A 55,020-nucleotide genomic window follows, 5' to 3' on the forward strand; every position below is an offset into this window, starting at 1 on the left:
TTGGCGTGCTTCGCCGACAGCTGTATTAGCAATGTGCTCATGAGGGAAGATGCAGCATTCTATGGGGGCAGTGTGACATCAGGGTGTCAGGGTCTGGCAACTGCGGGCATACCCCAGTCGGCGTGCTCCTGCCACAGGGTAGTCACGTTCATGTCCTTGCGCTGAATCAGTGAACGCTGGCTCAAGACGTTGTCCCCGAGGCGCAGGCGACCGCGGGCTTCGAAATAGCTGGTGGTCACGGAGTGCATGGCACTGTTGAAGACGCCGGTCAGCCCTATGGCCGTAGCCGCTGCATTCAGGGACTTGAAAGGCGAGGCGTCGCGCAACTGCACCAGCTGGTTGGCGCGGGCCCAGTCCAGGTCCTCGGTGCTGGCCCAGATGACCTCGGCGCTGGCCGTATTGAGATTGACCATGGTGCGCTCGGGCAACAGCGAGACATAGGGCTCGATGCGCGCGATGATGCGCGGATCGACGCCCAGCCAGCCCAGTTGCCCGACGGTGCGCGGCATCAGCGCCGCAGTCTGGCTCTTGCCGCGCATGGCTTGCTGCAAGGCCGTGGCTATCTGCATGACGGAGCTGCCGGGCAGACCCAGGCGCTCGAACAGGCGCAGAAAAGGCTTGAGGTTCTCCTCTTTCACGCTCGAGTCGGCCCCGCTGAGCAGATTGCGCAGATTCAGGCGCGACTGCAGATCCACGATCTCGCCCGAGAGAAAAGCGTCCTGCATGTCGGCAAGACCGTCATCGACCTGGCTGACATTGTTCTTGGCTGCCAGAAATGTGGACAGGCGAGCCTCCTTCAGCGGCACCGCCCAGGGCTCGCCCAGATGATCGACCGGGTTGCTGCGGTTGGCGCGCGAGTCCTCCTGCAGCACCACGCGCGACCAGTCCAGCGCGCCCAGCAGCAACCAGTTGGCCTGCACACGATTGCGTTCGGCGGTCTCGATTTCCACATCGCGCCATTGCTGCCAGAGCGCGGCCGAGGCCAGGGTGGCAACCAGCACCACCGTCAGCATGGCTGCCAGCAGTGCTGCACCGCGCTGGCGCACGCGTCGGAAACTGGCGCACCCCAAGCCGGAAACACCGAGCATGGGCCGCCCCGCAGCGATGGCGTTGTCCCTCTGGAGGGAAGGCGCGAAGCGACTCAGGGGGGATTCCATGATCTGGAGTTCGAGCGCAGCGGGTTGACCCAGTCCACCGTCATCACTCCATTGAGCGCGCGGCCTGGGGGCAGTGTCAGTTCTATGCGTATGCCGTCGGGCACGACGGGCAGCACGGGGTTGCCGTCGCTGCCGACGCTGCTGCCGTCATCGCTGCCCTGATCGCTGGACTGCGGATTGGTCCAGGCGTTGCTGCGGTAGTAGTAGACGCGCCACAGATCAAGCGGGATCAGCACGGTCTCGCGGCGCATCTGGTCGCTGGAAGGATTGCGGCCCCATTGGGCCGCCTGGTTCCAGGCATCGTTCCATTCGCTGACCGTGCGCGCGGGCAGCGATTGCCAGCGCACCCATTGGAAGCGGCCATCGACATTGCGACGGCTCCAGGCCACGATGAGCGCCCCGTTGTCGACGGCTGCACTGGTCTTGCGCGTCAGGCGCAGCACCTGGCCATCCCAGTCCAGCACCTGGCGACCCTGCAGCGGCATCAGCGCGTTGAGGTCGGCATTCCACTGGGCCAGCACGGTCTGCATGACGGCGTGTTGCTCACCTTGCTCGCGTGTCACTTCCTGCGCCCTCAGCATGCCGTCGATGCCGCGCCAGCTCATGATGGACAGCAGGGCCATGGCGGCCAGGGCGACCAGCAGCTCGATCAGCGTGAAACCTTGGTTTCTGTTGCGCATACTGCTCATGATTCAGTAGCGACCGACGATGGTGGAGACGCGCAGCACCGCAGCCGCCTCGGAAAACACCTGGGCATCCACGCGTCTGAAGCTGGGGTTGGGCGTGGGGCGCACGCTGAGCTGTACCTGCATCTGTCTGCCGGCCTGCTGGCACTGGATGGTGGTGTCGCCGACGGCAGGCATCTGATTGAACAGGCGCAGTCGCACCAGTTCGTTCTGCGCGCAGAGCTGGGCCAGGATGACGTCGGACTGGCGCTGGGCATTACGCGTCAGGGCGCTGCTGGCCTGAAGTCCAGCCAGCAGGGTGACGCCGACAATACCGACCGCGACCAGTACCTCGATCAGCGTGAAGCCGCGCTGCAGCAGGGCGGGCTTCATGGCGTCACCTGCAGATTTTGAATGCTGAACGGGCGCAGCCCGTCGGTGGCCAGCCGCAGTGGCGCCGAGTTGCTGCCGGGCAGCGACAAGGTAATGCTCTGTCTTGGAATCAGCGGCTCCGGTCCCAGCACCACGGGTGTATTGGGCTGCACCAGCACAGGAGTCTGCAGCCATTGAGTGGGCATCTTGACGTTGGGTGGCAGACCTTCAAACCGGAAGCCCTGCGGCATCGGGCGCCAGATAACCAGGGCGCCATTGGTACGGGCCTGGGCGCGGGCCGATTCGAGCAAGGTGGCCAGACGCTGGGCCTCGCGTTCGAGCTGCTGCTCGCCGCTGTCGCGTATGGCCAGGCTCACACCCGCCGTCGCCAGCGCCATGATGGAAATCACCACCAGCAACTCCAAGAGTGTGAATCCCCCCTGAAGCGCTGCGCGCCTTCCCCCCCGGGGGACGACAGCCTGTGCTGCGGGGCGGCCCTTGCTGGCTGTCCCTGTGGCTGAGCGCGCCGGCTTTACAGGCATTTGATGCATGCGGGGTTGCCGCCGGGCCGCCCCAAGGCAAACCCCGGCACCAGCCGGTCAGGGCCCCCTCGGGGGGCAGCGACCACACGCTGTGAGGGAGCGTGGGGGCTCATTGCTATTGCCAGGAGCCAATATCCGCATCCTTGCCTTCGCCGCCGGCCTTGCCGTCAGCGCCCAGGGACATGATGTCGATGGGGCCCTTCACGCCGGGGTTCAGGTATTGATAAGGATTGCCCCAGGGGTCATTGGGCAGCTTTTCCAGGTAGGGCTTCCAGTTCTGCGGGGCGGGGCCGGTGGTTGGTTTGGCTACCAGCGCCTGCAGGCCCTGTTCGGCCGTTGGATAGCGCTGGTTGTCGAGGCGGTAGAGCTTGAGCGCCTGGTTGATATTGGCGATATCGGTCTTGGCTGCGGTTACGCGGGCATCGTCGGCGCGGTCCAGCACATTGGGCACGATAAGAGCTGCCAGCACGCCAATGATGACCAGCACCACCATCAATTCGATCAGGGTAAAGCCGCGCGATGCGGCGTGGCGAATAGCAGACATCAGATGACGGCAGTTGGTGCTCATTGGAAACTGTAGGAAAAATGCAGTATTGCACCATCATAATCGTCGAATGCGACTGCAATCTTTCAATACCGGTCAGGGCCTTTCCATGCCGGTCAAACTCACGACCCTGCTGCTGTGGGCGATTGCCGCTGCGGTGGTGGTGTTCTGGACACTCCGGTTCGTCGGCAGTGGCAGTGAGCAGTTACATGTCGTCCCGCCTGCGCAGCCGGTACAGGCCAATGTCCAGGCCATGGCAAAGGCTTTGGGGGCGGTCGCCGCGCCTGTTGCCGCCGTGGCCGCGCCAGTGGCCAGCCGCTATGCCCTGCTGGGGGTGCTGGCAGGGCACGAAACAGGTGGCGGTGCCGCGGTGATCGCCGTGGAAGGCAAGGGCAGCAAGGCCGTGCGTGTGGGCGAGGCCGTGGAGGATGGCGTGATTCTGCAATCTCTGGCGGCGCGCGAAGCGCGACTGGGCCCTGCCAACGGGCCGGCCAGCACGGTGCTGCAATTGCCCAGGCCGCCCATGGCCAGCTTCAACTGAGTTCGAGCTGCAGCCACTGTCCATAGGCGGGCGCCGGCAAGGTCCATTCATGGCTTTGCGGCAGCCGGCGGTCATGTTGCAGCAGCCACTGCGCACAGCGTGCCACACCGGCATGGCAGATCCACACCATATGTTCGCTGTCGCTGCTGAGCGCATCCTGCAGTGCCTCGTGGACGCGCTGCAGCATCTGTGCCAGTGATTCGCCCTCGCCGGGTGCGTGCCGCGCCAGATCGTGCGCCCAGGCACCGATGGCAGCTTCGCCGATGTCATTCCAGCGCAGGCCTTCCCAATGGCCGAAGTCCATCTCCAGCAGTCTGCCGTCGGGGGTGGAGACAAAATCCGGCTCCAGTACCTGCAGATCCAATGCCAACTGCCTGCATCTTTGTAGCGGCGAGTGCCGGATCTGCAGCTTGCCATGCAGGTGCTGCAGAGATTGCTGCAGGGTCTGAGCAGCTTGCCGGGTGGCCTCTGCATCGGCGGCGATATCGAGGCGGCCGTAACAGCGCTCGGTATCGATCAAGGGACGTGCGTGGCGCACCAGCCATAGTGTCTTCATGGCCGTTCTATAGCAGCTGGCGCAGATAGATGCAGCTGGCCAGCAGCAGCGCCAGCTCATTGAGCTGCTGGCAGGCGCCCAGACAGTCGCCCGTCATGCCGCCAAGGCGCTGCAGCAACCAGCGCTTCATCAGCCAGGTGGTGACCAGCATGGCAGCCAGCAGGCTGGGCACAAAGCTCCAGACGCCGAGCCAGCCCAACAGACCCAGTGCCGGCAGACACCAGAGGCCGCCGGTCAGCATGCCTTGCCAGCCCAGTTGCCTGCCCGCGATATGCAGGGTCTTGCTGCTCGCGGCCAGGCCGACGTGGGGCAGGCTGCGCATCAGCACCAGCGGCGCAAAGCGCGACAGCACATGAATGCAGCACACGAGGATGAGTACCGGCGCCGGTCCCCAGAACGGCTGCATGACGGACAGCAGCAGGGCGATCAGCACGACCTTGGTGAGCAGTGCCATGAGCAGAGCCATCACGCCATAGGCGCCTATGCGCGAGTCCTTCATGATCTCCAGCGCGCGCTCGGGCGGGACCAGGCCGCCCAGCCCGTCGGCGACGTCGGCCAGGCCGTCCTCATGAAAACCGCCGGTCAGCCACAAGGTGCCGGCGGTGCTGATGAGAGCAGCCGCCAGCGGCGACCAGGGGCTTGCCGGCAGCAGCCAGAGCAAGGCTGCCAGCAGCAGCGCGGCCCACAGGCCCACCAGCCAGCCCACGCCCGGCAGATGCGCGGCGCTGGCACGCTGCATTTCGGGGCTCCAGCCCACCCAGGCCGCCAGACGTCCGGCCACGGGGATGCGGCTGAAGAACTGGACGGCCAGCAGATAGTGGCGCAGGGCTTGCATGGTGTTGCGAATAAAAAAGGAGCTGGTTTCGCTTGGTATTCCTATGTTTCAGAGTCTTTTCTATCTGAAATCATTGTGGGGAATGCGGTAGCAGCTCCTTTTTTTGTTTTACTTCAGGAACAACTGGTACGCAGGATTGCTGGTTTCCTCTACCCAGGGATAGCCGAGGTTTTTGAGGAAACTGTCGAACTTCTTGTGGTCCTTGGCAGGCACCTGCATGCCGACCAGAATGCGGCCGTAGTCGGCGCCCTGGTTGCGGTAGTGGAACAGGGAGATATTCCAGGTCGGCGCCATCAGGCTCAGGAACTTGAACAGCGCGCCGGGGCGCTCGGGGAAGACAAAGCGCAGCAGGCGCTCGTCCTGTGCCAGCGGCGAGTGGCCGCCCACCATATGGCGCAGATGTTCCTTGGCCATCTCGTCAAAGGTCAGGTCGAGTGCCTCAAAGCCGTTCTTCTGGAAGTTCTTGCAGATCTTCTCGGACTCGCCCTTTGTCGGCGTGGTCAGACCCACGAACACATGGGCCTTGCTGTCGTGGCTGATGCGGTAGTTGAACTCGGTCACGTTGCGCGGGCCGCCGGGCAGCTTGCCCACCACCTCGCAAAAGTGCTTGAAGCTGCCGCGCTCTTCGGGGATGGTGACGGCGAACAGGGCTTCGCGCTCCTCGCCGACTTCGGCGCGTTCGGCCACAAAGCGCAGGCGGTCGAAGTTCATATTGGCGCCGCTCAGTATGGCGGCGTAGGTTTCGCCCTTGGTCTTGTGCTTGGCCACATACTGCTTGATGGCCGCCACGCCCAGGGCGCCCGAGGGCTCGACGATGGAGCGGGTGTCGGTGAAGATGTCCTTGATGGCGGCGCAGACGGCATCGGTGTCCACGGTCACATAGTCATCCACCAGGCCCTGGGTGACACGGAAGGTTTCCGCTCCCACCAGCTTCACGGCGGTGCCGTCGGCGAACAGGCCCACATCGGCCAGTTCCACGCGCTCGCCCGCCTGCACGGACTGCATCATGGCGTTCGAGTCCTTGGTGTGCACGCCGATCACCTTCACCTCGGGGCGCACGGCCTTGATGTAGTTGGCAACGCCGGCAATCAGGCCGCCGCCGCCGATGGGCACGAAGATGGCATCCAGACGCTGGCTGCCCAGCTTTTGCAGCTGGCGCAGCAGCTCCATGGCGATGGTGCCCTGGCCGGCAATCACATCGGGGTCGTCAAAGGGGTGGACAAAGGTCAGGCCCTCGGACTTCTGCAGCTTGACGGCGTGTTTGTAGGCGTCCGAGTAACTTTCCCCGGCCAGCACCGCCTCGCCGCCCAGGGCGATCACGGCATCGATCTTCACCTGGGGCGTGGTGGTGGGCATCACGATCACGGCGCGGCAACCCAGCTTCTTGGCGCTCATGGCCGTGCCCTGGGCATGGTTGCCCGCGCTGGCGCAGATCACGCCCTTTTGCAGCTGCTCGGCCGTCAGATTGGCCATCTTGTTATAGGCGCCGCGCAACTTGAAGCTGAACACGGGCTGCTGGTCCTCGCGCTTCAGAAGCACTTTGTTGTGCAGGCGGCGGCTGAGATTCTTGGCAATGTCCAGATCCGACTCCACGGCCACGTCATAGACGCGTGCATTGAGGATGCGAGTCAGATAATCGGCAGGGGTCAGGGCTTGAGTCATGGTGCAAATCGAAAGCAGAGCACCAGAGCCAGGGTAATCAGCCTGCCGGGTGCATGGAAGCCGACCATGATAGGCGCTTGCTTGCTGCGCTGCAGTACTCGCTCAAGAGGTGCATGCTGCTGCTCTGAGAAGCAGGATGAGCAGGCACGAAAAAAAGCCCCTAGCTCAGGAGCTAGGGGCTGAATCCACCATTAGAGGAGGTGGAGGAGACAAATGGTGCGATACAGATTGGTGTTAACCAGTAATCTGCAGTCTGCCTGCGGGTTTGACCTCACAGGTAACGCTTGGGTTGTATTGTATGAGGCTTGTGTTTTCTGTGCATCAAAAGATTCGGGTTTTTATGTATTTGATGCAAAATTGCAACAGTTTTGAGAGGAAAAACAATGGAATGCACGGTTAGTTGGACAGGCGCGGCCACCGGAACGCGCTCGGGCATGGGCTTTGTGGCAGAGACCGGCAGCGGCCATGTGGTCAATATGGACGGCGCACCGGACGAGAAGAACCCGGCCAATGGCGGTCGCAATCAGGCTCCTCGTCCCATGGAGATGCTGCTGGCCGGCGCCGGCGGCTGCACGGCCTACGACGTGGTGCTCATCCTCAAGCGTGGCCGTCACGATGTGAAGGGCTGCAGCGTGCAGTTGACTTCCGAGCGCGCCGAGACCGACCCCAAGGTGTTCACCAAGATCCACATGCAGTTCACGGTCAGCGGCAAGAACCTGCCTGCCGGAGCCGTCGAACGCGCCATCGCCATGAGCCACGACAAATACTGCTCGGCCACCATCATGCTGGGCAAGACGGCCGAAATCACGACGGGTTTCGACATCGTCGAAGCCTGAACTGGACGTTCGATCGAAAAAACGGGCCTCAACGGCCCGTTTTTGTTGAACAGGCGCTAATCAGATGCGATGCGCTGTAATCGTCATGACTTTGGCCGCCACACGCATCAGCCCCTGGGCAATCGGAGGCAGTTGCATTGCACCTTCGTCGATCGCTGCTGCGGCATGACGCTCTTCGTCATCCTTCATGCGCTCGACCACGGCACGCGAAGCCTCGTCCTCCTCGGGCAGGCGACCCAGATGGCTTGCCAGGTGGGCAGAAACCTGATTTTCTGTCTCGACCACAAAGCCCAGACTGGCGGCATCGCTGAATTTGGCGGCAATCGTGCCAATGGCAAAAGCGCCAGCAAACCACAGCGGGTTCAGCAACGAGGGTCTGTCACCCAGGGCATGCAGGCGTTCGCGGGTCCAGGCCAGATGGTCCATTTCCTCGCGAGCGGCATGCAGCAGATGCTCGCGCAACTCCATGTCCTTGGTCACCATGGCCTGAGCGTTGTATAGCGCCTGAGCGCAGACCTCGCCCACATGATTGACGCGCATCAAGGCTGCGGAGAGCTTGCGCTGTTCATCGCTCAGATCGGCTTCGGCGATCCCTGCGGCAGGCGAGCGCTCTGCGGCCACCGGGTCGGCAAACAGAGTGCGAAGAGCTGCGTCGGCAGCGGTCAGTAACTTGTCCATGGCTAAAAAGAACTCAGTGCGGCGCCTGTCTGGCGTCAATGCACATAAGGTACACCAGAGTGACTCATCCGCAACTTGCGCTGGGGCAATCCTAGGCAGGAACCCCTAAGGGTGTGCCCGCTAGTGCGGCTTGGTGTTTGTTGCGGTAGTGCAACGAAAACGCGCCGAATCGAGCAGTTTTGGGTGAATTCCTTTGCGCTGGGCTCGGTGGTCTGGTGCAATAGACCCAACTTCCCCACCAGGAGGTTGGCGCGGGAAACCGGTGGAGCTCGAGGCTCAAGTCTCTCTCCCATAGAACCGGCGCCCTTCTAAACCTTGGAGTAACTCGTAATGAAAAAATCTCTGATCGCCCTGGCAGTGCTGGCCGCTTCCGGCGCCGCAATGGCTCAATCTTCCGTGACCCTGTTTGGTATCGTTGACACTGGCGTTTCCTATGTGGACAACGCTGACGGCAAGGATGCAAAGTACGGTGTTGGTACAAGCGGTAACGCTACCAGCCGTCTGGGCCTGCGCGGCACTGAAGACCTGGGTGGCGGTCTGAAGGCTGGCTTCTGGCTGGAAGGCGAAATCTTCGGCGACACTGGCAATGCTTCGGGCTTCGACTTCAAGCGCGAATCCACCGTGCGTCTGTCGGGCAACTTCGGTGAAGTTCGCCTGGGTCGTGAAACCACCCCCACTTTCCGTGCTGGTCTGAAGTATGACCTGTTCGGCGCTACCGGTATCGGCCAAAACATGGGCTACAGCCGTTGGTCTACCGTTGGTGGTTTCGCCGCTTCTGGCGACACAAACACCATCCGTGCTAACAACATGGTGTCCTACTCTCTGCCTAACTTCAGCGGCTTCACAGCTAATGTGAGCTACGCTTTCGACGAGAAGGCTGTTGCTGGTACTAAGTCTGGCCGCTACGCTGGTGGTAACGTTGGCTACGACAACGGTCCCCTGAGCGTGACTGCTGCATACGGCAACCTGAAGGGTTCTGCTGGCGACCGTGATGAAATGTCCATCGGCGCTTCTTACAACTTCGGCGTGGCCAAGGTGACAGGTCTGGCACAGCAGATCAAGTACAAGCCCGATGCTGGTTCCAGCGCCAAGTTCCGTAACTACCTGCTGGGCGTGTCCGCTCCCGTGGGTGGCGTGGGCGAAGTGAAGGCTCAGTACGCTTACTACGACCAACAAGGTCCTGCCAAGGCTCACCAACTGTCGCTGGGCTATGTGCACAACCTGTCCAAGCGCACTGCTCTGTACGGTACTGTTGCTTACCTGAAGAACCAAGACGGTTCCTCCATGGCTCTGGCTGCCAAGGGTGTGAGCGACACCGTTGGCATGAAGGCTAATGGCACTGGCATGAACCAAGCTGGTGTGCAAGTTGGTATCCGCCACGCTTTCTAATCAATTGCTGGCATAAGCCAGTAATTGCTTAAAAGCTAAAAGGCCTGTCGAAAGACAGGCCTTTTTTATTTCTGGGGTTAAACCTGAAAGGGTGTTTGCTGAGAGGTTTGCCCCCAGAGGGAAAGGCCTGTGTTGCGCTTGTGCCAATGCTCGCGCGGTTGAGGAAAGCATTTCTAGAATGAATTTTCCACCAACTGTTTGCGAATTGAATTAAGAGAGAGGCAACACAATGACATCTTCATTTGTGAAAAAAACATTGGCTTTGGCTGTGCTGGGTTCGCTGGGGACGATTGCTTATGCACAAAGCAGCGTGCAACTGTATGGCATTGTGGATGCAGCGATTCGTCACACGACTAATGAGGGGCCGAATAAAAGTGGTCTGACCAAAATGATCGGTGGCGGCATGTCGGAGAGCCGCTGGGGTATCAATATCAAGGAAGATCTGGGTGGAGGCTTGTCGGCTATTGCCAATCTGGAAAATCGTTTCTGGACGGATTCGGGCACGCCCAGCACCGCTCAACCTTACTTTGCGCAGTCCTGGGTGGGCTTGCGCAGCACCAGTTTTGGTCAGGTGACCATGGGGCGCCAATACAACGTGCTGTTTGATCTGGTGACCTCTACCTATGCATCGTTCCCATATTCGCCTTATATGGATGCCTACAAGCCTGAAATCGGCATGTCTCTGGGCGCGCGTGCAAACAATATGCTGAAGTACGTTGCCGAGTTCGGGCCGGTTCGTGCGGGGCTGCAGTATTCTTTTGACGAAGGAAATACCTTTGCCAAGAAGGGCGGCAGTATTGATATGACGCCAGGTGGTCTGGCATTGAAAACCGCAGGCGGCTATCTGCGCTATTCTGCCAATGGCATTTCTGTGGGTGGTGCTTTCCAGCGCTCCACCTTGCCGGCCGGCACCGATGTGGATGCCTGGACACTGGGCGGCTCCTATCGCACCGGGCCTCTGTATCTGATGGCTGGTTACGGCCAGAACAAGGTCAAGGATAGTCTCGGTGCTGCGGGGGCTGGTGCCATTTTTGACGCCGGCCTGCTCAATGCATATTGGACAGGCTCTTCCAATGGTGGCTTTATCGCGGGTAATGCGCCCGGAAATTTTGCCAACAAGCGTGAGATGTTCAAGGTCGGTTTTGGCTACCAGGTCACGCCGCAGCTCAACGCAGGTCTGCATTACTACCATGCCAAGCAATCGGGATCGGCGACTGGCGCCTTCAATGGCAAGGCCGACTTTATCGTTGCCGTGGCTGACTATGCCTTCTCCAAGCGTACCGATGCCTATTTCGCGGTGGATCACACCAAGACCAAAGGCGGTGCGGGCGTGATGCTTGATGCCAATGGCGCGAAAAAGCGTACCGGTATCACCATCGGTCTGCGTCATCGTTTCTAAGGCGAATCTCTGGATACAAAAGCCAGCCCGATATCGGCTGGCTTTTTTGTGCTCAGAGCAGCTCGTGAAGCTCGGTGTAAAAGAAAAAGGCCGCAAATGCGGCCTTTTTTGTTGTGGGCAAACCAGGTGGAGCAAACCACCCGGTCAGCAGCAGAGCAATTACATGCCCATGCCGCCCATGCCGCCCATGCCGCCCATATCGGGCATGGCAGGAGCTGCGTCAGCCTTGGGGGCTTCGGCGATCATGCACTCGGTGGTCAGCAGCAGGGAAGCCACGGAAGCGGCGTTCTGCAGAGCAGTGCGAGTCACCTTGGTGGGATCCAGGATACCCATTTCCAGCATGTCGCCGTAGGTGTCGTTGGCAGCGTTGAAGCCGTAGTTGCCGGAACCGTTCAGCACGGCGTTCACGACCACCGAGGGCTCGCCACCGGCGTTGGCCACGATTTCGCGCAGAGGTGCTTCAATGGCCTTCAGAACCAGCTTGATGCCGGCGTCTTGTTCGGCATTGCCGGTAGCCAGGGCGCCAACGGCTTGCTTGGCGCGCAGCAGGGCCACGCCACCGCCGGCCACGATGCCTTCTTCCACAGCAGCGCGGGTTGCGTGCAGGGCGTCTTCCACGCGGGCCTTCTTTTCCTTCATTTCGACTTCGGTGGCAGCGCCAACCTTGATCACGGCAACACCGCCGGCCAGCTTGGCCACGCGCTCTTGCAGCTTTTCACGGTCGTAGTCGGAAGTGGCTTCTTCGATCTGGATGCGGATTTGCTTCACGCGGGCTTCGATTTCGTCAGCAGCGCCAGCACCGTCGATGATGGTGGTGTTTTCCTTGCCGATTTCGACGCGAGCAGCCTGGCCCAGATCTTCCAGAGTCACCTTGTCCAGCGACAGGCCCACTTCTTCAGCGATGACCTTGCCGCCAGTCAGGATGGCGATGTCTTCCAGCATGGCCTTGCGACGGTCGCCGAAGCCGGGAGCCTTCACAGCCACAACCTTCAGGATGCCGCGGATGGTGTTCACCACCAGAGTCGCCAGGGCTTCGCCTTCGACGTCTTCGGCAATGATCAGCAGAGGACGGCCGGCCTTGGCCACAGCTTCCAGCGTGGGCAGCAGGTCGCGGATGTTGCTGATCTTCTTGTCGAACAGCAGCACGAAGGGGTTGTCCAGAATCGCGGCTTGCTTTTCGGGGTTGTTGATGAAGTAGGGCGACAGGTAGCCGCGGTCGAATTGCATGCCTTCGACGACATCCAGTTCGTTGGCCAGGCTCTTGCCTTCTTCAACGGTGATCACGCCTTCCTTGCCGACCTTGTCCATGGCTTGAGCGATGATTTCGCCCACGTCGGAGTCGGAGTTGGCGGAGATCGTGCCCACTTGAGCGATTTCCTTGGAAGTGGTGGTGGCCTTGGATTGCTTCTTCAGCTCTTCCACCAGGGCGGCGACAGCCTTGTCGATGCCGCGCTTCAGGTCCATGGGGTTCAGGCCGGCGGCCACGTACTTGGAGCCTTCGCGCACAATGGCTTGGGCCAGCACGGTAGCGGTGGTCGTGCCGTCACCAGCGATGTCGTTGGTCTTGGAGGCCACTTCCTTCACGAGCTGGGCGCCCATGTTCTGCAGCTTGTCCTTGAGTTCGATTTCCTTGGCCACGGACACGCCGTCCTTGGTCACGGTGGGGGCGCCGAAGGAGCGCTCCAGCACCACGTTGCGGCCCTTGGGGCCCAGGGTAACCTTGACTGCGTTAGCCAGAATGTTCACGCCTTCAACCATGCGTGCACGTGCTTCACCGCCGAAAACTACGTCTTTTGCTGCCATTTTTGGCTCCTAAAGAATGGGGTTCAATTGGGCTGCCAGCGCTTGTCAATCAGTCGCCGACAGCCATGAATAGGGGGAGGTGTTCGGGAAGGATTACTTCTCGACGACTGCGAACAGGTCGTCTTCCTTCATGACCAGCAGCTCGTCGCCGTGGATCTTCACGGTTTGGCCAGAGTACTTGCCGAACAGAACGCGGTCGCCGACCTTCACGTTCAGAGCGATCAGCTCGCCCTTGTCATTGCGCTTGCCGGGACCCACAGCCAGCACTTCGCCCTGGTCAGGCTTCTCGGTGGCAGCATCAGGGAGCACGATGCCCGAGGCTGTCTTGGTTTCGTTTTCGAGGCGCTTGACGATCACGCGATCGTGCAGGGGACGCAGGTTCATACCAACTCCTAAATACATCAACAAAGTTGAAACAAGACTTGCCAGCCATCCTGGCCGACATTCGGAATATCTAGGGTCAAGCTGTTAGCACTCAACCCCATTGAGTGCTAATAATAAGGCAATTTCTCGCGCTTTCAAGACCTCTCCCCAGCCGTTCGCAGGACAAATCTGCGAGGAAACAGGGTTTGTTCTTAGTCATGTGTAACGTGTTTTTACAAATAGGCCTGGCTTTTGCTCTGGCAGAACATGCCTCTAGAAACCATGACTGCCTCGGCGCAGCGCGCCCAGGATCTGCTGCAGACAGACGTCTTCATTCCTCATATGCGCCAGGTCGGGCGCTGCGAGAGTTCGCTCAGGGAGCTGAATCTGATGTGGCGGCTCATAGAGTCCTCAGCCAAGATGAATTGCCCTCAGGAAGCGCAGGCCTTGTTGCCCATGATGGCCGCCACGCGTGGCGGCTTCGAGCGGCTGGAGCAGGAGCTGGTGCAGTCCATGGTGATGCAGGCGGTGACGGGGGTGACAGCGGGGCTGGCCAGTCAGGCACAGCATCTGATCGATACCCTGGTGCGCAATCTCTACGAGCGCACGGCCGACGTGGGGTTTCTGGCGACCGACGCCATGCTGTGCCAGTTCATGGCCGCAGCGGATGGCGACGAGGCGGCCATCACCCAGCGTCTGCGTGCCTACCGAAGCAAGTACACGGTCTACGCGGACATTCTGCTGCTGGATGCCGAAGGCCGGGTGCGAGCGAGTGCGCGCGAGAGGAGTCAGGCCGCAGATCAGCCATGCCGGGATACATTGATTGCCCGCGCTCTGCAAAGCCCGGGCTTTGTGCAGAGTTTCGGTGCCACCGACCTGCTGCCAGGGCACGGCAGCGCGTTGATCTATGCGCATCGCATGCTGCACGCCGGCAACCGCCAGCCTATTGGCGTGCTGTGCCTGTGTTTTGACTTTGATGGCGAGATGCAAGGCATCTGGAGCGGCCGAGACCGGACAGACGGTAGCGGCGCGCCCGAAGCTCAGACCAGCATCGCCCTGTTGCTCGATGATCGGGGACTGGTGCTGGCCAGCAGCGATCCGCACTGGATTGGTGTGGGTGCGAACGTGCGGCCTCACCGTGATGGTGCGGATTCGCTGTATGTACATGGAGGACGCACCTATCTGGTGCAATCGGCGGCCTCGGCAGGCTATCAAGGCTATATGGGCCCCCAGGGCTGGCGGGCGCAGATCATGACGCCGCTGGAGCTGGCCTTCGGTCTTCAATCGCAAGCAGGTCTGGATGGGCTGGATGCCGCGGTGGCCCAGGGCCTGCTGGCACATGCACATCGCTTCTGCCCACCCCTGCATGCCATACGCAGCGCAGCGGACACCATACGTCGTGTGGTCTGGAACGGCCGCGTCATGACAGCAGGCAAGCAGATGGACAACACGCGGCTGCAGGCCGTGCTGGAGCAGATTGGCGAGACGGGGGCGCGGACCAACGAGGTCTTCTCCCAGTCCATCGATGCGCTCTACGGCACGGTGCTCAACACCGCACTGAGAGACAACAGCCTGTTGACCAGTCTGCTGGTGGATCTGCTCGATCGCAATCTCTATGAGCGTGCCAACGACTGCCGCTGGTGGGCCTTGACGCCGCAGCTGTCCGAATTGCTCGAGGACCTGGCCTTGGGCGAGACGGCCCCGGATCAGGTGAGCGAGGCCTGTGCGCTGCTCACCGCCATTCACGACCTGTATACGGTCTACCAGCAAATCATGGTCTATGACGTTCGCGGCAGGGTCGTGGCCGTCAGTCAGCGAGGCCGCCCCGATGCCGAGATCCGTGGGCTGCTGGGCACCTATATAGAGACGTACAGCCTGCACCAGGTTCTGGCGCTGGGCGGGACCCAGGCCTATCACGTCTCGCCATGGCGCCCTTGTGTTCAGCACGAGGAGGACGGCCCGACCTATGTCTATCACGCGGCCATACGCAATGCCGATGGCGTGGTGCTGGGCGGAATCGGCCTGGTGTTCCATGCACAGCGTGAATTCAAGGCCATGCTTGAGGGCGTGACCGGTGTTCAGGCGGCAGGCGGCAGGCGGGTGGCCTATCTGAACCGCTCGGGCCTGGTCATGTCTTCCTCGGATGTGCAGCTGCAGCCGGGCATGCAGCTGGATCTGCCGCCGCAGATGCTGGCCCTGGCATCTGGACAGAGCATGGCCCGCGCCATGGTGTATCAGGGCCAGTATTGCGTGGTGGCGATCACGGCGGGCAGCGGTTACCGGGAGTTCAAGCGCAGCGACGGCTATAGCGAAGAGGTGCTGGCCTTGTCCGTGCAGGCGTTTGGTGCCGTGCAGGACGATGCGCTGGCGGCCGTCTCTCGCCGCAACACCAGGGTGCAAAGCTTGGCGGCGGCCAGCCAGGGCAGTGCCGTGGGCATGGAGATGGCGACCTTTTTTGTGGGGTGCAGCGTGCTCGCCGTGGATGCTGCCTGCGTGCTCGAGGCTCAGAGTGCCTCGGCCATCGCCCCCGTTTCAGCCGGTCGCTTGCCGCATTGCGTGGGCACGCTGGCGCGGCGCAGCCAAGGGGTTGTGGCTGGCTATGTCTGGGTATTCGATCTGGGGGAGCTGCTTTTTGGCAAGCCCGTGACCAGGACGGCGCAAAGCCAGGTGATCGTGCTGGAGCACAGGGGGCTCAAGCTGGGTGTGCTGGTCAGCGATCTCGAAGGGGTGGCGCGATTCGAGAGCGGGCAGCTGCGACTGGCCCCTGCAATGGCGGGTGCGGCGGATCAGCTGGTTGACCGCTTGATCCGGGCCAATGACGGCGATCTGCTCATCCAGTGCCTGAACGTGGCGGCCCTGGTGCGCATGCTCAAGGCACCGCAGCCGGCGGAGCAGGGTGCCGGCGGCTGAACGGCCGGGCTGCTTATTGAACCGGGAACGGGTTTTTTTCGTCGCGCGGCGCGCTGAAGTCCACGCTGGGCGTGGTCTTGATCTCGTACTGGCCGCGATCCTTGCCTTCGATCCACTTTGGGGGCTTGCCGCGGCCGGTCCAGGTCGCACCACTTTCGGGGTCGTAGTACCTGGCCTCGACCTTTTTCTTTTCTTCAGGCTTCCAGGGGAAAACCTGCTGAGAGGTAAAGCCGAAGGTGGCGATCAGTTGCTTGACGGTGGCCAGGGCTTCCTTGGCTTCGGTGCTGCGCGCTTCTTCGATGCGCTTGTCCAGCGCATTTTTCTGAGCGATGAGTTCTTGATAGCTTGGCATTCTGGATTCCAGAGATAGTGTGAAAGGTCAGCACTGATTGCCGCCTTTGTTATTGTTTTGCAAAACCATTCATTTTGGCGCAAGCGCGAACGCGCCGCATTGTTGATGTTGCGTACACTCAATCTGCAAAGGGGCGCGCATCACTTCGAAGGGCTGCACACATCACTCTGGATGATCCGGCCTGGGGCTCAAGCCTGTTTGTCACCCGTGGCCATGGCCTGCAGGGCCGAGCCCGTCATGCGATAGCGGATCCACTCGGTCTGTGGCAGGGCGCCCAGGCTGTCATAGAACTTGATGGAGGGCGTATTCCAGTCCAGGCAACTCCATTCAAAGCGGCCGCAGTCCTTTTCCATGGCGATCCGGGCCAGATGCTGGAGCAGGGCCTTGCCGGCGCCGTGGCCGCGGGCGTCAGGCGTGATGTACAGATCTTCCAGATACAGGCCATGCTGGCCCTGCCAGGTGGAATAGTTGAAGAAATACACGGCAAAGCCCACGGCCTGGCCGTCAATCTCGCAGATCAGGCCGAAGACAGCCGGGTTGGCGCAGAACAGCGTGCGACGCACATGGTCGGGCGTGGCCTTGACTTCGTGCTCGGCCTTTTCATAGATGGCGAGTTCGCGTACGAAGTGCAGGATCAGGTCGATGTCTTGCTCGGTGGCGGGGCGGATATGGAGCTGGCTCATTAAATATTAGGAAAAAGTGGCTCAAGCGCTTGATGGTAAAGCGCTCGCAGCTATGGTTTTGTTGTATCAGGCGACCTGGCGCTCGGGCTCGCTCTGAGCCAGAGTCACGGGCAGGAACTGGCACAGGATCTGGAAATGGTCCTCGAAGAACTCGGCCTCCATGCGGGGCAGATCGGCAATCGGCACCCAGCGGGCCAGGGCGGCGTCGTCCGCACCCTGTACCGGAGGCAGGCTGGGCTGCACGCCCAGATCCAGATAGTGCACATGGGTAATGGTACGCCCGCGCAGGCTGCGGTCCGGGTGATCGAAGACCTGCACGGCCTGCAGGGCTGCCAGCAGATCCGCTTCGCTGATGGAGGAGCAGGTTTCTTCACGCAGCTCGCGCATGCAGGATTGCCAGAGGCTGTCGCGCTGCTCGAGAAAGCCGCCGGGCAGCGCCCAGAGGCCCTGGCCCGGCGCATGGCCGCGCTGGATCAGCAACACCTGGTCCTGGCCCTTGGCACGGCAGCGCAGCAGCGCATCCACGGTGACGAACACCGGTGCATAAGGCGCCTTGGCCCAGGCCCGCTTGTAGTCCTGCAGCATATGCCATTCCTTTTGCAGGCGCAGATACAGCGGTGTCTGGGCCCAGCGGCGCAGAAAGTCCAGCGTGCTCTCGGGCATCTGGGAGGAAAGCCTGGCCAGGGCGGCATCCATGGTTTCGGGCGAGGCGCCGCCTTCACCGAAGAAGATTTCGCGCAGCGGCGTGGCGTCGAACTGGCCCAGGCGCGGCAGGCTGATCAGCTCCCAGCCCGGAAAGCGGGCCAGATAGCTGCTGCTGGAGTCCTTGAAATGCCCGACCAGGGCCACGCTCGCGCCCTCGGGTACATGGGCCTGCACGGCTTCGCGTACGGCATGCACCCACAGCGGCTCGTTGTAATAGTCGCGCACGGGCACGCAGCGCACGCGCTCGGCATCCTCTTTCGATAACGCATTGCGCAACATCTGCGCGCGCTCCTGCCAGCTGAACGGATTTTTGGGATTGGGTGCCTGCCAGGCGCTGCCCAGTACCACCACGACCTGGCGAGCCCGCTCCAGTGCGGCATGCAGCAAGGCCATATGGCCGTTGTGCAGAGGCTGAAAGCGGCCGATCAGCACGGCGGTATGCAGGGGCACGGAGGTGGGCAGGGTCTCGGGTGCGGCGGCGATGACACGCTTGCTGGAGGTGTTGGGACTGGCTTGAGGCATGAGAGCGAAACCCGTACAGAAATCGGCGCCCACAAGGGCAAATATGGATAAAAACGCGCTAAACGTTTACTGGGTAAGCGAAATTAGCTCACTTTTTAATGTTTAACCAGGCCCGGTACGGCCAAAGTCGGCATTCGAGACAGGCTGCCAGGTGCTCGGCCGCACCCGAGGTGCAGCAAGGCTTTGCCAGCTAGTCTCAAGCAGGTGCCGGGCATTGCTACTCGTAGTGTGCCGCAATCGGCATCTGCCGGCCCGTGCCAAAGGCCCGTGGGCGTACTCTGAGCATGGGCGGAGCCTGGCGGCGCTTGTATTCGCTGCGAAACACCAGCTTTTGCACCCGGGCAATGGTCTCGGGCCCGCCGGCCTGGGTGTGCAGCCTGGCCACAAAGGCAGCGGCATGCGCATATTCCTTGCTGGACAGATGCTGGCCCTCGATATGCCATTTGAGAATCTCGTCGAGCACGGCATAGGGCGGCAGGCTGTCCTCGTCCTTCTGGCCGGGAGCCAGCTCGGCCGAGGGCGGCTTGTCGATGATGGTCTGCGGGATCAGCTCGCGGTCCGCATGGCGGTTGATATGGCGCGACAGCTCGAAGACCTCGGTCTTGTACAGATCTCCGAGCAGGCCCAGACCGCCGTTGGTGTCGCCATACAGGGTGCAGTAGCCCACCGAGACTTCGGACTTGTTGCCCGTGGTCAGCAGCAGATGGCCGAAGGCATTGGAAAACTCCATCAGCGTGGTGCCGCGTGCGCGGGCCTGCAGATTCTCCAGCGCCAGGCCCTTGAGCGGCTCGCCAAAGCTGGCCTCGAACTGGCGTGCATAGGTGGTGACCAGCTCCTTGATTGGATGCTCGTAGAGTCTGATGCCCAGATTGCGGCACAGCAGCACGGAGTCGTCGACCGAGCCCGCAGAGGAGTAGCTCGACGGCATGGTGATGCCGACCACGTTGTCCGCTCCCAGGGCATCGACGGCCAGAGCCAGCGTCAAGGCCGAATCGATGCCGCCCGAGCTGCCCACCACCACCTGCTTGAAGCCGCAGCGGCGAGCATAGTCGCGCAGGCCCAGCACGATCTGCTGGCGGTAGAACTCCATGGTGGCCAGGCCTTGCGTCGGCACGGCAGGCAAGGCAGTGCCGTCGCAGGCCTGAAACCGGCCCTGCGCATTCAGCTCCAGCGTGCAGACATCTTCCTCGAAGCGCCTGGCTTCAAAAACCAGTCCTGCCTCGGGCTCGACGGCAAACGATGCGCCGTCGAACACGATCTGGTCCTGGCCGCCGATCTGGTTGATGTAGAGGATGGCCAGCTTGTGGCGTGCCGCCGCCTGGGTGAAGATCTCGTGACGCTGCTCGCGCTTGCCCAGGTGGCTGGGGCTGGCGTTGATGCTGATGACCAGGTCGGGGGCCGCATCGCCCATGCGCACGAACGGGTTGGTGGCGTAGTCGGCGCCCTGGTCGTTCCAGCCGTCCTCGCAGACCAGAAAGCCCACCTGGCAGTTGCCCACGCGCAGCACCTTGGCCGTGTCGGCTCCGGGCTCGAAGTGGCGGCGCTCGTCAAAGATGTTGTAGGTGGGCAGCAGTTGCTTGTCGTACTGCAGGCGGATCTGTCCGTTCTTGAGCACCAGCAGGCTGTTGTGCAGCGGTTTGCCGGGGCCATCGTGTCGAGTCGGCGCGCCCACGACCCAGTGCAGATCGGGGAACTGGCACGTGGCCTGCAGCAACTCCTGCAGACCTGCATCCAGTCTTTGCAGAAAGCTGGGCTCGTCCAGCAGGTCGCCGGGGTAGTAGCCGCACAGCGACAGCTCGGAAAACACCACCAGGTCGGCCTGTTCGGCCGCGGCCCTGGTTGCGGCTTCTCTCATGCGGCGGATATTGCCGCTGATGTCGCCCACCATGTAGTTGAGCTGGGCGAGGGTGACTTTCAGCATGGTTTTCTCCAGGGAATCAGGCGGCCTTGGCAGCAGGCTCAGGGATGTTGAAGACCTGGCGCAGATAGGCCAGATAGGTCTCGTCGTTGCACAGCGTCTTGCCGGGCGAGTCCGAAATCTTGGCTACGGGCTGGCCATTGGCATGGGTCAGCTTCATCACGATATTGATCGTGGTCAGTCCCATGTCATTGGTCAATCGCGTGCCTATGCCGAAGCCGCACTGGATGCGATCTGCAAAGCGGTGGTAGAGCGCCAGGGCCGTGTCCAGGTCCAGTCCGTCCGAGAACACCAGGCGCTTGCTCTGCGGCGCAATGCGCAGCTTTTCATAGTGGGCAATGGCCTTCTCGCCCCACTCGAAGGGATCGCCGGAGTCATGGCGCAGGCCGTCGAAGAGCTTGGCAAAGTACATGTCGAAGTCGGCCAGAAAGGCGTCCATGCCCACGGTATCGGTCAGGGCGATACCCAGGTCGCCGCGGTATTCCTGCACCCAGTCCTCGAGGGCGGCCACCTGGAAGTCGCGCAGGCGCACGCCCAGGGCCTGATAGGTCTGCAGATACTCATGGGCCATGGTGCCAATGGGCACCAGGTTCAGGTCGCGAGCCAGCAGCACGTTGGACGTGCCCTTGAACCACTGTGCGGTCTCCTGGGCAAAAGCCTGTACCACCTCGCGTTGCCAGGCTCCCGAGAAGCGGCGGCGCACGCCGAAGTCGAACAGCTCGAAGGGGTTGTGCAGCCTGGCCTCGACAGCCAGATGCTTGAGCTGGGCCAGCTTGACCTGCAGGCGCTTGCGGCCTTCGACAAGGGCGGCATCGGCATCGAAGCGGCGGAAGTACAGCTCGTTGACGATGGCCAGCACATAGATCTCGAAGCCCATCACATGGACTTGCGGGCCCTTGGCAACGATATGGAGCCGGTCGCCTTCGGCCCAGGCGCGGATGAAGGCACGCTGGAACTGGAAGATGCGCAGAAAGTCGATGAAGTCGCTCTTCATGAAGCGCAGGCCGGCCAGATAGTCCAGCTCGCCCTTGTCGAAACGCAGGCTGCACAGGGCGTCCAGCTCGCGCTCCACCTCGGGCAGCAGCTCGGCCAGTGGGAAGGCCGTGGGCGTGCGGCATACAAATTCGTACTCGGCCTCGGTCTGGGGGTGGCGGTGCAGCATGGCCTGCCACATCGTGAATTTGTAGAGGTCGGTGTCCAGCAGGCTGGTGATGATGGGCTTCATGCCGTTCTTCTTTTCAAAAATATGAGCTGCTAGCGCTTTATCCATAGGCGCTAGAGGCTGATTTGTCTCATAAGCCAAAGCTGGCGCTGGTTTCGCAGCGTACACCGGTTGCACGCATGCGTTGCAGGAAGTCGAGGTGCGCGCCCTCGAATCCGGCGACCGGGCTCATGCAGTCCGTCAGCAGCACGATGCGCGAGTAGTCGTTGCTTTCCCAGTGCTCCACGATGTGCTCGGTGGTGGCGCGTACGCAGTGGCTGCTGGCTTCGCCCGCGATCACCAGGGTGCTGCTCTGGCGCAACTGGGCCAGCAAGGCAGTGTTGAGTCCGGTTTCGCCATCCTGCGGATCGGGAACCTCGGCACGAATGGCGCTGTAATGCTCGGTCCAGGGGTTCATGCCCTTGAAGACATGGCGGGTGGCACGGTGCTGCAGCTCCTGCCACTGGCGGCAGGCCGCGAGCACGCTGGCATGGATTCCATGGCCCCAACTGCCGATCTCGCAGTGCAGCGGCCAGACCATCAGGGTGTAGCTGCCCTGGGCCTCCAGCTGATCCAGGTATTGCAGAGTGCGTTCGCGTTCGGCAGCGTTGCGCGGTGCATAGTCGCCAGCACGGACCTGCGCTGCCGTGATCGAGGTGAATGGCAGGACGGCATGCCCATCGCGCTGCTGCCAGAAGGCGGGGTGGGCAATGTCATAAGCCTGATGCGAGTCCAGAGTGATGGTGATCTGGCCCAGCTTGTCTCCCTGGGCTGCCATCCAGCTGCTCAGGCGCTGCATATCGGCATGAGCGCCCGTCACCGGAAGGCTGGGTGCTATCAGCTGATGAGTGTCTGGTGAGCGGGGGCACCAGTCTGCAGGCAGATCGCAGAAGTCGTTTTGCGGGTCAATGATGAGCAGCTGGGTTTGTGGATGACTCATGGTGTTCAGCTTTCATGCGAGATGCAATGTCTGCAGTCTAAAACACTTAAAATATTTTTGCAACTAAGTATTTTTGGATTGATATGAAATAATCAGGCAAGAAAAACGAAGTTGGTAAAAAAATGAATCAAAGCGATGAGCGCAGGGAAGCGGTGCAGGTGAGTGTGGATGTGGTGCTGCTGACCCTGGTGGAGCAGCAGCTGCATGCCGTGCTGCTGCGTCGTCAGGCTGCGCCTTTTGCCGGGGTGTGGGCCTTGCCCGGCGGCTTCATTCATACCGATGAGGATGCGGACGCCAAGGCCAGTGCGGCGCGCGTGCTCAGAACCAAGGTGGGCATAGAAGGTGCGTATCTGGAGCAGTTGGCCACTTTCAGCGGCCCGGCGCGTGATCCGCGCGGCTGGTCGGTGGCAATCGCCTATTGCGCTCTGCTGCCCGTGCAGAACCTGCCCCCCGATCGCTCCGATATCAGCGTGGTGCCGCTCTCGGCTCTGCCGCAACTGCCGTTCGATCACCGTGCCATCCTGGACGCCGCCCTGGAGCGCGTGCGCAGCAAAAGCCTGTATTCCTCCTTGCCCGTGCATCTGTGCGGCGAAACCTTCACGCTGCCGCAGCTGCAGCAGGTCTATGAAAACATTCTGGGCGAGCCGCTGAACAAGGTCAGCTTCAGGCGCAAGATGGACGAGATGGACTGGCTGGAGGTTGTGCCTGGGGCCATGCTGGGTGGCGGGGCGCACCGGCCCGCCCAGCTTTACCGGGCCAAGCCCGGCTTCAGCCAGACGCTGGCGCTGACTGCCCGAGGGCTTTGAGGCCGGTCTGCATGAAAAATGCCTGCACAAGGCAGGCATTTGGGCGGGTGTGCAGCGGAGGGCGGTTAGCTGACTGCGCCAATGCCCAGTAGGGCCAGAATGACGAAGATCACGGCAACGGCAATGAAAATAAAGAACAGGATCTTGGCTATGCCGGCTGCGCCCGCGGCTACGCCGGTAAAGCCGAAAACACCGGCCACCAGGGAGATGATGGCAAAAATAATGGCCCACTTGAGCATCGGAACTCCTTTGTCTGAAGCGATGTTTCAAGCCTAAGTCGCCGGGCGCAGGCTTGCGGTGCTCATTCGGGGGAAATCCTTGTCGGTTTGATCCGACAACAAAAAAGCCACCGCAATGGTTCGCGATGGCTTCTTGATGAGGCTTGAAGGCTCAAGCCCTTGGATTCTCAGGCCCAGTGGGTGTCCGAGTCACTTCAGACCTGCGGCGGCGCGCAGCAGGGCTGCCTTGTCCGTGCGTTCCCAGGTGAACTCGGGCTCTTCGCGGCCGAAGTGACCGTAAGCTGCAGTCTTGCTGTAGATGGGGCGCAGCAGATCCAGCATCTGGATGATGCCCTTGGGGCGCAGGTCGAAATGCGCAGCCACCAGCTTGGCGATTTCCGCATCGGGAATCACGCCCGTGCCTTCGGTGTACACGGTGATGTTCATGGGGCGGGCCACGCCGATGGCGTAAGCGACCTGGACCTGGCACTGGCGCGCCAGACCGGCGGCTACCACGTTCTTGGCCACATAGCGGGCGGCGTAGGCGGCCGAGCGGTCCACCTTGGTTGGATCCTTGCCGGAGAAGGCACCGCCGCCATGGGGGCAGGCACCGCCGTAGGTGTCCACGATGATCTTGCGGCCGGTCAGGCCGCAGTCACCCTGAGGGCCACCCACGACGAAGCGGCCCGTGGGGTTGATCAGGTACTTGGTCTCTTGCAGCCAGGCCGAAGGCAGCACGGGCTTGATGATTTCCTCAATGATGGCTTCGGTGAAAGATGCCTTCATCTTGGTTGCCGTTTCCGACTGATCGGGGCTGTGCTGGGTGGACAGCACCACGGTGTCGATGCTGTGGGGCTTGCCATCCACATAGCGCAGGGTCACCTGGCTCTTGGCGTCGGGGCGCAGGAAAGGCAGACGGCCATCCTTGCGCAGCTGGGCCTGGCGTTCCATCAGGCGGTGCGCGTAATAGATGGGCGCCGGCATCAGCTCGGGTGTTTCGTCGCAGGCGTAGCCGAACATCAGGCCCTGGTCGCCAGCGCCGGTATTCAGCTCGTCATCGCTGGCCTTGTCCACGCCCTGGGCGATGTCCTGGCTTTGCTTGTCGTAGGCGACGAGTACCGAGCAACCCTTGTAGTCGATGCCGTATTCGGTGTTGTCGTAGCCGATGCGCTTGATGGTGTCGCGTGCGACCTGGATGTAGTCCACATTCGCACCGGTGGTGATTTCACCGGCCAATACCACCAGACCGGTGTTGGTCAGTGTCTCGGCAGCCACGCGGCTGTGCGGGTCTTGGGTGAAAATAGCGTCCAGAATCGCGTCAGAGATCTGGTCGGCAACCTTGTCGGGGTGGCCTTCAGAAACCGATTCCGAGGTAAACAGAAAATCGCTGTTCGCCATTGATATAACTCCTTGTAGCTTGGGCAATTGCGTTGCCCGAGCTTCGAAGTCTGGCGAACGCTTTAGCAGTTTTGTTTTTACGTCGCCCTGCAAGTTGCTCTTTAACTCAGCGACCCCGCTATTCTAATGCCTTCCCTGTTTCGACTGTTTGCTGCACTGCCTTTATGGCTATTGCATGGCCTTGGCGCTGCCATGGGGTGGGTGACCTGGGCGCTATCTCCCACCTATCGGCGCCGATTTGCGGCCAACGCCGCCCAGGCTGGCTATGCATTTGCCCAGGTCAGGGCTGCGGTGGGACATGCGGGTCGCATGGTGTTCGAGATGCCGCGTATCTGGCTGGGCCAGTTGCCGGATTGCGATATCGTCAATGGAGCCGTGGCCGAGCAGGCCTATGCGCGTGGCAAGGGCATTGTGTTTCTTACGCCACATCTGGGTTGCTTCGAGATGTCCGTGCAGGCCGCGGCGCGGCGCTGGTCCGATCGGCATGGCGCAATCACCGTGCTTTACCGCCCCGCACGCCAGGGCTGGCTGGCCGAAATTCTGGAAACCGCGCGCAATCGTCCTGGCGTTCAGGCCGTTCCCACCACCCTCGCGGGTGTGCGTCAGATGATCAAGGCGCTGCGCCAGGGGGCGGCTGTGGGGCTGCTGCCTGATCAGGTGCCGCCCAACGGTCTGGGCATCTGGTCGCCTTTTTTCGGCCGTGATGCGTATACGATGACATTGGCGGCACGTCTGGTGCTGCAAACCGGGGCCACGGTCATCGTGGCGCGGTGCGAGCGCAAGTCCTGGGGGCGGGGCTACACGCTGTATCTAGAGGAATTGCCTGTGCCCGAATCTCAATCGCTGGAAGCCACCGTGGCGCTGATCAATCACGCCATGGAAACCACCATTCGTCAGTCTCCGCAGCAATACCTGTGGGGCTATGGCCGCTACAAGCAGCCGCGTGAAGACAAGCAACTCTCGGGGGAGAAGGCATGAGCGCCAGCAAGATCGCCATCGGCTTCATGCATGTGCTGGCCAAGCTGCCCCTACCCGTGCTACGTGGCCTGGGCAAGTTTGTGGGGCGTGTGCTGTTTGTGGTGGCGGGCCAGCGCCGGCGCATCGCGCTGCGCAATTTCGAGCTGTGCTTTCCCGATGTGCCTGAGGCGCAGCGCAAAGCCTGGGCGAAAGAGTCTTTTGAGGTCTTTTGCCAGACTTTTCTCGACAGAAGCTGGTTGTGGTTCGGCTCCGAGGAGCTGGTGCGCAGCCGCGTCAAGCTGGTCGGGGCCACGCATGAACTGGAGGGCGATACGCCCACCATCGTCTTCGCACCGCATTTCTACAGCATGGATGCCGGTGGCCTGGCCCTGCCGCTCAATACCGAGCGCGAGTTCACCTCCATCTTTGCCACCAATCCCGATCCGGACCTGGATGCCTGGTTCATGAATGGCCGTCAGCGCTTCGGCAATGTGAAGATGCTCAATCGTGCCGATGGCGTCAAGCCCATCATCCAGTGCCTGCGCAAGGGCGGGCTGCTGTATCTGCTGCCCGATATGGACTATGGCAAGAACGATTCGGTGTTCGTGCCCTTTTTTGCGGTGGAAAACACGGCCACGATTCCCTCGCTTTCGCGCTTTGCGCGTCTGGGCAAGGCCAAGGTGGTGGCGCTCTACAACCGCATGACGCCTGAAGGCTATGTGGCCGAGCTGACGCCGGCCTGGGAGAACTTCCCGACTGACGACCATGTGGCCGACACCGCCCGCATGAACCGCGAGCTGCAGGCCGCCATCATGACCATGGTGCCGCAGTATTACTGGGTGCACAAACGCTTCAAGACGCGCCCCGATGGCGAGCCATCGCTGTACTCCGGGAAATAGACGTTAAATCGTTTCCATGCCTGATGGCATGGGCGCCAGAGGCTTCCTTTTCAGGAGCGAGCTGGCGCTGAAAGAAACTCCGCCAGAGCGCGCTGCACGGCCTCCGGCCTCTCGTGGACCACCCAGTGGCTGCAGCTCCGGAGATGCTCTATCTCCAGCTGAGGCACCCATCGCTCCAGCCCATGCAGCAGGGCGGGCTGCAGTGCCAGGTCGCTATCGCCCCAGAGAATGCGCACCGGCACAGGGATGTGCAGCATTTCATCGGGCAGGCTGAGCTCGCGAATGTCCTGCAGCTCATCGGCGCTGCCGCCGGGTCGGGGCGGCACCAGCGGGCTGGCCGCGTAGAACATGCAGGCGCCGTGCACGCCCAGATCCCAATGCTCGCGGTATTGCTGCTGACGCTCGGGCGTCAGCCATGCGGGCATGCTGCCGTCGGGGTTCTGAAAGAATCCCAGCATGCGCTGCCAGCCGTTTTCGGCCAGCAGTTCGGGGGCGTCGGGCCGGCGCAGAAAATGCATGTACTGGCTGGCGGACTGCTGCACGGGATTGGACTGCAGCTCCCGCAAGAAGCTGCCGGGATGCGGGGAGTTGAGTATGAGCAGCCGCTCAAGCTGCTGGGGATAGCGGTTGGCCAGGCCCCAGGCCACGGCACCGCCCCAATCATGGGCAATCACGCAGGCAGCGCGCTTGTCACGACTCTCCAGCGCAATCAGGGCGGCAAGGTCCTCCACCAGGTATTTGGCACGGTAGTCGCTGATGGACGTGGGTTGGCTGGAGCGGCCATAGCCGCGCAGATTGGGTGCCACGCAGCGGTAGCGGCTGCCGAATTGCTCAAGCAGCCCATCCCAGATGAAAGCGCCTTCGGGGAAACCGTGCAGAAACAGCAACAGGGGCTGACCCGGCTCGCCGCTGGTGCGGCATTCCAGTTCAACCCCTGTGGACAGGGTATGCATGCAAGTCGTGACCATGAAGCTCTCCTTTTTGTAGCTTCTGGCGCTTGCAAGATAAGCGCCTATGGCTGATTTTGCGCAGGTGTCTCGTCTGCGGGCGTCGCTTGGGTGACGGGAGCCGCCTGGGGCAACCCCTCGGGGTGGCACCAGTGCCACAGCAACTGGGCCACATCGTCCACGCCCTGCTTTTTGAGGGCAGAGAACAGACGCACCTCGCCACCGCCCGCATTGAGCTTGGTGATGGACAGGATCTTGGCCTGCTCGGCGCGGGTCAGCTTGTCGGCCTTGGTCAGCACGATGAGGAACTTCAGGCCTTGCTCCACGCGTGGGCGGATGGCATCCAGCAGGGCTTCGTCGAGTTCGGTCAGGCCCAGGCGCGGGTCGCACAGCAGCACCACGGCGGAGAGGCTTTCGCGGCTCATCAGATAGTTGAGCATGACGCGCTGCCAGCGCTCCTTGTCGGTGCGGGAGACGGCAGCGTAGCCATAGCCGGGCAGGTCGGCCAGCACGGCGTCGGTCACGCCCTGCTTGCCCAGCGCAAACAGGTTGATGTGCTGGGTACGGCCGGGCTTCTTGGAAGCGAAAGCCAGCTGCTTTTGCTGGGTCAGCGTATTGATGGCGGTGGACTTGCCGGCGTTGGAGCGGCCAACGAAGGCAATCTCGGGAACGTCGACCTTGGGCAACTGGTTGAGCTGGGCCGCGGTCGTGAAAAAGCGCGCGGTGTGCATCCAGCCCATCGCAAGCTTGCTGTCGATCAAAGAAAGTGTTTTTCCGGCAGTGGTATCCGGGGAAGCATGGGTCATGACGGTAACTATTTCAGGGAGGCCCATTGTAGAATTTGACGGATTCGCGCTCTCAACAATAGACCCAGCCCCTTGATATGAAGTTGCTTGCCTCTTTGCTGACTGCTGCCATTTTCGCAGCACCTGCCTTCCCCGCATTTTCGGCGGGAGAAACACCTGTGAAGGCGGATGCTGCCAAAGGGCAAGCCAGTTATGGGGCGGTTTGCGCCGCCTGTCACGCCGCAGACGGCAATTCCACCATTCCCCTGCAGCCCAAGCTGGCCGGCCAGCACCCCGAGTATCTGGTCAAGCAGCTGCGCGAGTTCAAGGATGGCAAGCGCAACGACCCGGTGATGAAGGGCTTCGCTGCCACGCTCAGCGATGGCGATATGCAGAACATTGCGGCCTGGCTGCATACCCAGGCACCCAAGAACGGTTTCTCCAAGGACAAGGACTCCATCGCCCTGGGTGAACGCATTTACCGCGGTGGCATTCAGGAGCGCCAGATTGCCGCCTGTGCGAGCTGCCACAGCCCCAACGGCTCCGGCATTCCGGCCCAGTACCCGCGTCTGTCGGGTCAGCATGCGGAATACACCGTGAAGTCGTTGACGGACTTCCGCGACGGCAAGCGCAGCAATAGCATTCCCATGGCCCAGGTTGCTGCCAAGCTTAATGATCGCGAAATCAAGGCCGTGGCAGACTATATAGCTGGCTTGCGTTAAAAATCCTTTTCATCAGATGCGCGGGTGACTCCGGGAACTTTCAGGCATCTGGCACCCCCCAAGTCAGGCGGGCCCATCGGCTAGTTCAGCAGATGGCCCGCCTTTTTGCGTTCGGCTCTATCTCATCCTCATGTCAGACCTTCCACTTCGCGATCGTGACTCCTCTCGCTCACAGGCAGTGCGCGCGACTCTGGAGTTGCTGGCCTCCATGCGCTTTGCGATTTCACTGCTCACAGTGATCTGCATCGCATCGGTCATCGGCACGGTGCTCAAGCAACATGAACCGCTGGTCAACTATGTCAACCAGTTCGGTCCCTTCTGGGCGCAGCTGTTTCTGGCGCTGAAGCTCAATGCGGTCTACAGCGCCTGGTGGTTTCTGCTGATTCTGGCCTTCCTGGTCATCAGCACCTCGCTGTGCGTGAGCCGCCATGCTCCCAAATATCTGGCCGACATCCGCAACTACAAGGAGAACCTCCGCGAGCAAAGCCTCAAGGCCTTCCACCATCGCGCCGAGGCGGATGTGGCTGGCAGCACCGAAGAGGCGGCCAAGCGCATCGGCCAGCAACTGGTGTCTGGCGGCTGGAAGGTCAAGATGCAGCAGCGCGACACGGCGGCCGGGCCCGGTACCGGCTGGATGCTGGCAGCCAAGGCAGGTGCGGCCAACAAGCTGGGCTATATCGCCGCGCATTGCGCCATCGTGCTGATCTGCATTGGCGGGCTGTTTGACGGCGATCTCATCGTGCGGGCCCAGATGCTGCTGGGCGGCAAAACGCCTTATACCGGCGGCGGCATGATCTCGGACGTGGCGCCCGAGCATCGTCTGTCGATCAAGAATCCGACCTTCCGCGGCAACCTCATGGTGTCCGAAGGCACGCAGTCCGGTACTGCGATCCTGAATCAATCGGATGGCATCTTGCTGCAAGATCTGCCATTTTCGGTGGAACTCAAGAAATTCATCGTGGAGTACTACTCCACCGGCATGCCCAAGCTGTTCGCCAGCGATATCGTCATCCACGACCGAGCCACCGGCGAGAAGCTGGAAAAGCGCGTGGAAGTGAACCATCCGGCCAGCTACAAAGGCATAGAGATCTACCAGAGCAGCTTCGATGACGGCGGCTCCAGCGTCAAGCTGCATGCCGTGCCCATGGACGGCGTCTCCCAGCCTTTCGACGTGGAGGGCGTGATCGGCAACTCCACCGAGTTCGTGCGCAAGCTGGCCGATGGCCAGCAGGACAAGGTGACGCTGGAGTACACGGCGCTGCGCACCATCAATGTGGAGAACTTCGGCGGCCAGGACAAGGGCGGTGCCGGCACCGATGTGCGCAAGGTCGATCTGAAGCAGGCCATCGACGAGCGTCTGGGCGCTGCCCACAAGACCACGGACAAAAAGGATTTGCGCAATATCGGCCCCAGCGTGGGCTACAAGCTGCGCGATGCCTCGGGTCAGGCGCGCGAGTTCCAGAACTATATGCTGCCCGTTGACACGGGCGAGGGCCAGCCCGTCTTCCTGCTTGGCGTGCGTGAGAATCAGGCCGACCAGATGCGCTATCTGCGCGTGCCTGCCGATCCTGAAGGCACGATGAACACCTTCATGCAGCTGCGTCAGGCCATGCAGAACAAGGCCCAGGCCGAGAAGGCGGCGCGCGCCTATGTGCAGCGGGCGGTCGATGTCTCCAAACCCGAGCTGGCCGAGCCGCTGACGCAGTCCGCTCTCAAGGCGCTGGAGCTGTTTGCCGGTCAGGACGTCAAGCTCAAGGCTCCCGATGGCCGTCAGCTCGGTGGCCTGCAGGCGATATCGGACTTCATGGACAGCAATGTGCCCGAGGCCGAGCGCGAGCGCGCCGGCGAGGTGCTGGTGCGGATTCTCAACGGCGTGCTGTTCGAGCTGGCTCAGCAGGTGCGCCAGCAGGCGGGGCTCAAGCCTTTCGAGAACGACGAGAAGACCCAGGCCTTCATGACGCAATCGGTGTTCTCGCTCAGCGACGCGCAGTTCTACCCGGCGCCCGTGGTCTTCATGCTGCAGGACTTCAAGCAGGTCCAGGCCAGCGTGTTTCAGGTGGCGCGTGCCCCTGGTAAAAACATTGTTTACCTCGGTTGCCTCTTCCTGATCATCGGCGTTTTTGCCATGCTGTACGTGCGTGACCGCCGCATCTGGATCTGGCTGACCCCTGCGAATGGTGCCAGCCATGCGAACATGGCCTTGTCCACCAACCGCAAGACCATGGATGGCGACCGCGAGTTCGTCATGCTGGCCGACAAGCTGATCGGGGCCAAGCCCTTACAAAAGAAGACTCCCGGAGGTTCTGTATGAACACCGCAACCACGACATTGACTCTGAACGAAGGCTATTTCGCCCGCCGCAACTGGTTTGACTGGTTGTTCGCGGTCGTGGTGGCCGTGGGCCTGGGCTATGCGCTGCAGCGCTACGCCGCCTATATGGATGTGTATGAGAAGGGCATTTTGCTGGCGACCATCCCGGCCATGATCTGGATGGGCTGGTTCTGGCGCCCGCTGGCGGTGCTGATGCTGACCGTGGCCGGCTTCTCGCTGATGGCCATCGGTCTGTACCAGGGAGGAGATGGCGGCGAACTGGCACGGTCGGAGACCGTCTTCGGCCTGAAGTACTTCCTCTCCAGCCAGTCCGCCATCCTGTGGATGAGCATGGTGTTCTTCATCAGCACGGCGTTCTACTGGATAGGCGTGTTTGCCAAGGGCGAGCGCTCGGTCATGTCGCTGCTGGGCTCGCGCCTGGCCTGGCTGGCTGTCGCCATGGCACTGATCGGCACCATGGTGCGCTGGTACGAGAGCTATCTGCTGGGCCCGGACATCGGCCATATCCCCGTCAGCAATCTCTACGAAGTGTTCGTCATGTTTTGCTGGATGACGGCCATCTTCTATCTGTACTACGAGCAGCATTACGACACGCGTGCCCTGGGCGGCTTTGTGATGCTGGTGGTCAGCGCGGCCGTGGGCTTTCTGCTCTGGTACACGCTGGTGCGCCAGGCCCATGAGATTCAGCCCCTGGTGCCGGCTCTCAAGAGCTGGTGGATGAAGCTGCATGTGCCCGCCAACTTCATAGGCTACGGCACGTTTGCGCTGTCTGCCATGGTGGCGTTTGCCTATCTGATCAAGCAGCAGGCCACCGAGACCAAGTGGTACAAGCTTGCGCCGCTGTGGCTGCTGGGCGTGGTGCTGTGCTTCGAGCCCATCGTCTTTCGCAAGGGTGCGACCGAGAACGGCGGCAGCTACTGGATGGTGTACTTCGGCATCTCGGCCCTGATCGTGGCCGGCATCCTGCTCTCGCGCAAGCGCATTGCGGCCCGTCTGCCCTCGTTCGAGATTCTGGACGACGTGATGTACAAGGCCATCGCCGTGGGCTTTGCCTTCTTCACCATCGCCACCGTGCTCGGCGCTCTGTGGGCGGCCGAGGCCTGGGGCGGCTACTGGAGCTGGGACCCCAAGGAAACCTGGGCGCTGATCGTCTGGCTCAACTATGCGGCCTGGCTGCATATGCGCCTGATGAAGGGTCTGCGCGGCACGGTGTCTGCCTGGTGGGCGCTGGCGGGTCTGGCCGTCACCACCTTTGCCTTCCTGGGCGTGAACATGTTTCTGTCGGGCCTGCACAGCTACGGCGAGCTGTAGGCATCGTAACAAGCACTCCAAAAAACAGGAGCTGCTTGCGCTGATTGAATAAGGATTCCAGATGGAAAATACTCTGAATCCCTTGATCATCAAGCGCAAGCAGCTCCTTTTTTATTAAGCACTTCGGGGGAACTTTGCTGACGCAGAGGGCTTCCAAATCGCACTACTCTTGATTGTCGTTTGGGAGCATTCCTATGCTGATTCGTCACAGCAACCAAGGCTTCGAGCATCCACTGGGCAGCGAGATCACGCCTCAGACCCAATACCTGCAGCGCCGGGACTTTCTGCAGACCCTGGCGATGGGGGTGGCGGGCGCCACCTTGGCCGGCTGGGCCGGCCGCAATGCATGGGCGGCGACCGAGCGAGGCAGCCTGCCGCCTCTCAAGGGCCAGCCCAGCAAGCTTGCCGGGGCCATGATGGTAGAGGCCGCCACGGCCTACAAGGACGCCACGGGCTACAACAATTTCTACGAGTTCGGGCTCGACAAGGACGAGCCCGCACGCAATGCACACACGCTCAAGACCCGGCCCTGGACGGTGCGCATCGAAGGCCTGGTGCAGAAGCCGCAGACCCTGGACATCGACAGCCTGCTCAAGCTCGCGCCCATGGAAGAGCGCATCTACCGCCTGCGCTGCGTGGAGGGCTGGTCCATGGTCATCCCCTGGGTGGGCTACTCGTTGTCCGAACTGCTCAAGAAAGTGCAGCCGCTCTCCGGCGCCAGGTATGTGGAGTTCGTCACCCTGGCCGACAAGGCCCAGATGCCCGGACTCAGAAGCGGCGTGCTGGACTGGCCGTATACCGAAGGCTTGCGGCTGGATGAGGCCATGCACCCGCTGACGCTGCTGGCCTTCGGCATGTATGGCGAGGTCCTGCCCAACCAGAATGGTGCGCCGCTGCGCCTGGTCGTGCCCTGGAAATATGGTTTCAAGAGCGCCAAGTCGCTGGTGGCGATCCGTCTGACCGACAAGGAGCCGGGCACCGCCTGGAACAAGGCGGCACGCAACGAGTACGGCTTTTATTCGAATGTGAATCCCGAGGTCGACCACCCGCGCTGGAGCCAGGCCACCGAGCGGCGCATCGGCGAGGGCGGGTTGTTCGCCAAGCGACGCAAGACCTTGCTGTTCAACGGCTATGGCGATCAGGTGGCGTCGCTGTATGCGGGCATGGATCTGAAGAAGTTCTACTGATGCAGGCCTGGTTGCTCAAGCCCTGGGCCAAGCCACTGGTCTTCACGCTTTGCCTGCTGCCTTGCGCATGGCTGTTCTATGCGGCGTTCACCGACGGGCTGGGGGCCAATCCGGCCGAAGCCCTGCTGCGCAGCACGGGCGACTGGACTCTGCGTTTTCTCTGCATCGTGCTGGCGGTGACGCCGCTGCGTCAGATCAGCGGCTGGAATCTGCTGGTGCGTTACCGGCGCATGCTGGGCCTGTATGTGTTCTTCTACGCCTGTCTGCACCTGCTTTGCTATGCCTGGTTCGACATGGGGCTGGACTGGGGCGATATCGTGGCCGATATTCCCAAGCGCCCGTTCATCTTGGTGGGTTTCAGCACCTGGCTGCTGCTGCTGGTGCTGGCCGTCACCTCGCCAAAGTTCATGCTCAGGGCTCTGGGCGGCAAGCGCTGGCAGTGGCTGCACCGAGCAGTCTATGTGGCGGTGCCGCTGGCCTTGCTGCATTTTTTCTGGATGCGCGCCGGCAAGAACAATTTTGGCGAGGTGGCCGTCTATGCAGCCATTCTCGGTAGCTTGCTCGGCTGGCGAGTGCTGCGTGCACTCAGAAGCAATCAACCTGCCACGGCGCGCAGCGGTGGACGTACCTGACGCGAGATCGGGTCGATCTCTGCCGAAGGAAGCTGGTAAGCGCGCTGGTCGAACAGGTCGATTCCGCATTGCAGGCCTTCGAGCCAGTTGAACAGGTCGCCAATCGCCTGTTTGCCCATGATGGGAGCGCCATGCTGGGGAACAATCATGTCTATGGGCAACTGCCGTGCCATCTGCACCCATAGTCTCAAAATCTTGTTGGAGACCATGTAGCGGCGGTGAAAGCCTTCCATGCGTGCAATATGCGGGGCGAGGTCGGTGACGGGCTTCCGCGCTTCTGCGCCGGTGGTCAGAGAGACGCCCAGGTCGCCCGTGAACAGAATCTTGCTGATGGGGTCGTAGAAGTGAAAGTTCCCCTCGGCATGGAGAAAATGCGCGGGCAGCAGCACCAGCTCGCTATGGCCCAGAGGCAGGCGTCCGCCCGAGTCAGGTACGCCGATGACGCGGTTTTCCGTTTTGCCCACCTTGGTGAAGTGCGGTGCAAAGCGCTCCCAGATGCGCGAGATGACCAGTTGTGCGCGCGTGCTGCTCATCCAGCGATCCAGCGAGGCGATGATGTCCGGGTCGGCATGCGAGGCAATCAGATAGGCGAGCTTTTGCGGCGGGAAATGCCGCGACATGCCCATGAACAGCTCGTTGAAAGCCAGGTTGCCACCGGGATCAATGATGGCCCCCGTGCCGTTGTCCACGATCAGGAACTGGTTGGCCTGAATCGCCTGACCGTCCTCCTCGATGAGGTCGGTGAACATCAGACAGACGTGGTTTTTGTCGCGATAGAGCTCAATGGACATGGCAGTTTGTCAAAGGACAAGATGCCATCACTCTAGAGAGTAAGTCCGGGCGCCATGTTGATGTGCATCAAGCCTCAGGGCTTGGCATCGGTCTGGGGAATCTCGTTGGCCTCTATCGGCGTGGCTTTCGTTGCAGGTGTTGCTGCGCTGGAGGGCTTGGTGGAAATGCCCAGCGTTTCGGGCAGCGTGGCGCGACCCTGCGCCGCAGGATCTGTAGGCAGATAGAGCGGGCCTTTTTGCCCGCAGGCGGAAAGTGCTGCCAGGGACGCCGCACAAGCCGCAAGGGCAATGCTCCTGACTAAAATTTGGTTGGCTTTCAACATGGGCAAATTGTAATGACTGACCTTGAATATCTGGATCGCGCCGACCAACTTCTGCTGGCTGTGGAGCAATGCTGTGATCGCATCAATGACGAAACCGATGCCGACCTTGATGCCCAGCGTGTGGGCGGCATGGTGACTTTGGTGTTTGCCAATCGCAGCCAGATTGTCATCAACCAGCAAAAACCCCTGCATGAAATCTGGCTGGCGGCCAAGGCAGGCGGCTTTCACTATCGCTTTGACGAAGACAAGAAAGCCTGGCTGGACACCAAGGGTGCTGGCGAGTTCTTTGCCAATCTGACGCAATATGCAAGCGAGCAGTCGGGCATGGCTCTGGAGTTCAAGGCCCTGGCCTGAACATTCAGGGTGCTGGAATAAAAAAGCCTGCCTCGATGAGAGGCAGGCTTTTTGTTGTTGGAGGGCTTAGTTTCTGAACAGGTCCAGAATGCGGCTGCGCTCTTCTGCGGCAGGCGGTTGGGTGGCACCCGGGCCTGCGTTGCTAGGATCGGAGGCGCCTTCCATGCCGAGGCTGGAGACGCCGCCGTTGCGGGCGTTTTCTTCGTAATACCAGTCGCCGCCCATATTGACCACGCCGGGCGGGGTCTGCACTTCGGCCACCGGCACTCCCTTGAGTGCGTGCTGCATGAAATTGATCCAGATGGGCAGGCTCAGGCCGCCACCTGTTTCGCGCGAACCCAGGTTGCGCGGGGTGTCGTAGCCAATCCAGGAGACGGCGGCAATGCTGGGCTGGTAGCCGGCAAACCAGGCGTCCACCGAGTCATTGGTGGTGCCGGTCTTGCCATACAGGTCCGGGCGCTTGAGTGTGGCCTGGGCACGTGCAGCCGTGCCCACGCGTGCCACATCATTGAGCAGGGTGCCGGTGAGGAAGGCATTGCGCTCGGGGATGGCCTGGGGCAGCTCCTTCACCGCTGGTGGGGTGAACTCGGAGAGGATGCGACCCTTGTGGTCTGTCACTCGGGCAATCAGCCAGGGGTTGATGCGATGGCCGCCGTTGGCAAACACCGAATAGGCTCCCGCCATCTGCAGCGGAGTGACGGAACCAGCGCCCAAAGCCATGGTCAGGTAGGCGGGCTGTTTGGCGGCTTCAAAGCCGAAGCGCGTCGCCCATTCCTGCCCGGTCTTGGGGCCGATGGCCTGCAGCAACCGGATGGAGATCATGTTCTTGGACTTGTTCAAGCCCGTGCGCATGGTCATGGGGCCGTCGTAGCGGCCGTCGTAGTTCTTGGGCTCCCAGGGCTGACCACCGGTGGTTGCCGCACTGAAGAAGATCGGTGCGTCATTGATCATGGTGGAGGGCGAGAAGCCGTGCTCCAGCGCCGCCGAGTAGATGAATGGCTTGAAGCTGGAGCCGGGCTGGCGCCAGGCCTGGGTCACGTGGTTGAACTTGTTCTTTTCGAAGTCGAAGCCACCGATCAGCGCGCGGATGGCGCCGGTTTGCGTGGACATGGCGACAAAAGCGCCTTCGACTTCGGGCAGCTGGGTGATTTCCCAGGCACCCTTGGCGTTCTTGATGGCGCGGATCACGGCACCGGGGCGGATCTTGATATTGGGCGGTGCCTTGGGGCTGAGGCCGGATTCGGCGGGCTTGAGGTTGTCGCCCGTGATCTCGAAATGGGTACCGTCCGCACGGGCCGCGACAATCTTGCGCGGCGAGGCTTCCAGCACCACGGCCGCAACCACATCGCCGTTGTCGGGATGGTTGGCCAGGGCATCGTCGATGGCGTCTTCCAGCTCCTGAGCGTTGACTGGCAGAGTGATGAACTTCTCGGGGCCACGGTACTTCTGGCGGCGTTCGTAGTTCATGATGCCTTCGCGCAAAGCCTTGTAGGCAGCCTCTTGTTCACCGGCATTGAGGGTGGTGTAGACGTTCAGGCCGCGGGTATAGGCGTCGCTGCCGTATTGGGCAAAGATCAGTTGACGGGCCATTTCAGCCACGTACTCTGCATGTACACGGGTCGAATTGGCGGCAGTACGCAGCTTGAGCGGCTCTTCGCGGGCCTGCTTGGCCTGCTCTGCGGTGATGAAACCGTTTTCCTCCATGCGCTCGATGATGTAGAGCTGGCGGATGCGGGCGCGCTTGGGGTTGCTGATCGGGTTGTAGGCCGATGGAGCCTTGGGCAGGCCGGCCAGCATGGCGGCTTCGGCCACCGTGATGTCCTTGAGCGGATGGCCGAAATAGGCTTCACAGGCTGCTGCAAAGCCATAGGCACGGTTGCCAAGGAAAATCTGGTTCATGTAGATCTCGAGGATCTGCTCCTTGGTGAGCAAGTGCTCAAGCTTGAAGGTCAGCAGGATTTCGTAGATCTTGCGGGTATAGGTCTTCTCGGAAGAGAGGTAGACATTGCGTGCGACCTGCATGGTGATGGTGGAGGCGCCCTGGCTCTTGACCTTGCCCAGGTTGGCCAGCGCAGCACGCAGCATGCCCTTGTAGTCCACGCCGCCATGCTCGAAGAAGCGGGTGTCTTCGATGGCCAGCACGGCATCCGTCATGACCTTGGGGATCTCGTTGATGGGCGTCAGGGTGCGACGTTCCTCCCCAAACTCTCCCAGCAGAGCGCCTTCGCTGGAGTAGACCCGCAGCGGTAGCTTGGGGCGGTAGTCTGCAAGTTCGGAGACGTCTGGAAGATTGGGGTAAGCCATGGCCAGCGCCACGGCCACGGCCAGCAAAACGGCCAGGGCAGCGGCGACGGCAATTCCGATCAGCCAGAAAATGGAGCGCGGCAGCCAGTGCATGCGTTTTTTGGGAGTTTGAGATCCAGGCGCAGGTGCCTGGTGAGCAGAATGTTCTGATGGCGGCATTTCGCAGTATTGGCAAGGGGTAGGACATTATAGAAATGCCGCCCGGAAAAGCATCGTGGCGGCTGGGGAGGGGCCGCGCTTTGATTGAATCCTAAATCACAGGGTAAGCACCAGTATGCGCAAGGGCTGAGGTTCTTGCGGTTTGACGTTACACAAGTTTGTCTTTTTTTGACCACGAAATACGGTGAAAAGCGCTGCAGCAAAGCATGTGCTGCTATAGCTTGCTGCTAGGATTCCGGGGTATTGCTGGCTTTTGTTTCCATTCTTACAAACTTGGGGGGGCATGTTGATTGCTCTGAGTTCTTTATTCAGCCGTCAGCCTGCACCTTTGCTTGGCATTGATGTCAGCTCCTCCAGCGTGAAGCTGGTCGAGCTGGCCAAAAGCAAATCCGGCGAGTGGCAACTGGAGCGTTGTGCGATTGAGCCTCTTGAAAAAGGCTGGATCACCGACGGCAATATTGAGAAATTTGATGAGGTGGCGGAGGCCGTGCGCCGGCTGGTCAAGAAAAGCGGAACGCGTACAAAGCAAGTGGCCATGGCGTTGCCAGCTGCTGCTGTGATTACCAAGAAGATCACCTTGCCAGCCGGCTTGACCGAGCTGGAAATGGAAGTTCAGGTCGAGTCCGAAGCCAATCAATACATTCCGTTCTCGCTCGATGAGGTGAGCCTGGATTTCTGTGTCATAGGCCCGTCGCTGGTGTCGCCTGGCGATGTGGATGTGCTGATTGCTGCATCGCGCAAGGAAAAAGTGCAGGACCGCCAGGGCCTGGCCGAGGCTGCCGGTCTCAAGCCCATGGTGATCGATATCGAGCCCTACGCCGCCCGAATGGCGGCAACGCGTCTGGTGTCGCGTTTGCCCAATGCCGGGCGTGACGCTGTCGTGGCGCTATTCGAGGTGGGCGCAATGACTACCAGCATGCAGGTGCTTCGCAATGACGAGGTGCTGTATGAGCGTGATCAGGCCTTTGGCGGTGCACAGCTTACCCAGTTGATTGCACGCCAGTACGGCTTTTCTCCGGAAGAGGCGGAGGCCAAGAAGCGCAGCGGCGAATTGCCGGACGACTACGCGGCTGGTGTGCTCAAGCCCTTTGTGCAAAGCCTGACCCAGGAAGTGGCGCGAGCGTTGCAGTTCTTCTTCACGAGTACTCCCTACAACCGCGTCGATCATGTGTTGCTGGCAGGTGGATCGTCGTCCTTGCCGGGGCTGGTGGATGCCGTCAGCCAGCAGACTGGATGTGCCTGCAGTCTTGCCAATCCCTTCGAAGGCATGGAAATTGGCAGCGGCGTGCGTCTGAAGAAGATGGCGCGTGAAGCGCCGTCCTATCTGACCTCTTGCGGTTTGGCCATGCGGAGGTTTCAAGAGTGATACTGATTAACCTTTTGCCGCACCGCGAGGCGGCCAAGAAGCGCCGTAAAGAAGCGTTTCAGGTCAATATGGTGCTGGGCGCACTGGGTGGACTGCTGATCGCAGCACTGATTTACTGGTATTTCCAGATGATGATCGAGGGCCAGCAGAACAAGAACAATCTGCTGCGCTCCGAAATCAAGGTCCTGGAAACACAGATCAAGGAAATCGAGGGGCTCGAGGCCGAAATCACCGCTCTGCGTGCACGGCAGAAGGCGGTGGAGGATCTACAGTCCGACCGCAACCTGCCGGTGTACATGCTCAATGAGCTGGTCAAGCAACTGCCGGACGGTGTCTACATCAGCAGCATCAAGCAAGAAGGCCTGTCGGTGACCATGCAGGGAACTGCACAGTCGAATGAACGTATTTCCGAGATGCTGCGTAATCTTACGGATGGCTCGCCCTGGTTCTCCAAGCCGGAGCTGATGGAAATTGTGGCCAAGACTGTTGATGTGACTGCCAAGGATAAGCGCCGTGCAGCTGCATTCACATTGCGCTTCAATCTGACCAGGGCCAGCGATGCGGAGAAAAATCTGCTTGCTGCAAGCTCTTCTGTGAAAGCGCAGTGATGGCAAAAAAGAAGAAATCTCTGGACATCGATTTCGCTGCGCTGCAAGAGAGAATTCAGCGCCAATTCCGGAATCTGGATCCCAATGACCCTTCGGTCTGGCCAGCCTTGCCCAAGGCACTGCTGTATGTTGCCGTTGCAGTCGCTGTCGCTGCCTTGCTGTGGTTCGTCGTTCTGAAGGATTACGAAGCAGAGCTCGACGCCGAGCGTGCGACCGAGGTGACTCTGCGCGAAGACTACTCCAAGAAAATGGTCAAGGCGGTGAGCCTGGAGGGCTTGAAGAAGCAGCGCGAGCAGGTGCAGCAGTATGTGACGCAGCTGGAAAAGCAACTGCCCAGCAAGGCGGAGATGGCTGCTCTGCTTTCCGATATCAACCAGGCCGGCTTGGGGCGTAGTCTGCAGTTTGAAGTATTCCGCCCTGGCGCCATGGTGACCAAGGAGTACTACGCCGAGCTGCCAATCACCCTGAAGGTGACGGGACGCTATCACGACATCGGTGCTTTTGCCTCGGATATCGCTTTCCTGTCCCGTATCGTGACCTTGAACAATCTGTCCATCGCCCCGGGCGGCAAGGACACGGATGTGCTGTCCATGGATGCCACGGCACGGACGTTCCGATATCTGGATGCGGACGAAGTCAAGGCGCAGCGTGACGCGGCCAAGGGGAAGAAATGAGCAGAGCATTCTTGAGCCCTGTCTGGCTGGTCCTGATGAGCAGTGCTTTGCTGGCGGGTTGCACCTCCTCCGAGGAGGAGCAACTGCGTGAGTGGATGGCCCAGGAGCGTGCCAATGCCAAGCCTCGCGTGACTCCTCTGGAGGAGCCCAAGCCTTTCAAGCCCCAGGCCTATACAGGGGCTGATGGCATGGATCCCTTCAATCCGCTCAAGCTGATCCAGGTGCTGCGCAAGGAGTCTGCGCAATCCAACATCAGCACGGCGTTGCTCACGCCAGAGCTGAGTCGCCGCAAGGAGCCGCTGGAGGCCGAGCCGCTGGACACCATGACCATGGTGGGCAGTCTCGACAAAAAGAACGTGCCCACGGCCTTGGTCAAAGTCGGCGGCCTGCTCTATCAGGTACGTGTCGGCAACTATCTGGGGCAGAACTACGGAAAGATCACCAAGATTACGGAAAACTCCATCCAGCTAAGAGAAATTGTCCAGGATGGCGGTGGTGACTGGATTGAAAGAACAAGCACTTTGGAGTTGCAGGAGGTCGGCAAATGATGGGTATTAATCGCAGCACTATGGCGAAGGCCCGTTGGGGTCTGACCCTGAGCGGCCTTTTGCTTTCTTCGGCAGCTTGGGCGCAAGCCCGCATTGAGGCTGTTACAGGCGCTTTGCAGTCTGGCTCCGAGGTCGTCCGTGTCGAGCTGTCCGAACCGCTGGCTGCAGACCCGACCGGATTCGTGGTTCAGTCTCCGGCGCGTATCGCTCTGGATTTTCCGGGTGTGAGCAATGGCTCGGGCAAGTCGTTGCTTGAATTCAATCAGGGCAATCTGCGTTCGGCAAATCTGGTGGAAGCATCGGGTCGCTCACGCCTGGTATTGAATCTGAAGACGGCTACGACCTATCGCTTGCAGCGCCAGGGAAAATCTTTGCTGATCTTGCTTGATCCCGCAGGTGCAGCGACAACCGCTGCAGCTGCGGCTCCTGTCATGGCTCCGGTGTTCGAGAACAAGACGGCAGCCTCTGATGCAGCTCCGATTCGCGGTATCGACTTTCGCCGTGGTAGTGATGGCTCCGGCCGGGTTGTAGTCAGCCTTGGCAGCAGCCAGGTGGGGGTGGATCTGCGGCAGGAGGGCAAGGGCCTGACGGTGGACTTCCTGCGTACAGCCCTGCCTGAAAATTTGCGCAAGAAGCTGGATGTGGGGGATTTCGGTACGCCTGTGCAAACGATATCGACCACTCAGCAAGGCGATCGTGTTCGGATGCGCATTGACCCTGTGGGTGATTGGGAGCACAGCGCATACCAGAGCGACAATCAGTTCGTGGTGGAAGTGCGCCAGAAAAAGGTCGACACCAGCAAGTTGACGCAAGGCCCGGGCTACAGCGGCGAAAAGCTGTCGCTCAATTTCCAGAATATTGAAGTGCGCTCTTTGCTGCAGGTCATCGCGGACTTCACCAACTTCAATATCGTCACCTCGGATACGGTGACAGGTGCCTTGACTCTGCGTCTGAAGGATGTGCCTTGGGACCAGGCTCTTCAGATCATCATGGATGCCAAGGGGCTGGGCATGCGCAAGTCCGGCTCCGTGCTCTGGATCGCTCCCAAGGACGAGATTGACGCGCGTACCAAGCGTGACTACGAAGCGGCCATGGAAATCCAGAAGCTGGAGCCTTTGCGCACGCAAGGTTTCCAGCTCAACTATGCAAAGGCGGCGGACATCCTGCAGCAGATCACGACTTCGACAGGCGGCGGTGGTGCAGGCGGTACAGGGTCCAGCACGCGCTTTCTGTCGTCGCGCGGCTCCGCTATTTCCGAGCCACGCACCAATCAGCTGTTTGTGACGGATACGCCGACCAAGTTGGAAGAAATGAAGGCTTTGCTGGCAACGCTGGATGTGCCGGTGCGCCAGGTCATGATCGAGGCCCGCATTGTGGAGGCACGCGATACCTTTGGCCGTTCGCTGGGTGTGAAGTTTGGCGGAGGGGCTGTTGGCAGCAATGCATCCATGACTTCGTCTCAGTTCCTGCCAGACAGCAGTTCGGGATCAAGCTCCAAGTTCCCCAGTGGCAATTTTGTCAATTTGCCAGCCAGTGTTTCGGGAATCAACACTGTGGGGCAGGTCGCATTCTCTGTCTTCAATAGCTCGATGACGCGTTTCCTGTCCCTGGAGCTGTCCGCTTTGGAAGCAGAAGGTGATGGCAAGATCATCTCCAACCCCCGCCTGGTGACGGCAGACCAGAACAAGGCATTGATCGAGCAAGGCACGGAATACCCATACTCCGTGACTGCGCCGAATGGCGCAACGACCATCTCGTTCAAGAAGGCTGTGCTGAAGCTGGAAGTGACTCCGCAAATTACCCCTGAAGGCGACATCATTCTGGATCTGGATGTGAACAAGGACAGCCGCGGTGAGACCACGACTCAGGGCGTCGCCATTGATACCAAGCATGTCAAGACCCAGGTGCTGGTCGAGAATGGCGGAACGGTCGTGATTGGCGGTATCTTTGAATTGGAGGAGACCAACCAGCTCAACAAGGTACCGCTGTTCGGAGATCTGCCTGTGTTGGGGCATTTGTTCCGTAGCAACACCAAGGCTTCGAGCAAGCGTGAAATGCTGGTTTTCATCACTCCCAAGATGCTGAGCCAGGCGCGCAGCACCAGCAAATAACTGTTATCAGTTTTTACATAGGGCCCGCACGAGTTGATGCGGGCCTTTTCATTTGTAATATCTGCAGGCTGCGAGAATCATGGGCTGGCCAGATTGGCGGATGACGGTAACGCGATGACTGTTCTAAAGAAATTTCATATTGCCCTTGTGGGTTTGCCAGGCTCCGGCAAATCCACCATCGGACGCTATTTGGCCAAGCGTTGGTCTATGCCTTTTGTGGATGTGGACGTGGCCATCGAAGAGCATATCGGCTGCACGATTCGCGATTTTTTTGCCAAGGAAGGCGAGTCCAGATTCAGGGATGTAGAGCAGGAGGTGCTGGCAGCGCTGCTGGCGCGATCTGAGAAAACGGTGGTTGCCACAGGTGGCGGTGCCGTGCTGAAGGCTGAAAACCGGCAGGAGCTGGCCGAGCATGCACAGGTGGTCTATCTGAGTGCATCACCGCATGAGATTGCCAAGCGCCTGCAGCGGGATACTCAGCGTCCCTTGCTGCAAGTGGACAATCCTTTGCAGCGCTTGCTGGATTTGCATGCCATCAGAGATCCGCTCTACAAGGAGGTTGCGGATTTTGTGGTGGCGGGCAGCGGCCTGTCCGCCACGCAGGTGGCCCAGCGAGTGGCCATGCAGATTGAACTCGGTCAGCATTCCTGATTGCGCTGAAAAGCTTGTTGGTCAATACACTGCGTGTGGTTCCTGCTATGTATTTTGAGAGAGGTTGAACGTGGAAACGGTGCATATTGATCTGGGAGAGCGCAGCTATCCCATCGTGATTGCAGAGGGCTTGCTGGCCCAGAGCTCCACTTGGCAGGCATTGCCCAAGGCGGCGGCGGCTCTGGTCGTGACGAATGATGTCGTGGCCCCGCTTTATCTGTCTGCGCTCAAGCAGGCCTTGAGCGGTCAATACGCCCAGGTTCACGAGGTGGTGTTGCCCGATGGCGAAGCGCATAAAGACTGGCAGACTCTGAACCTGATTTTTGATGCCCTGCTGCAGCATGGTTGCGACCGCAAGACGGTGCTGTTTGCATTGGGCGGCGGTGTTGTGGGGGATATGACGGGCTTTGCTGCCGCCAGCTATATGCGTGGCGTGCCTTTTGTGCAGGTGCCGACCACGCTGCTGTCCCAGGTCGATTCCTCGGTGGGGGGCAAGACTGCCATCAACCACCCGCTGGGCAAGAACATGATTGGGGCCTTCTACCAGCCGCAGCTGGTGCTCTGCGATCTTGCTACGCTGGATACCCTGCCAGAGCGCGAGTTGAGCGCAGGTCTGGGGGAAATCATCAAATACGGCCCTATTGCCGATATGCAGTTCTTCGACTGGCTTGAGCAGAACATGGATGGCCTGCTGCGCCGCGATCGCGACATGCTCGCCCATGCCGTCAAGCGAAGTGTGGAGATCAAGGCCTGGGTCGTGGGGCAGGACGAGAAGGAAGCGGGTCTGCGCGCGATTCTCAATTTTGGCCATACCTTCGGTCATGCGATCGAGGCCGGCATGGGCTACGGCAACTGGCTGCACGGTGAAGGTGTGGCGGCAGGCATGGTGATGGCGGCGGAGCTGTCCCAACGTCTTGGCCTGGTGGAGGCGAGCTTTGTCTCGCGTCTGCGCAAGCTGATTGAGCGAGCGGGCTTGCCGGTGCGCGCAGCGGTCATCGATGCCCAGGACAATGCTGGTCGCTATCTGGAACTGATGCGGGTCGACAAGAAATCCGAAGCCGGTGAAATCCGCTTTGTGCTGATCGATGGTCCCGGCAAGGCGGTGATGAGGTCGGCACCCGATGCGCTGGTGCGTGAAGTGATCGACAGTTGCTGCGCTTGATGGGTGGCGCTATGTGAGCAGACCCTGGGGGAAGCGAGCCCATAGCTGTTAGAGTCATTGCATCGAGTTGTTGAGGCGATTTGCATGACCGCTCTGGCTTCCTACGCCTGCCATCCCCAGCAAAGCCGCGGGCGTCGCTTTGCTGAGCCCCCGGCTCCCACGCGCAGCGACTTTCAGCGCGATCGGGATCGCATTGTTCACTCCTCGGCCTTCAGGCGACTGGTTTACAAGACCCAGGTCTTTGTGAATCATGAGGGCGATCTGTTCCGAACCCGGCTCACGCATTCTCTGGAAGTGGCGCAGCTGGGGCGCTCCATCGCGCGTTCTTTGCGGCTGGATGAAGACCTGGTTGAAGCCATCTGTCTGGCGCATGATCTGGGGCACACACCTTTTGGACATGCGGGGCAAGACGCGCTCAATGAGTGCATGAAGCCTCATGGCGGTTTTGAGCACAATCTGCAAAGTCTGCGTGTAGTGGACAGGTTGGAGGAACGTTATCCTGCCTTTGACGGTCTGAACCTGACTTTTGAAACGCGCGAGGGAATTCTCAAGCATTGCTCGCTCAGCAATGCGCAATTGCTGAATGCACGTGAGCCCGGCGGCGTGGCTCAGCGTTTTCTGGATGGCACTCAGCCTTCTCTGGAGGCACAGCTATGCAATCTGGCGGATGCGATTGCCTATAACGCCCACGATGTGGACGACGGCGTTCGATCGGGTCTGATCACCATGGCCCAGCTGCGTGAAGCCGTGCCTTTGTTTGCCCGCTATTACGCCTCGACATTGGCGGATTGGCCCGATCTGGCTCTGCCGGATGCTCAGCGCAAGCTGCTCTATGAGAGCATTCGCCGCATGCTCAGTGACCAGGTCTATGACGTCATCCATCACTCACAGGCCGGTATTGAGCAGGCGGCTGTGCGCTCGGTGCAGGAGGTTCGTCAGCATGATCGGACGCTGATCGGTTTCAGCGAAGAGATGAAAGCGCAGTCCCTGGTGCTAAAGCAGTTCTTGTTCAGGCAGCTCTATCGGCACCCTCAAGTCATGCAGACCATGAACAGTGCCCAGCAAGTTGTGAAAGAGCTGTTTGCCGCTTATATGGTGGAGCCTGAACGCATGAAGCCGCGCTTTGTTCAGCGTGCCCATATCGTCACTACCCTGCATGAACGTGCGCGAGTGGTGGCAGACTTTATTGCGGGTATGACGGATCGTTATGCGGCGCGCGAGCATGAGCGCATCACCGGGCTCAGGCTGCTGGGCGAGGCCTGAAGGAAGCTCGCCAACGGTCTTGCTGCCAGTGGCGAGCATGGCACAGGCCGGATCGCTAAAATAGCGGTTCTGTGTATCTAGAGCCGGAATATTTCCCGCCCAGTGCGCATTCTTTGGGGGCGATGGCCCCCGTTTGCATTTTGGAGGGCCCTGTCATGACCGAAACTTCAACCATCGCCGATCAGGCTTTCCCGCCGGAGCTTGTGATTGCGGATACCGTGCGCTGGCTGGAAAAGGCCGTGATAGGTCTCAACCTATGCCCTTTCGCCAAAGGCGTGCATGTCAAGGCTCAGATCCACTATGCCGTCAGCGATGCGACCGATGCAGAGGCGGTTGCCGAGGCCCTGCATCGCGAGCTTGAAGCCCTGGCCGAAGCCAACGCAGAAAAACGCGACACCACACTGCTGATACTGCCCCATGCCCTGCAGGATTTTCTGGACTTCAATGACTTTCTTGAAGTGGCGGATGCCATGATCGAGGAGCTGGATCTGGGTGGTATTTTGCAGGTCGCCTCGTTTCATCCTCAATTTCAGTTTGAGGGCACGGATGTGGACGACGTTACCAACTGCACCAATCGTGCTCCCTATCCCATATTGCACTTGCTGCGCGAAGACAGCATCGACAAGGCTGTGGAGGTGTTTCCGGAAGCCGAAACGATATACGAGCGCAATATGGAAACGCTGGAAAAGATCGGCATCGAAGGCTGGCTGGACCTGGATGTCGGAGCCCGCTGCCCCGTGACCGGCCATGGTCAGACGAAGGCAGAGAAGTGATGGGCAAGACCGATCAAAAGCAGAGCCTGCAAAAGCCCACCAAAGCAGGGGCACTTGATATCGCAGAGCAACTGGGGCTCAAGCCCGGCCAGAGCCTTGAGCTGCTCAAGGCTCTGCATATTCTGACGCGCGAGGGAAAGCTCAATCAGGATTCGCGCCGCAAGCTCAAGCAGGTCTATCACCTCTATCAGTTCATCGAGCCTTTGCTTGCCGAGCTGTCCAAGGATGGGCATGCCGTGACACTGGCTGACCATGGTGCGGGCAAGTCCTATCTGGGGTTCATTCTTTACGACCTGTATTTCAAGGCCTTGGCTCAGGGCCGGATTTTCGGTATCGAGACGCGTGCGCCTTTGGTCGAGGCATCTCAGAAGCTTGCGGCTGAACTTGGCTTCGAGCGCATGGAGTTTCTCAATATGTCGGTGGCCGAGTCCACGCGAGCAGACTTCATGCCTTCGCAGTTTGACGTGGTCACGGCCTTGCACGCCTGCGATACGGCGACCGATGATGCGATAGCCTTCGGGCTGGAAAAGCAGGCCAAGGCCATGGTGCTGGTGCCTTGCTGCCAGGCCGAGGTGGCTGCATGTCTGCGCCAGACCAAGGCCATGAGCCTGGCGCGCACTCCGCTGGCCGAGTTGTGGCGTCACCCGATCCACACTCGCGAAATGGGCAGTCAGATTACCAATGTGCTGCGCTGTCTGTATCTGGAGGCTTGCGGCTACCAGGTCACGGTCACCGAGCTGGTGGGCTGGGAGCACAGCATGAAAAACGAATTGATTGTGGCCCGTTATACGGGACAGAAAAAGCGCAGTGCGGCGCAACGCTTGCGTCAGCTGCTCGCCGAGTTTGGACTGGAAGGTCTGGCTGGCGTGCGCTATCCCCATTTGCAGCAAACCAGCGCGGTCTGAGCAGGCTTGAAGCATGAACTCTGCCGGGCCCGCTGCTTGTGATGCTCAGTGACTTTCCATCAGGCGTTTCATCAGCTCCTGCGTTGACGCGTCCACTCCTTCCCAGTCATTGTGGTTCTGGCGGGCATGCAGCTGCTTTGCCAGCTTCTTGCCCAGTTCCACACCCCACTGGTCGAAGCTGTTGATGTCCCAGATGGCGCCAGAGACAAAAATGCGATGTTCATACAGCGCAATCAGGGCGCCCAGAGAGGCGGGGTCCAGGCTTTCAAGCATCAGGAAACTGCTGGGGCGATTGCCGGGGCAGTCTTTTTCCAGACCTTCGCCGCAGCGCCCTACCATCAGCGCCTGGGCCTGGGCAATCGCGTTGACTACCAGGCTTTGATGGTGCTCGCCCAGGTATTTGCCCCCGTCGCGCAGGGCAATGAATTCGACCGGTATGACATCCGGCCCCTGGTGCAGCATCTGGAAAAAAGCATGCTGCCCATTGGTGCCGGGCTCGCCCCAGATCACCGGTGCCGTGGGAGCTGTGAGCCGAACGCCATTCTTGTTGATGCTTTTGCCATTGCTTTCCATCTCCAGTTGCTGCAGATAGGCCGTCAGGCGGCGCAGTCCATGGCTGTATGGGGCGATGCAGCGGCTGGAAAACTGGCAGAAATTGCGATACCAGATGTCCAGCAGTCCCAGGCGCACCGGGAGATTGCTCTTCATGGGCGCAGTGAAAAAGTGGGCGTCCATCGCGTGCGCGCCGCCCAGTAGCGCCCTGAATTGCGCCGAGCCTATGGCGATGGCGATAGGCAAGCCGATGGCGGACCACAGCGAAAAGCGTCCGCCTACCCAATCCCAGAAACCCAGCGTGCGCTGTATGCCGAACTCTGCAGCCGCCTGTGTATTGGTGGTGAGGGCCACGAAGTGTCGGTCGATCGAGCATGGGGCCTGCGGATCTTCGCTGCCGCCATGATCGAGAAACCACTGCCTGGCCGAGCGAGCATTCAGCATGGTCTCGGCCGTGGTGAAGGATTTGGATGCAATCAGAAACAGCGTGCTTTCCGGTTTGACCCGGCGCAGCACATGTCCCAGTTCATGGCCGTCCACGTTGGATACAAAGTGAAAGTTCTTGTCCTGGTCTATCCAGTCCTCAAGGGCATTGACTACGACTTCCGGACCAAGGTGGGAGCCGCCGATGCCGATATTGACGATATCGGTGATCTGCTGGCTGCCCCTGATCTGATCGGCCAGGGCGAGCATGTTATCCAGCGTATCGTGAACTTCACGCAGCGCCGAATGCATGTCCTGGGGCCAGGACCGAAGCACGGGGGACTGGGCGAGCTGCCCGCCGTTTGCAGGAGTGCGCAGCAGCCAGTGCATCGCGCTGCGCTGCTCGCTGGTATTGATGGCTGCGCCGGCCAGCATGGCGTCGCGCTTGCTCGAGAGCTGGCTCTCGACGGCAAGCTGCCTCAGCAAGGCCTCGGTCTCGCCAGTCCATAGGTTCTTCGACAGATCGGCGAAGACATGTGGCGCCTGCATGCTCAGGGCGTCAAGACGTTGCGGGTCTTGTGCAAAAGCCTGGCGCAAATCCAGATGCTGGATCTGCGCCCGGTAATGGGTTTGCAAAGCCTGCCAGGCAGGCAGCTCGTGACAAAGAGGCGTCAAAGGAAATTCCAGTCAATCATGCAGCCGCTTGCTGCATCAAAGCTTCCAGCTTCAGGGTGTCCGCGGTGAAAGCGCGAATGCCCTCGGCCAGCTTTTCGGTGGCCATGGCATCTTCGTTCAGCGCAAAGCGAAACGAGGCCTGGTCATACAGAACGCGCTCCTGCGGCTGGGCTCTGGCCTTGTCCGGGTCCAGGGCGCGGGTCAAAGGCATGGCGTCGTCCTGCTGTGCGCGGAGCTGGGCCAGCAGCTCAGGAGCAATGGTAAGCAGATCGCAGCCCGCCAGAGCCAGAATCTGGCCGGTATTACGAAAGCTTGCACCCATGACCTCGGTGGAAACATCGAAATGTTTGTAATAGTCGTAAATTTTCTGTACGGAGCGCACGCCCGGATCATTGGCGCCGGCCATGGCGGCCTCATCCCATTGCGTGCCGGCCTGCTTTTTGTACCAGTCGTAGATGCGGCCCACAAAGGGCGAGATCAGCTGGACCTTGGCCTGGCCGCAGGCAACGGCCTGACAGAAGGAGAACAGCAGCGTCAGATTGGTGTGAATGCCGCGCTGCTCGAGAATGCGGGCCGCTTCAATCCCTTCCCAGGTGGCGGCGATCTTGATGAGCACGCGCTCGGTGTGGATGCCTGCGGCCTGATACAGCTCGATCAGTCGCTCGGCGCGCGTGACCGTGGCCACGGTGTCGAAAGACAGGCGGGCATCGACCTCGGTAGAGACACGACCGGGTATGGTGTTCAGAATCTCGCAGCCGAAGCGCACCAGCGTTCGGTCCATGATTTCGTCCAGCCCCCGGTCTTTGAATTGCGCCACGGTGGCGCGCATCAGCGGCGCATATTCGGTCTTTTGAACCGCTTTGAGAATCAGGGATGGATTGGTGGTGGCATCTTGCGGTTGAAACTGCGCCAATTGATGAAAATCACCGGTGTCCGCGACCACGGTCGTGAATTGCTTGAGCGCCTCCAACTGATTCATGTCCATCCTTTGCTGTGTTTCAAACTAACCAGCAAGTGTAGAGCGTGAATCCCTGATTGAGAATGAGCTTGCAGATACTCCGTTTGATGATGCATCAAGGCAAACCCTGCTGAATATGCGCGCTCGCCTATTTATTTGCGGAAATATTCAAGTTTTGCTGCCATTTTGCGAGGCGTGAGGCGCTTCGGTCTTATGCTCGCCTTTTGCTGCACTCATTCATTGCCTCCACCTTATCTGCGCCAATATGCTTGATCGGATTACTGCCTCCCTTCCGTCCCTGGCGCCTGCAGAGCAGCGTGTTGCACGCTTGGTACTGGCCGATCCGCGGGCCTTCGCGCATCTGCCGGTGCGAGAGCTGGCAGTGCGGGCACATGTCAGCAAACCCACGGTGGTGCGCTTTTGCCGCAGCATGGGTTATGACGGCCTGGCGGACTTCAAGCTCAAGCTCGCGGGCAGCGTCAGCGAAGGCGTGCCCTTCATCCATCGCAGTGTGGACAGCGATGACAAGACCAGCGATGTCATGGTCAAGGTGGTGGACAACGCGGTTGCCGCTTTTCTGCAGTACCGCAATGCGGCCAGCACGGCGGCCATAGAGCAGGCTGCGCAGGCAATTGCAGCGACCTGGCAGACCGGCAAGCGCATCGAGTTTTACGGCGCCGGGAACTCGGGCATCGTGGCGCTGGATGCCCAGCACAAGTTTTTCCGCCTCGGTGTGACCAGTCTGGCCACCAGCGATGGCCATATGCAGGTCATGAGCGCCACCTTGCTGGGGCCGGGTGACTGCGTGGTCATCATCTCGAACTCCGGCCGCACGCGAGATCTGATGGATGCGGCGGATATCGCTCGCAAGAACGGGGCCACCACGATAGCCATCACGGCCAGCGGCTCCCCTCTGGCCTCGGCCTGCCAGGTGCATCTGGCGGCCGATCATCCCGAAGGCTACGACCGCTACAGTCCCATGGTCTCGCGGCTGCTGCATCTGCTCATCATCGACGTGCTGGCGACCTGTGTGGCTTTGCGCATCGGGCCGGCACTGCAGCCGGCGCTGGAGCAGATGAAGAACAATCTGCGCGCCAAGCGCTATACCTGAGGGCCAGCAAAGGCGCGGCCTGTGCGCGTCGAGATGGCAAGCAAGAGGGCTCTCTTATTGAGAGCTTCTGTCGCCTTTCCATAAATGGTTTCAAGCATAAAACACATTGAAATCATTCTGGGAAAGGCGCTTTATGCTATCAAAATTAAAAAGCATCCAGATCCCGAAGGCTTGCAGGGTGCGCGCCGGACGAGGGTGATGCATCTGCGGCTTGGGGACTTGGCTTGCCCGGGCAGCAGCTCGTATAGAGCCGCTTACACGGAGGCGACGCCCACGGTCATGCCGCCGCAGACATAGAGCACCTGTCCGGTCACAAAGCCGCTGCGCTCGTCGAGCATGTAAGACACGGCATGGGCCACATCCTCGGGAGTGCCCACCCGCTTGACAGGTACGGAAGCAATGATCTTCTGCGTGCGCGGGGCGTCGGGCGGATTGGCCTTGTCGAACAGCTCGGTGCGTATCGGGCCGGGGCCTATGGCGTTGGCCGTGATGCCCCATTGGCCCAGCTCCAGCGCCCAGACGCGGGTCATGCCGATCAGACCGGCCTTGGTGGCCGCGTAGGCTGTGCGCAAGTCCTTGCCCAGCGCGGCGCGCGAGGACATGTTGACGATGCGCCCGAACCCCGCTTGCTTCATGCCGGGCAGCAGGGCCTGCATGCACTGGAAGGCGCAGCGCAGGTTCAGCGAGACGGCCAGGTCGAACTCGGCCAGGGTCTGCGAGGCGGCGTCGTTGGGTACGACCACGCCCACGTTGTTGATCAGGCGCGTGATGGGGCCGGTTTCCAGAGCCTGACGCAAGGCGCGGGCCGTGTCCTCGGCATCGCTGAGGTCGGCCTGTATGCCGCCGGGAACGTGATCGACCACGCGGTCGATGATGATGGGCTCGTAGCCGTCGGCGCGGCAGCGCTCGGCAGCGGCGGCGCCGATGCCGGCTCCGCCACCGGTGATCAACACGCGAGGGCGGTCAGTAAGGGAGGCGCTCTGGGAAGACATGGCAATAACTTTCAGACGGAAAACGGGGCGGTTGCGACAGGCGCGGGCCCGGGAGGGCAACAGCAACCGCCGGCATGCGCCGGCAGTGCTGGGGCCGGGACAGGCCGGCACCTGGGGGGATCAGACGCTGGCGCCGGAGTCCTTGACGACCTTGCCCCACTTCTTGGCTTCGGCATCGATGAACTTGGCAAAGCCTTCCTGGGTGTCGATCACGACTTCGCCGCCCTGGTCGTTGATCTTCTTGATCACGGCGGGATCCTTGAGCACCTTGGCAATGGCGGCATGCAGCTTTTGCTGGATGTCGGCAGGTGTCTTGACAGGCACGAAGAGACCGAACCAGGAGGTGGCCTCATAGCCGGGCACGCCGGCTTCGGCGACCGTGGGCACATCGGGCAGCTCGGGCGAGCGCTTGGCCGTGGTCACGGCGATGGGGCGCAGCTTGCCCGAGCGCACATGCTGGATGGCCGAGGGCATGTTGTCGAACATGATGGCGATCTGGTTGCCCAGCAGATCGGTGATGGCCGGCGCGCTGCCCTTGTAGGGCACATGCACCATGTCCAGGCGGGTCATGGACTTGAACAGCTCGCCCGACAGATGGATGGAGCTGCCCGAGCCCGAGGAGCCGAAATTCAGCTTGCCGGGATTGGCCTTGGCATAGGCCATCATTTCCTTGACCGTCTTGAAGGGCTGGCTGGGGTGGGCCACCAGCAGATTGGGCACATTGGCGACGCGGGTCAGCGGAGCAAAGTCCTTGACCGGGTCGAAGGGCATCTTCTTGTACAGGGCTTCGTTGATGGCGTGCGTGCCCACCGTCCCCATGAACAGGGTGTAGCCGTCGCCAGCTGCACGGGCTGCGGCCTGGCCGCCGATATTGCCGCCCGCGCCGGGGCGGTTGTCAATGATGATGCTCTGGCCCAGTTCGGTGCTCAGGGCCTGGCCCACCACGCGCGCCAGGATGTCGGTCGTGCCGCCGGCCGAGAAGGGCACGATCATGGTGATGGGCTTGCTGGGATAGGGCGTCTGGGCCATGGAGGGAGCAGCGCCCAGAGCAAACAGGGCGCTTGCTGCCAGGGTTTGCAGGCTGCGGCGGCGAGACAGGGAAAGGGAATTGGACATCTAGGTCTCCGGAAAAAGGCAGGACACCGCCGGCCAGTGGCCGGGGCGCGGGCTGCCGCGGTGGCGTAGCTCCGAAAAGAGCTGCACTCCAGCGGTCGTTGTTTTGGTGTAAGAGACAGGGGGCGGCAGCAGGCCGGACTGATCCGGCCCCGCCGCAGTCGGGATCAGACGCGTTCGAGCACCACGGCGATGCCCTGGCCCACGCCGATGCACATGGTGCACAGCGCATAGCGGCCGCCGAAGGCATGCAGCTGGTTCACGGCCGTGGTGGCCAGGCGGGCGCCCGATGCGCCCAGGGGGTGACCCAGGGCGATGGCGCCGCCCCACTGGTTGACACGGCGGTCGTCGTCGGCAATGCCAAGGTCGCGCAGCACGGCCAGGCCTTGTGCGGCAAAGGCTTCGTTGAGCTCGATGACATCCATCTGCTCAAGAGTC

The 55,020-nt window shown here is 60.9% G+C and carries 55 protein-coding genes (2 of these 55 only partly in view); 25 read left to right on the forward strand and 30 right to left on the reverse strand.

Features of this window, described 5'->3' with window-relative positions:
• The 6 genes from gspL to gspG form a co-directional block, all read right to left on the reverse strand.
• On the reverse strand, window positions 1-41 hold the start of the coding sequence (gene gspL, locus MPZ60_RS03365) for a type II secretion system protein GspL (RefSeq protein WP_034357352.1). Its footprint begins 1,186 nt before the window's first position; only the first 41 of its 1,227 coding nucleotides appear in the window; the start codon lies at window positions 39-41; its stop codon lies off the left edge, out of view.
• A gap of 45 nt (window positions 42-86) precedes the next feature.
• Window positions 87-1,088 carry a type II secretion system minor pseudopilin GspK gene (gene gspK, locus MPZ60_RS03370; protein WP_052052680.1) on the reverse strand — a complete coding sequence of 334 codons (1,002 nt, stop codon included), beginning with the start codon at window positions 1,086-1,088 and terminating at the stop codon, window positions 87-89.
• Between the two features lie 53 nt (window positions 1,089-1,141).
• Window positions 1,142-1,846: a type II secretion system protein J gene (locus tag MPZ60_RS03375; protein WP_080746187.1), complete on the reverse strand. Its 705-nt coding sequence runs from the start codon at window positions 1,844-1,846 to the stop codon at window positions 1,142-1,144.
• Window positions 1,847-1,849: 3 nt separating this feature from the next.
• A complete protein-coding gene (gene gspI / locus MPZ60_RS03380) occupies window positions 1,850-2,215 on the reverse strand; it encodes a type II secretion system minor pseudopilin GspI (RefSeq protein ID WP_034357356.1) in 366 nt (121 codons plus the stop codon).
• Entirely contained in the window at window positions 2,212-2,619 is a 408-nt protein-coding gene (locus MPZ60_RS03385; RefSeq protein WP_034357358.1) for a type II secretion system protein GspH, read from the reverse strand. Before MPZ60_RS03385 ends, gspI begins: the two co-directional genes overlap by 4 nt.
• Before the next feature lie 232 nt (window positions 2,620-2,851).
• Entirely contained in the window at window positions 2,852-3,304 is a 453-nt protein-coding gene (gene gspG / locus MPZ60_RS03390) for a type II secretion system major pseudopilin GspG (protein ID WP_034357361.1), read from the reverse strand.
• Between the two features lie 46 nt (window positions 3,305-3,350).
• Here gspG and MPZ60_RS03395 point away from each other — a divergent pair, with 46 nt between their 5' ends.
• Entirely contained in the window at window positions 3,351-3,821 is a 471-nt protein-coding gene (locus MPZ60_RS03395; protein ID WP_034357363.1) for a general secretion pathway protein GspC, read from the forward strand.
• Here the strand turns inward: MPZ60_RS03395 and MPZ60_RS03400 are convergent.
• The 3 genes from MPZ60_RS03400 to ilvA all read right to left on the reverse strand — a co-directional run bounded on the left by MPZ60_RS03400 (window position 3,814) and on the right by ilvA (window position 6,874).
• A complete protein-coding gene (locus MPZ60_RS03400) occupies window positions 3,814-4,377 on the reverse strand; it encodes a histidine phosphatase family protein (RefSeq protein ID WP_034357366.1) in 564 nt (187 codons plus the stop codon). The two genes, MPZ60_RS03395 and MPZ60_RS03400, sit on opposite strands and share 8 nt — an antisense overlap.
• A gap of 7 nt (window positions 4,378-4,384) precedes the next feature.
• Window positions 4,385-5,212, reverse strand: a complete 828-nt coding sequence (locus tag MPZ60_RS03405; RefSeq protein ID WP_034357368.1) for an adenosylcobinamide-GDP ribazoletransferase — start codon at window positions 5,210-5,212, stop codon at window positions 4,385-4,387.
• Between the two features lie 108 nt (window positions 5,213-5,320).
• On the reverse strand, window positions 5,321-6,874 hold the full coding sequence (ilvA, locus tag MPZ60_RS03410; RefSeq protein ID WP_034357371.1) for a threonine ammonia-lyase, biosynthetic: 1,554 nt from the start codon (window positions 6,872-6,874) through the stop codon (window positions 5,321-5,323).
• 383 nt (window positions 6,875-7,257) lie between these two features.
• Here ilvA and MPZ60_RS03415 point away from each other — a divergent pair, with 383 nt between their 5' ends.
• Window positions 7,258-7,710, forward strand: a complete 453-nt coding sequence (locus MPZ60_RS03415; protein ID WP_012837016.1) for an OsmC family protein — start codon at window positions 7,258-7,260, stop codon at window positions 7,708-7,710.
• A 60-nt stretch (window positions 7,711-7,770) separates the two neighbouring features.
• On the opposite strand, the gene coq7 is transcribed toward MPZ60_RS03415, so the two are convergent.
• The gene (gene coq7, locus MPZ60_RS03420; protein ID WP_034357373.1) at window positions 7,771-8,388 is read right to left on the reverse strand and encodes a 2-polyprenyl-3-methyl-6-methoxy-1,4-benzoquinone monooxygenase; all 618 of its coding nucleotides are present in this window, start codon (window positions 8,386-8,388) and stop codon (window positions 7,771-7,773) included.
• 330 nt (window positions 8,389-8,718) lie between these two features.
• On the opposite strand from coq7, the gene MPZ60_RS03425 reads away from it, so the two are divergent.
• Window positions 8,719-9,777, forward strand: a complete 1,059-nt coding sequence (locus MPZ60_RS03425) for a porin (protein WP_034357376.1) — start codon at window positions 8,719-8,721, stop codon at window positions 9,775-9,777.
• Window positions 9,778-10,006: 229 nt separating this feature from the next.
• Window positions 10,007-11,176, forward strand: a complete 1,170-nt coding sequence (locus MPZ60_RS03430; RefSeq protein WP_034357378.1) for a porin — start codon at window positions 10,007-10,009, stop codon at window positions 11,174-11,176.
• 159 nt (window positions 11,177-11,335) lie between these two features.
• On the opposite strand, the gene groL is transcribed toward MPZ60_RS03430, so the two are convergent.
• Both groL and groES read right to left on the reverse strand, forming a co-directional pair.
• Window positions 11,336-12,979, reverse strand: a complete 1,644-nt coding sequence (gene groL, locus MPZ60_RS03435; protein WP_003061955.1) for a chaperonin GroEL — start codon at window positions 12,977-12,979, stop codon at window positions 11,336-11,338.
• 93 nt (window positions 12,980-13,072) lie between these two features.
• Window positions 13,073-13,363, reverse strand: coding sequence for a co-chaperone GroES (gene groES / locus MPZ60_RS03440; RefSeq protein ID WP_003058782.1), 291 nt, complete (start codon window positions 13,361-13,363; stop codon window positions 13,073-13,075).
• A 246-nt stretch (window positions 13,364-13,609) separates the two neighbouring features.
• On the opposite strand from groES, the gene MPZ60_RS03445 reads away from it, so the two are divergent.
• On the forward strand, window positions 13,610-16,252 hold the full coding sequence (locus tag MPZ60_RS03445; protein ID WP_242607097.1) for a chemotaxis protein CheW: 2,643 nt from the start codon (window positions 13,610-13,612) through the stop codon (window positions 16,250-16,252).
• Between the two features lie 13 nt (window positions 16,253-16,265).
• Here MPZ60_RS03445 and MPZ60_RS03450 read toward each other — a convergent pair whose 3' ends face one another.
• The 6 genes from MPZ60_RS03450 to MPZ60_RS03475 form a co-directional block, all read right to left on the reverse strand.
• Window positions 16,266-16,604 (reverse strand): H-NS family nucleoid-associated regulatory protein, encoded by a 339-nt coding sequence (locus MPZ60_RS03450; protein ID WP_034357382.1) that lies wholly within the window; start codon window positions 16,602-16,604, stop codon window positions 16,266-16,268.
• 188 nt (window positions 16,605-16,792) lie between these two features.
• The gene (locus MPZ60_RS03455; RefSeq protein WP_034357384.1) at window positions 16,793-17,287 is read right to left on the reverse strand and encodes a GNAT family N-acetyltransferase; all 495 of its coding nucleotides are present in this window, start codon (window positions 17,285-17,287) and stop codon (window positions 16,793-16,795) included.
• 66 nt (window positions 17,288-17,353) lie between these two features.
• Complete coding sequence (locus MPZ60_RS03460; RefSeq protein ID WP_052052681.1) at window positions 17,354-18,514, reverse strand: bifunctional nicotinamide-nucleotide adenylyltransferase/Nudix hydroxylase; 1,161 nt, start codon at window positions 18,512-18,514, stop codon at window positions 17,354-17,356.
• A 217-nt stretch (window positions 18,515-18,731) separates the two neighbouring features.
• Window positions 18,732-20,435 carry an NAD+ synthase gene (locus MPZ60_RS03465; protein WP_034357385.1) on the reverse strand — a complete coding sequence of 568 codons (1,704 nt, stop codon included), beginning with the start codon at window positions 20,433-20,435 and terminating at the stop codon, window positions 18,732-18,734.
• A 16-nt stretch (window positions 20,436-20,451) separates the two neighbouring features.
• A complete protein-coding gene (gene pncB, locus MPZ60_RS03470; protein WP_034357386.1) occupies window positions 20,452-21,657 on the reverse strand; it encodes a nicotinate phosphoribosyltransferase in 1,206 nt (401 codons plus the stop codon).
• Between the two features lie 67 nt (window positions 21,658-21,724).
• Window positions 21,725-22,573: a cysteine hydrolase gene (locus MPZ60_RS03475; RefSeq protein WP_034357387.1), complete on the reverse strand. Its 849-nt coding sequence runs from the start codon at window positions 22,571-22,573 to the stop codon at window positions 21,725-21,727.
• A 122-nt stretch (window positions 22,574-22,695) separates the two neighbouring features.
• Here MPZ60_RS03475 and MPZ60_RS03480 point away from each other — a divergent pair, with 122 nt between their 5' ends.
• Window positions 22,696-23,379: an NUDIX domain-containing protein gene (locus MPZ60_RS03480; RefSeq protein ID WP_034357388.1), complete on the forward strand. Its 684-nt coding sequence runs from the start codon at window positions 22,696-22,698 to the stop codon at window positions 23,377-23,379.
• A 65-nt stretch (window positions 23,380-23,444) separates the two neighbouring features.
• Here the strand turns inward: MPZ60_RS03480 and MPZ60_RS03485 are convergent, their stop codons facing one another.
• Window positions 23,445-23,618, reverse strand: a complete 174-nt coding sequence (locus MPZ60_RS03485; protein WP_034357389.1) for a DUF1328 domain-containing protein — start codon at window positions 23,616-23,618, stop codon at window positions 23,445-23,447.
• A gap of 189 nt (window positions 23,619-23,807) precedes the next feature.
• On the reverse strand, window positions 23,808-24,995 hold the full coding sequence (metK, locus tag MPZ60_RS03490) for a methionine adenosyltransferase (RefSeq protein ID WP_034357390.1): 1,188 nt from the start codon (window positions 24,993-24,995) through the stop codon (window positions 23,808-23,810).
• Between the two features lie 126 nt (window positions 24,996-25,121).
• On the opposite strand from metK, the gene MPZ60_RS03495 reads away from it, so the two are divergent.
• Both MPZ60_RS03495 and MPZ60_RS03500 read left to right on the forward strand, forming a co-directional pair.
• The gene (locus MPZ60_RS03495; protein ID WP_034357391.1) at window positions 25,122-25,973 is read left to right on the forward strand and encodes a lysophospholipid acyltransferase family protein; all 852 of its coding nucleotides are present in this window, start codon (window positions 25,122-25,124) and stop codon (window positions 25,971-25,973) included.
• Complete coding sequence (locus tag MPZ60_RS03500) at window positions 25,970-26,851, forward strand: lysophospholipid acyltransferase family protein (protein WP_034357393.1); 882 nt, start codon at window positions 25,970-25,972, stop codon at window positions 26,849-26,851. The genes MPZ60_RS03495 and MPZ60_RS03500 overlap by 4 nt, the downstream gene beginning before the upstream one ends.
• 50 nt (window positions 26,852-26,901) lie before the next feature.
• Here MPZ60_RS03500 and MPZ60_RS03505 read toward each other — a convergent pair whose 3' ends face one another.
• Together MPZ60_RS03505 and yihA are read right to left on the reverse strand one after the other, a co-directional pair.
• On the reverse strand, window positions 26,902-27,819 hold the full coding sequence (locus MPZ60_RS03505; protein ID WP_034357395.1) for an alpha/beta fold hydrolase: 918 nt from the start codon (window positions 27,817-27,819) through the stop codon (window positions 26,902-26,904).
• Window positions 27,820-27,863: 44 nt separating this feature from the next.
• Entirely contained in the window at window positions 27,864-28,604 is a 741-nt protein-coding gene (yihA, locus tag MPZ60_RS03510) for a ribosome biogenesis GTP-binding protein YihA/YsxC (protein WP_034357397.1), read from the reverse strand.
• 77 nt (window positions 28,605-28,681) lie between these two features.
• On the opposite strand from yihA, the gene MPZ60_RS03515 reads away from it, so the two are divergent.
• The 5 genes from MPZ60_RS03515 to MPZ60_RS03535 all read left to right on the forward strand — a co-directional run bounded on the left by MPZ60_RS03515 (window position 28,682) and on the right by MPZ60_RS03535 (window position 34,766).
• On the forward strand, window positions 28,682-29,305 hold the full coding sequence (locus tag MPZ60_RS03515; protein ID WP_034357400.1) for a c-type cytochrome: 624 nt from the start codon (window positions 28,682-28,684) through the stop codon (window positions 29,303-29,305).
• A gap of 130 nt (window positions 29,306-29,435) precedes the next feature.
• On the forward strand, window positions 29,436-31,616 hold the full coding sequence (locus MPZ60_RS03520; RefSeq protein WP_034357402.1) for a cytochrome c biogenesis protein ResB: 2,181 nt from the start codon (window positions 29,436-29,438) through the stop codon (window positions 31,614-31,616).
• Entirely contained in the window at window positions 31,613-32,947 is a 1,335-nt protein-coding gene (gene ccsB, locus MPZ60_RS03525; protein WP_003058739.1) for a c-type cytochrome biogenesis protein CcsB, read from the forward strand. Before MPZ60_RS03520 ends, ccsB begins: the two co-directional genes overlap by 4 nt.
• 194 nt (window positions 32,948-33,141) lie before the next feature.
• Window positions 33,142-34,134: a protein-methionine-sulfoxide reductase catalytic subunit MsrP gene (gene msrP, locus MPZ60_RS03530; RefSeq protein WP_034357404.1), complete on the forward strand. Its 993-nt coding sequence runs from the start codon at window positions 33,142-33,144 to the stop codon at window positions 34,132-34,134.
• On the forward strand, window positions 34,134-34,766 hold the full coding sequence (locus MPZ60_RS03535) for a sulfite oxidase heme-binding subunit YedZ (RefSeq protein ID WP_034357406.1): 633 nt from the start codon (window positions 34,134-34,136) through the stop codon (window positions 34,764-34,766). The genes msrP and MPZ60_RS03535 overlap by 1 nt, the downstream gene beginning before the upstream one ends.
• Here the strand turns inward: MPZ60_RS03535 and MPZ60_RS03540 are convergent.
• Window positions 34,730-35,557, reverse strand: a complete 828-nt coding sequence (locus tag MPZ60_RS03540) for an MBL fold metallo-hydrolase (protein WP_034357408.1) — start codon at window positions 35,555-35,557, stop codon at window positions 34,730-34,732. The two genes, MPZ60_RS03535 and MPZ60_RS03540, sit on opposite strands and share 37 nt — an antisense overlap.
• Before the next feature lie 74 nt (window positions 35,558-35,631).
• On the reverse strand, window positions 35,632-35,880 hold the full coding sequence (locus MPZ60_RS03545) for a lipoprotein (protein WP_034357410.1): 249 nt from the start codon (window positions 35,878-35,880) through the stop codon (window positions 35,632-35,634).
• 12 nt (window positions 35,881-35,892) lie between these two features.
• Here MPZ60_RS03545 and cyaY point away from each other — a divergent pair, with 12 nt between their 5' ends.
• Window positions 35,893-36,234 carry an iron donor protein CyaY gene (gene cyaY, locus MPZ60_RS03550; RefSeq protein ID WP_034357412.1) on the forward strand — a complete coding sequence of 114 codons (342 nt, stop codon included), beginning with the start codon at window positions 35,893-35,895 and terminating at the stop codon, window positions 36,232-36,234.
• A gap of 66 nt (window positions 36,235-36,300) precedes the next feature.
• Here cyaY and MPZ60_RS03555 read toward each other — a convergent pair whose 3' ends face one another.
• Window positions 36,301-38,631, reverse strand: coding sequence for a penicillin-binding protein 1A (locus MPZ60_RS03555; RefSeq protein WP_034357414.1), 2,331 nt, complete (start codon window positions 38,629-38,631; stop codon window positions 36,301-36,303).
• Window positions 38,632-38,980: 349 nt separating this feature from the next.
• Between MPZ60_RS03555 and MPZ60_RS03560 the strand changes: the two genes are divergently transcribed.
• The 10 genes from MPZ60_RS03560 (at window position 38,981) to MPZ60_RS03605 (ending at window position 48,758) form a co-directional block, all read left to right on the forward strand.
• A complete protein-coding gene (locus MPZ60_RS03560) occupies window positions 38,981-40,063 on the forward strand; it encodes a pilus assembly protein PilM (RefSeq protein WP_012837037.1) in 1,083 nt (360 codons plus the stop codon).
• The gene (locus MPZ60_RS03565) at window positions 40,060-40,671 is read left to right on the forward strand and encodes a PilN domain-containing protein (protein WP_012837038.1); all 612 of its coding nucleotides are present in this window, start codon (window positions 40,060-40,062) and stop codon (window positions 40,669-40,671) included. The genes MPZ60_RS03560 and MPZ60_RS03565 overlap by 4 nt, the downstream gene beginning before the upstream one ends.
• Window positions 40,671-41,345 carry a type 4a pilus biogenesis protein PilO gene (locus tag MPZ60_RS03570; RefSeq protein WP_003061994.1) on the forward strand — a complete coding sequence of 225 codons (675 nt, stop codon included), beginning with the start codon at window positions 40,671-40,673 and terminating at the stop codon, window positions 41,343-41,345. The genes MPZ60_RS03565 and MPZ60_RS03570 overlap by 1 nt, the downstream gene beginning before the upstream one ends.
• Complete coding sequence (locus MPZ60_RS03575; RefSeq protein WP_034357416.1) at window positions 41,342-41,893, forward strand: pilus assembly protein PilP; 552 nt, start codon at window positions 41,342-41,344, stop codon at window positions 41,891-41,893. Before MPZ60_RS03570 ends, MPZ60_RS03575 begins: the two co-directional genes overlap by 4 nt.
• Entirely contained in the window at window positions 41,890-44,004 is a 2,115-nt protein-coding gene (gene pilQ, locus MPZ60_RS03580) for a type IV pilus secretin PilQ (protein ID WP_003061998.1), read from the forward strand. The genes MPZ60_RS03575 and pilQ overlap by 4 nt, the downstream gene beginning before the upstream one ends.
• Window positions 44,005-44,118: 114 nt before the next feature.
• Window positions 44,119-44,655: a shikimate kinase gene (locus tag MPZ60_RS03585; protein WP_034357418.1), complete on the forward strand. Its 537-nt coding sequence runs from the start codon at window positions 44,119-44,121 to the stop codon at window positions 44,653-44,655.
• A gap of 64 nt (window positions 44,656-44,719) precedes the next feature.
• Window positions 44,720-45,817 (forward strand): 3-dehydroquinate synthase, encoded by a 1,098-nt coding sequence (aroB, locus tag MPZ60_RS03590; RefSeq protein WP_034357420.1) that lies wholly within the window; start codon window positions 44,720-44,722, stop codon window positions 45,815-45,817.
• A gap of 84 nt (window positions 45,818-45,901) precedes the next feature.
• Window positions 45,902-47,080 (forward strand): deoxyguanosinetriphosphate triphosphohydrolase, encoded by a 1,179-nt coding sequence (locus tag MPZ60_RS03595; RefSeq protein WP_034357421.1) that lies wholly within the window; start codon window positions 45,902-45,904, stop codon window positions 47,078-47,080.
• 155 nt (window positions 47,081-47,235) lie between these two features.
• Entirely contained in the window at window positions 47,236-47,853 is a 618-nt protein-coding gene (locus MPZ60_RS03600; protein ID WP_003062011.1) for a DUF1415 domain-containing protein, read from the forward strand.
• Entirely contained in the window at window positions 47,853-48,758 is a 906-nt protein-coding gene (locus MPZ60_RS03605) for an SAM-dependent methyltransferase (RefSeq protein WP_034357423.1), read from the forward strand. The genes MPZ60_RS03600 and MPZ60_RS03605 overlap by 1 nt, the downstream gene beginning before the upstream one ends.
• 45 nt (window positions 48,759-48,803) lie before the next feature.
• Here the strand turns inward: MPZ60_RS03605 and pgi are convergent, their stop codons facing one another.
• Window positions 48,804-50,408 carry a glucose-6-phosphate isomerase gene (pgi, locus tag MPZ60_RS03610; protein WP_034357425.1) on the reverse strand — a complete coding sequence of 535 codons (1,605 nt, stop codon included), beginning with the start codon at window positions 50,406-50,408 and terminating at the stop codon, window positions 48,804-48,806.
• 16 nt (window positions 50,409-50,424) lie between these two features.
• On the reverse strand, window positions 50,425-51,387 hold the full coding sequence (gene tal, locus MPZ60_RS03615) for a transaldolase (RefSeq protein ID WP_034357697.1): 963 nt from the start codon (window positions 51,385-51,387) through the stop codon (window positions 50,425-50,427).
• Window positions 51,388-51,631: 244 nt separating this feature from the next.
• Here tal and MPZ60_RS03620 point away from each other — a divergent pair, with 244 nt between their 5' ends.
• The gene (locus MPZ60_RS03620; RefSeq protein ID WP_003058703.1) at window positions 51,632-52,477 is read left to right on the forward strand and encodes an SIS domain-containing protein; all 846 of its coding nucleotides are present in this window, start codon (window positions 51,632-51,634) and stop codon (window positions 52,475-52,477) included.
• 254 nt (window positions 52,478-52,731) lie between these two features.
• Here MPZ60_RS03620 and MPZ60_RS03625 read toward each other — a convergent pair whose 3' ends face one another.
• The 3 genes from MPZ60_RS03625 to pcaF all read right to left on the reverse strand — a co-directional run.
• Window positions 52,732-53,469: an SDR family oxidoreductase gene (locus tag MPZ60_RS03625; RefSeq protein ID WP_034357427.1), complete on the reverse strand. Its 738-nt coding sequence runs from the start codon at window positions 53,467-53,469 to the stop codon at window positions 52,732-52,734.
• Between the two features lie 120 nt (window positions 53,470-53,589).
• Window positions 53,590-54,585: a tripartite tricarboxylate transporter substrate binding protein gene (locus MPZ60_RS03630; protein WP_012837047.1), complete on the reverse strand. Its 996-nt coding sequence runs from the start codon at window positions 54,583-54,585 to the stop codon at window positions 53,590-53,592.
• Between the two features lie 164 nt (window positions 54,586-54,749).
• Window positions 54,750-55,020, reverse strand: partial view of a 3-oxoadipyl-CoA thiolase gene (pcaF, locus tag MPZ60_RS03635; protein WP_034357429.1) — the 3' portion only. The gene runs 941 nt beyond the window's last position; only the last 271 of its 1,212 coding nucleotides appear in the window; its start codon lies off the right edge, out of view — the gene reads right to left on this strand; the stop codon is at window positions 54,750-54,752.

The sequence above is a fragment of the Comamonas sp. 7D-2 genome (assembly GCF_022749555.1).
GTDB lineage: Bacteria > Pseudomonadota > Gammaproteobacteria > Burkholderiales > Burkholderiaceae_C > Comamonas > Comamonas thiooxydans.

Excerpts from the sequence above, each read along its gene's own strand:
- MPZ60_RS03545 (WP_034357410.1), bottom strand. The coding sequence starts at position 35,880 with ATGTTGAAAGCCAACCAAATTTTAGTCAGGAGCATTGCCCTTGCGGCT.
- yihA (WP_034357397.1), bottom strand. The coding sequence starts at position 28,604 with ATGACCCATGCTTCCCCGGATACCACTGCCGGAAAAACACTTTCTTTG.
- MPZ60_RS03400 (WP_034357366.1), bottom strand. The coding sequence starts at position 4,377 with ATGAAGACACTATGGCTGGTGCGCCACGCACGTCCCTTGATCGATACC.
- MPZ60_RS03480 (WP_034357388.1), top strand. The coding sequence starts at position 22,696 with ATGAATCAAAGCGATGAGCGCAGGGAAGCGGTGCAGGTGAGTGTGGAT.
- MPZ60_RS03630 (WP_012837047.1), bottom strand. The coding sequence starts at position 54,585 with ATGTCCAATTCCCTTTCCCTGTCTCGCCGCCGCAGCCTGCAAACCCTG.
- MPZ60_RS03465 (WP_034357385.1), bottom strand. The coding sequence starts at position 20,435 with ATGCTGAAAGTCACCCTCGCCCAGCTCAACTACATGGTGGGCGACATC.
- MPZ60_RS03540 (WP_034357408.1), bottom strand. The coding sequence starts at position 35,557 with ATGTCCATTGAGCTCTATCGCGACAAAAACCACGTCTGTCTGATGTTC.
- pilQ (WP_003061998.1), top strand. The coding sequence starts at position 41,890 with ATGATGGGTATTAATCGCAGCACTATGGCGAAGGCCCGTTGGGGTCTG.
- MPZ60_RS03405 (WP_034357368.1), bottom strand. The coding sequence starts at position 5,212 with ATGCAAGCCCTGCGCCACTATCTGCTGGCCGTCCAGTTCTTCAGCCGC.
- metK (WP_034357390.1), bottom strand. The coding sequence starts at position 24,995 with ATGGCGAACAGCGATTTTCTGTTTACCTCGGAATCGGTTTCTGAAGGC.
- MPZ60_RS03560 (WP_012837037.1), top strand. The coding sequence starts at position 38,981 with ATGTTGATTGCTCTGAGTTCTTTATTCAGCCGTCAGCCTGCACCTTTG.
- MPZ60_RS03595 (WP_034357421.1), top strand. The coding sequence starts at position 45,902 with ATGACCGCTCTGGCTTCCTACGCCTGCCATCCCCAGCAAAGCCGCGGG.
- gspK (WP_052052680.1), bottom strand. The coding sequence starts at position 1,088 with ATGCTCGGTGTTTCCGGCTTGGGGTGCGCCAGTTTCCGACGCGTGCGC.
- MPZ60_RS03500 (WP_034357393.1), top strand. The coding sequence starts at position 25,970 with ATGAGCGCCAGCAAGATCGCCATCGGCTTCATGCATGTGCTGGCCAAG.
- coq7 (WP_034357373.1), bottom strand. The coding sequence starts at position 8,388 with ATGGACAAGTTACTGACCGCTGCCGACGCAGCTCTTCGCACTCTGTTT.
- gspG (WP_034357361.1), bottom strand. The coding sequence starts at position 3,304 with ATGAGCACCAACTGCCGTCATCTGATGTCTGCTATTCGCCACGCCGCA.
- MPZ60_RS03535 (WP_034357406.1), top strand. The coding sequence starts at position 34,134 with ATGCAGGCCTGGTTGCTCAAGCCCTGGGCCAAGCCACTGGTCTTCACG.
- MPZ60_RS03570 (WP_003061994.1), top strand. The coding sequence starts at position 40,671 with ATGGCAAAAAAGAAGAAATCTCTGGACATCGATTTCGCTGCGCTGCAA.
- MPZ60_RS03460 (WP_052052681.1), bottom strand. The coding sequence starts at position 18,514 with ATGCCTCAAGCCAGTCCCAACACCTCCAGCAAGCGTGTCATCGCCGCC.
- MPZ60_RS03450 (WP_034357382.1), bottom strand. The coding sequence starts at position 16,604 with ATGCCAAGCTATCAAGAACTCATCGCTCAGAAAAATGCGCTGGACAAG.
- MPZ60_RS03515 (WP_034357400.1), top strand. The coding sequence starts at position 28,682 with ATGAAGTTGCTTGCCTCTTTGCTGACTGCTGCCATTTTCGCAGCACCT.
- MPZ60_RS03475 (WP_034357387.1), bottom strand. The coding sequence starts at position 22,573 with ATGAGTCATCCACAAACCCAGCTGCTCATCATTGACCCGCAAAACGAC.
- MPZ60_RS03625 (WP_034357427.1), bottom strand. The coding sequence starts at position 53,469 with ATGTCTTCCCAGAGCGCCTCCCTTACTGACCGCCCTCGCGTGTTGATC.
- MPZ60_RS03430 (WP_034357378.1), top strand. The coding sequence starts at position 10,007 with ATGACATCTTCATTTGTGAAAAAAACATTGGCTTTGGCTGTGCTGGGT.
- MPZ60_RS03425 (WP_034357376.1), top strand. The coding sequence starts at position 8,719 with ATGAAAAAATCTCTGATCGCCCTGGCAGTGCTGGCCGCTTCCGGCGCC.
- cyaY (WP_034357412.1), top strand. The coding sequence starts at position 35,893 with ATGACTGACCTTGAATATCTGGATCGCGCCGACCAACTTCTGCTGGCT.
- MPZ60_RS03605 (WP_034357423.1), top strand. The coding sequence starts at position 47,853 with ATGGGCAAGACCGATCAAAAGCAGAGCCTGCAAAAGCCCACCAAAGCA.
- ccsB (WP_003058739.1), top strand. The coding sequence starts at position 31,613 with ATGAACACCGCAACCACGACATTGACTCTGAACGAAGGCTATTTCGCC.
- MPZ60_RS03445 (WP_242607097.1), top strand. The coding sequence starts at position 13,610 with ATGCCTCTAGAAACCATGACTGCCTCGGCGCAGCGCGCCCAGGATCTG.
- ilvA (WP_034357371.1), bottom strand. The coding sequence starts at position 6,874 with ATGACTCAAGCCCTGACCCCTGCCGATTATCTGACTCGCATCCTCAAT.
- MPZ60_RS03600 (WP_003062011.1), top strand. The coding sequence starts at position 47,236 with ATGACCGAAACTTCAACCATCGCCGATCAGGCTTTCCCGCCGGAGCTT.
- MPZ60_RS03585 (WP_034357418.1), top strand. The coding sequence starts at position 44,119 with ATGACTGTTCTAAAGAAATTTCATATTGCCCTTGTGGGTTTGCCAGGC.
- MPZ60_RS03415 (WP_012837016.1), top strand. The coding sequence starts at position 7,258 with ATGGAATGCACGGTTAGTTGGACAGGCGCGGCCACCGGAACGCGCTCG.
- MPZ60_RS03455 (WP_034357384.1), bottom strand. The coding sequence starts at position 17,287 with ATGAGCCAGCTCCATATCCGCCCCGCCACCGAGCAAGACATCGACCTG.
- groES (WP_003058782.1), bottom strand. The coding sequence starts at position 13,363 with ATGAACCTGCGTCCCCTGCACGATCGCGTGATCGTCAAGCGCCTCGAA.
- MPZ60_RS03575 (WP_034357416.1), top strand. The coding sequence starts at position 41,342 with ATGAGCAGAGCATTCTTGAGCCCTGTCTGGCTGGTCCTGATGAGCAGT.
- MPZ60_RS03485 (WP_034357389.1), bottom strand. The coding sequence starts at position 23,618 with ATGCTCAAGTGGGCCATTATTTTTGCCATCATCTCCCTGGTGGCCGGT.
- groL (WP_003061955.1), bottom strand. The coding sequence starts at position 12,979 with ATGGCAGCAAAAGACGTAGTTTTCGGCGGTGAAGCACGTGCACGCATG.
- MPZ60_RS03620 (WP_003058703.1), top strand. The coding sequence starts at position 51,632 with ATGCTTGATCGGATTACTGCCTCCCTTCCGTCCCTGGCGCCTGCAGAG.
- msrP (WP_034357404.1), top strand. The coding sequence starts at position 33,142 with ATGCTGATTCGTCACAGCAACCAAGGCTTCGAGCATCCACTGGGCAGC.
- MPZ60_RS03520 (WP_034357402.1), top strand. The coding sequence starts at position 29,436 with ATGTCAGACCTTCCACTTCGCGATCGTGACTCCTCTCGCTCACAGGCA.
- MPZ60_RS03375 (WP_080746187.1), bottom strand. The coding sequence starts at position 1,846 with ATGAGCAGTATGCGCAACAGAAACCAAGGTTTCACGCTGATCGAGCTG.
- pncB (WP_034357386.1), bottom strand. The coding sequence starts at position 21,657 with ATGAAGCCCATCATCACCAGCCTGCTGGACACCGACCTCTACAAATTC.
- MPZ60_RS03495 (WP_034357391.1), top strand. The coding sequence starts at position 25,122 with ATGCCTTCCCTGTTTCGACTGTTTGCTGCACTGCCTTTATGGCTATTG.
- MPZ60_RS03555 (WP_034357414.1), bottom strand. The coding sequence starts at position 38,631 with ATGCACTGGCTGCCGCGCTCCATTTTCTGGCTGATCGGAATTGCCGTC.
- MPZ60_RS03395 (WP_034357363.1), top strand. The coding sequence starts at position 3,351 with ATGCGACTGCAATCTTTCAATACCGGTCAGGGCCTTTCCATGCCGGTC.
- MPZ60_RS03505 (WP_034357395.1), bottom strand. The coding sequence starts at position 27,819 with ATGGTCACGACTTGCATGCATACCCTGTCCACAGGGGTTGAACTGGAA.
- gspI (WP_034357356.1), bottom strand. The coding sequence starts at position 2,215 with ATGAAGCCCGCCCTGCTGCAGCGCGGCTTCACGCTGATCGAGGTACTG.
- tal (WP_034357697.1), bottom strand. The coding sequence starts at position 51,387 with ATGAATCAGTTGGAGGCGCTCAAGCAATTCACGACCGTGGTCGCGGAC.